61 protein-coding genes, 1 tRNA gene and 4 pseudogenes (1 of these 66 cut by a window edge) are annotated in these 53947 nt (G+C 71.9%); 39 read left to right on the top strand and 27 right to left on the bottom strand.

The genetic code is table 11. From position 1 onward, the window contains the following. Both Dsi01nite_RS51775 and Dsi01nite_RS51770 read right to left on the bottom strand, forming a co-directional pair. A protein-coding gene (locus tag Dsi01nite_RS51775) for a twin-arginine translocase TatA/TatE family subunit (protein WP_203853897.1) crosses the window boundary here: on the bottom strand, positions 1–328 show its 5' portion. It extends 89 nt beyond the left edge of the window; 328 of the gene's 417 nt are visible here — the first part of the coding sequence; it begins with the start codon at positions 326–328; its stop codon lies off the left edge, out of view. Between the two features lie 70 nt (positions 329–398). Then, a complete protein-coding gene (locus tag Dsi01nite_RS51770; protein ID WP_203853896.1) occupies positions 399–1700 on the bottom strand; it encodes a S1C family serine protease in 1302 nt (433 codons plus the stop codon). A 163-nt stretch (positions 1701–1863) separates the two neighbouring features. Here Dsi01nite_RS51770 and Dsi01nite_RS51765 point away from each other — a divergent pair, with 163 nt between their 5' ends. Continuing rightward, the gene (locus Dsi01nite_RS51765) at positions 1864–2454 is read left to right on the top strand and encodes an O-methyltransferase (RefSeq protein ID WP_203853895.1); all 591 of its coding nucleotides are present in this window, start codon (positions 1864–1866) and stop codon (positions 2452–2454) included. Between the two features lie 230 nt (positions 2455–2684). Here the strand turns inward: Dsi01nite_RS51765 and Dsi01nite_RS51760 are convergent, their stop codons facing one another. Together Dsi01nite_RS51760 and Dsi01nite_RS51755 are read right to left on the bottom strand one after the other, a co-directional pair. Continuing rightward, on the bottom strand, positions 2685–3275 hold the full coding sequence (locus Dsi01nite_RS51760; RefSeq protein WP_203853894.1) for a DUF1003 domain-containing protein: 591 nt from the start codon (positions 3273–3275) through the stop codon (positions 2685–2687). 172 nt (positions 3276–3447) lie between these two features. Continuing rightward, positions 3448–4746: pseudogene (locus tag Dsi01nite_RS51755) on the bottom strand (magnesium transporter MgtE N-terminal domain-containing protein); the annotation flags it as partial. An 80-nt stretch (positions 4747–4826) separates the two neighbouring features. On the opposite strand from Dsi01nite_RS51755, the gene Dsi01nite_RS51750 reads away from it, so the two are divergent. Then, positions 4827–5681 carry a PhzF family phenazine biosynthesis protein gene (locus Dsi01nite_RS51750; RefSeq protein WP_203853893.1) on the top strand — a complete coding sequence of 285 codons (855 nt, stop codon included), beginning with the start codon at positions 4827–4829 and terminating at the stop codon, positions 5679–5681. Here the strand turns inward: Dsi01nite_RS51750 and Dsi01nite_RS59075 are convergent. Further along, positions 5678–6541 (bottom strand): annotated as a pseudogene (locus Dsi01nite_RS59075) (DMT family transporter); the annotation flags it as partial. The gene Dsi01nite_RS51750 and the pseudogene Dsi01nite_RS59075 sit on opposite strands and share 4 nt — an antisense overlap. 116 nt (positions 6542–6657) lie before the next feature. Between Dsi01nite_RS59075 and Dsi01nite_RS51740 the strand changes: the two are divergent. The 3 genes from Dsi01nite_RS51740 to Dsi01nite_RS51730 are packed head-to-tail and all read left to right on the top strand — an operon-like array spanning position 6658 to position 8460. Next, a complete protein-coding gene (locus Dsi01nite_RS51740) occupies positions 6658–7395 on the top strand; it encodes an HAD family hydrolase (protein WP_203853892.1) in 738 nt (245 codons plus the stop codon). Further along, the gene (gene amrA, locus Dsi01nite_RS51735) at positions 7392–7964 is read left to right on the top strand and encodes an AmmeMemoRadiSam system protein A (protein WP_203853891.1); all 573 of its coding nucleotides are present in this window, start codon (positions 7392–7394) and stop codon (positions 7962–7964) included. Before Dsi01nite_RS51740 ends, amrA begins: the two co-directional genes overlap by 4 nt. Positions 7965–7968: 4 nt before the next feature. Then, positions 7969–8460: a hypothetical protein gene (locus Dsi01nite_RS51730; protein WP_203853890.1), complete on the top strand. Its 492-nt coding sequence runs from the start codon at positions 7969–7971 to the stop codon at positions 8458–8460. A gap of 90 nt (positions 8461–8550) precedes the next feature. Here the strand turns inward: Dsi01nite_RS51730 and Dsi01nite_RS51725 are convergent, their stop codons facing one another. Then, entirely contained in the window at positions 8551–9372 is an 822-nt protein-coding gene (locus tag Dsi01nite_RS51725; RefSeq protein ID WP_239137051.1) for an SDR family NAD(P)-dependent oxidoreductase, read from the bottom strand. 76 nt (positions 9373–9448) lie between these two features. On the opposite strand from Dsi01nite_RS51725, the gene Dsi01nite_RS51720 reads away from it, so the two are divergent. Both Dsi01nite_RS51720 and Dsi01nite_RS51715 read left to right on the top strand, forming a co-directional pair. Then, on the top strand, positions 9449–10390 hold the full coding sequence (locus Dsi01nite_RS51720) for an HpcH/HpaI aldolase/citrate lyase family protein (protein ID WP_203853889.1): 942 nt from the start codon (positions 9449–9451) through the stop codon (positions 10388–10390). Between the two features lie 52 nt (positions 10391–10442). After that, on the top strand, positions 10443–11357 hold the full coding sequence (locus Dsi01nite_RS51715) for an SDR family NAD(P)-dependent oxidoreductase (protein ID WP_203853888.1): 915 nt from the start codon (positions 10443–10445) through the stop codon (positions 11355–11357). Positions 11358–11426: 69 nt separating this feature from the next. On the opposite strand, the gene Dsi01nite_RS51710 is transcribed toward Dsi01nite_RS51715, so the two are convergent. Beyond that, positions 11427–11630, bottom strand: coding sequence for a DUF4190 domain-containing protein (locus tag Dsi01nite_RS51710; RefSeq protein WP_203853887.1), 204 nt, complete (start codon positions 11628–11630; stop codon positions 11427–11429). A 130-nt stretch (positions 11631–11760) separates the two neighbouring features. Here Dsi01nite_RS51710 and Dsi01nite_RS51705 point away from each other — a divergent pair, with 130 nt between their 5' ends. After that, on the top strand, positions 11761–12966 hold the full coding sequence (locus Dsi01nite_RS51705) for an acyl-CoA dehydrogenase family protein (protein ID WP_203853886.1): 1206 nt from the start codon (positions 11761–11763) through the stop codon (positions 12964–12966). Here the strand turns inward: Dsi01nite_RS51705 and Dsi01nite_RS51700 are convergent. The 6 genes and pseudogenes from Dsi01nite_RS51700 to trxA all read right to left on the bottom strand — a co-directional run. Continuing rightward, complete coding sequence (locus tag Dsi01nite_RS51700) at positions 12944–13357, bottom strand: CoA-binding protein (RefSeq protein ID WP_203853885.1); 414 nt, start codon at positions 13355–13357, stop codon at positions 12944–12946. The genes Dsi01nite_RS51705 and Dsi01nite_RS51700 overlap by 23 nt on opposite strands. A 55-nt stretch (positions 13358–13412) precedes the next feature. Then, on the bottom strand, positions 13413–14147 hold the full coding sequence (locus Dsi01nite_RS51695) for a hypothetical protein (protein ID WP_203853884.1): 735 nt from the start codon (positions 14145–14147) through the stop codon (positions 13413–13415). A gap of 9 nt (positions 14148–14156) precedes the next feature. Then, positions 14157–14672: a potassium channel family protein gene (locus tag Dsi01nite_RS51690; RefSeq protein ID WP_203853883.1), complete on the bottom strand. Its 516-nt coding sequence runs from the start codon at positions 14670–14672 to the stop codon at positions 14157–14159. Between the two features lie 31 nt (positions 14673–14703). Next, on the bottom strand, positions 14704–15414 hold the full coding sequence (locus Dsi01nite_RS51685; protein WP_203853882.1) for a hypothetical protein: 711 nt from the start codon (positions 15412–15414) through the stop codon (positions 14704–14706). 45 nt (positions 15415–15459) lie between these two features. Continuing rightward, entirely contained in the window at positions 15460–17511 is a 2052-nt protein-coding gene (locus tag Dsi01nite_RS51680; RefSeq protein ID WP_203853881.1) for an intein-containing Rv2578c family radical SAM protein, read from the bottom strand. Positions 17512–17772: 261 nt separating this feature from the next. After that, positions 17773–18123 (bottom strand): annotated as a pseudogene (trxA, locus tag Dsi01nite_RS58025) (thioredoxin); the annotation flags it as partial. A 123-nt stretch (positions 18124–18246) separates the two neighbouring features. Between trxA and Dsi01nite_RS51670 the strand changes: the two are divergent. Beyond that, on the top strand, positions 18247–18654 hold the full coding sequence (locus tag Dsi01nite_RS51670) for a thiol-disulfide oxidoreductase DCC family protein (RefSeq protein WP_203853879.1): 408 nt from the start codon (positions 18247–18249) through the stop codon (positions 18652–18654). A gap of 96 nt (positions 18655–18750) precedes the next feature. Further along, positions 18751–19233, top strand: a complete 483-nt coding sequence (locus Dsi01nite_RS51665; protein WP_203853878.1) for a hypothetical protein — start codon at positions 18751–18753, stop codon at positions 19231–19233. A gap of 71 nt (positions 19234–19304) precedes the next feature. On the opposite strand, the gene Dsi01nite_RS51660 is transcribed toward Dsi01nite_RS51665, so the two are convergent. Together Dsi01nite_RS51660 and Dsi01nite_RS51655 are read right to left on the bottom strand one after the other, a co-directional pair. Further along, a complete protein-coding gene (locus tag Dsi01nite_RS51660; RefSeq protein WP_203853877.1) occupies positions 19305–20063 on the bottom strand; it encodes a DUF695 domain-containing protein in 759 nt (252 codons plus the stop codon). Positions 20064–20084: 21 nt separating this feature from the next. Then, positions 20085–20579, bottom strand: coding sequence for a MaoC family dehydratase (locus Dsi01nite_RS51655; protein ID WP_203853876.1), 495 nt, complete (start codon positions 20577–20579; stop codon positions 20085–20087). 291 nt (positions 20580–20870) lie between these two features. On the opposite strand from Dsi01nite_RS51655, the gene Dsi01nite_RS58020 reads away from it, so the two are divergent. From Dsi01nite_RS58020 to Dsi01nite_RS51610, 10 genes are all read left to right on the top strand, one after another. Beyond that, positions 20871–21305 carry a hypothetical protein gene (locus Dsi01nite_RS58020; protein WP_239137049.1) on the top strand — a complete coding sequence of 145 codons (435 nt, stop codon included), beginning with the start codon at positions 20871–20873 and terminating at the stop codon, positions 21303–21305. Beyond that, a complete protein-coding gene (locus Dsi01nite_RS58015; protein ID WP_308442154.1) occupies positions 21302–22249 on the top strand; it encodes an MFS transporter permease in 948 nt (315 codons plus the stop codon). Before Dsi01nite_RS58020 ends, Dsi01nite_RS58015 begins: the two co-directional genes overlap by 4 nt. Before the next feature lie 166 nt (positions 22250–22415). After that, entirely contained in the window at positions 22416–23033 is a 618-nt protein-coding gene (locus tag Dsi01nite_RS51645; protein ID WP_203853874.1) for a TrmH family RNA methyltransferase, read from the top strand. 19 nt (positions 23034–23052) lie between these two features. Next, positions 23053–23733 (top strand): DUF6758 family protein, encoded by a 681-nt coding sequence (locus Dsi01nite_RS51640; protein WP_308442153.1) that lies wholly within the window; start codon positions 23053–23055, stop codon positions 23731–23733. A 137-nt stretch (positions 23734–23870) separates the two neighbouring features. After that, a complete protein-coding gene (locus Dsi01nite_RS51635) occupies positions 23871–24029 on the top strand; it encodes a hypothetical protein (protein ID WP_203853873.1) in 159 nt (52 codons plus the stop codon). A gap of 5 nt (positions 24030–24034) precedes the next feature. Beyond that, positions 24035–24871: a PH domain-containing protein gene (locus tag Dsi01nite_RS51630; protein ID WP_203853872.1), complete on the top strand. Its 837-nt coding sequence runs from the start codon at positions 24035–24037 to the stop codon at positions 24869–24871. Positions 24872–25116: 245 nt separating this feature from the next. Next, positions 25117–25824 carry a SigE family RNA polymerase sigma factor gene (locus Dsi01nite_RS51625; RefSeq protein ID WP_203853871.1) on the top strand — a complete coding sequence of 236 codons (708 nt, stop codon included), beginning with the start codon at positions 25117–25119 and terminating at the stop codon, positions 25822–25824. 2 nt (positions 25825–25826) lie between these two features. Then, entirely contained in the window at positions 25827–27056 is a 1230-nt protein-coding gene (locus tag Dsi01nite_RS51620) for a hypothetical protein (protein ID WP_203853870.1), read from the top strand. Continuing rightward, entirely contained in the window at positions 27057–27905 is an 849-nt protein-coding gene (locus Dsi01nite_RS51615; protein ID WP_203853869.1) for a PHP domain-containing protein, read from the top strand. It begins immediately after the preceding gene. After that, the gene (locus tag Dsi01nite_RS51610; protein WP_203853868.1) at positions 27902–28663 is read left to right on the top strand and encodes a TetR/AcrR family transcriptional regulator; all 762 of its coding nucleotides are present in this window, start codon (positions 27902–27904) and stop codon (positions 28661–28663) included. The genes Dsi01nite_RS51615 and Dsi01nite_RS51610 overlap by 4 nt, the downstream gene beginning before the upstream one ends. An 18-nt stretch (positions 28664–28681) precedes the next feature. On the opposite strand, the gene Dsi01nite_RS51605 is transcribed toward Dsi01nite_RS51610, so the two are convergent. Beyond that, complete coding sequence (locus Dsi01nite_RS51605; RefSeq protein WP_203853867.1) at positions 28682–29926, bottom strand: glycoside hydrolase family 18 protein; 1245 nt, start codon at positions 29924–29926, stop codon at positions 28682–28684. A gap of 116 nt (positions 29927–30042) precedes the next feature. On the opposite strand from Dsi01nite_RS51605, the gene Dsi01nite_RS51600 reads away from it, so the two are divergent. From Dsi01nite_RS51600 to Dsi01nite_RS51590, 3 genes are all read left to right on the top strand, one after another. Next, on the top strand, positions 30043–30660 hold the full coding sequence (locus Dsi01nite_RS51600) for a MarC family protein (RefSeq protein WP_203853866.1): 618 nt from the start codon (positions 30043–30045) through the stop codon (positions 30658–30660). 25 nt (positions 30661–30685) lie between these two features. Then, positions 30686–31540 (top strand): RecB family exonuclease, encoded by an 855-nt coding sequence (locus tag Dsi01nite_RS51595; protein ID WP_203853865.1) that lies wholly within the window; start codon positions 30686–30688, stop codon positions 31538–31540. Positions 31541–31998: 458 nt separating this feature from the next. Beyond that, positions 31999–33327 carry a glycoside hydrolase family 16 protein gene (locus tag Dsi01nite_RS51590; protein ID WP_239137045.1) on the top strand — a complete coding sequence of 443 codons (1329 nt, stop codon included), beginning with the start codon at positions 31999–32001 and terminating at the stop codon, positions 33325–33327. A 4-nt stretch (positions 33328–33331) separates the two neighbouring features. Here Dsi01nite_RS51590 and Dsi01nite_RS51585 read toward each other — a convergent pair whose 3' ends face one another. Beyond that, positions 33332–33793 carry a hypothetical protein gene (locus tag Dsi01nite_RS51585; RefSeq protein WP_203853864.1) on the bottom strand — a complete coding sequence of 154 codons (462 nt, stop codon included), beginning with the start codon at positions 33791–33793 and terminating at the stop codon, positions 33332–33334. A gap of 70 nt (positions 33794–33863) precedes the next feature. Between Dsi01nite_RS51585 and Dsi01nite_RS51580 the strand changes: the two genes are divergently transcribed. After that, the gene (locus Dsi01nite_RS51580) at positions 33864–34394 is read left to right on the top strand and encodes a DinB family protein (RefSeq protein WP_203853863.1); all 531 of its coding nucleotides are present in this window, start codon (positions 33864–33866) and stop codon (positions 34392–34394) included. 3 nt (positions 34395–34397) lie between these two features. Here the strand turns inward: Dsi01nite_RS51580 and Dsi01nite_RS51575 are convergent, their stop codons facing one another. After that, the gene (locus Dsi01nite_RS51575) at positions 34398–34859 is read right to left on the bottom strand and encodes an NUDIX hydrolase (protein WP_239137042.1); all 462 of its coding nucleotides are present in this window, start codon (positions 34857–34859) and stop codon (positions 34398–34400) included. A 52-nt stretch (positions 34860–34911) separates the two neighbouring features. Here Dsi01nite_RS51575 and Dsi01nite_RS51570 point away from each other — a divergent pair, with 52 nt between their 5' ends. Beyond that, positions 34912–35859, top strand: a complete 948-nt coding sequence (locus tag Dsi01nite_RS51570; RefSeq protein ID WP_203853861.1) for an RNA polymerase sigma-70 factor — start codon at positions 34912–34914, stop codon at positions 35857–35859. Between the two features lie 86 nt (positions 35860–35945). Then, entirely contained in the window at positions 35946–37115 is a 1170-nt protein-coding gene (locus Dsi01nite_RS51565) for an NAD(P)/FAD-dependent oxidoreductase (protein WP_203853860.1), read from the top strand. A 175-nt stretch (positions 37116–37290) separates the two neighbouring features. On the opposite strand, the gene Dsi01nite_RS58010 is transcribed toward Dsi01nite_RS51565, so the two are convergent. After that, entirely contained in the window at positions 37291–37497 is a 207-nt protein-coding gene (locus Dsi01nite_RS58010; RefSeq protein ID WP_239137040.1) for a hypothetical protein, read from the bottom strand. Between Dsi01nite_RS58010 and Dsi01nite_RS59070 the strand changes: the two genes are divergently transcribed. The 3 genes from Dsi01nite_RS59070 to Dsi01nite_RS51550 are packed head-to-tail and all read left to right on the top strand — an operon-like array spanning position 37418 to position 39442. Next, entirely contained in the window at positions 37418–37609 is a 192-nt protein-coding gene (locus tag Dsi01nite_RS59070) for a hypothetical protein (RefSeq protein ID WP_373318956.1), read from the top strand. The two genes, Dsi01nite_RS58010 and Dsi01nite_RS59070, sit on opposite strands and share 80 nt — an antisense overlap. Then, positions 37606–38754, top strand: a complete 1149-nt coding sequence (locus Dsi01nite_RS51555; RefSeq protein WP_203853858.1) for an MFS transporter — start codon at positions 37606–37608, stop codon at positions 38752–38754. The genes Dsi01nite_RS59070 and Dsi01nite_RS51555 overlap by 4 nt, the downstream gene beginning before the upstream one ends. Before the next feature lie 10 nt (positions 38755–38764). Continuing rightward, complete coding sequence (locus Dsi01nite_RS51550; protein WP_239137038.1) at positions 38765–39442, top strand: HAD family hydrolase; 678 nt, start codon at positions 38765–38767, stop codon at positions 39440–39442. Positions 39443–39486: 44 nt separating this feature from the next. Here Dsi01nite_RS51550 and Dsi01nite_RS51545 read toward each other — a convergent pair whose 3' ends face one another. Next, positions 39487–40062 (bottom strand): TetR family transcriptional regulator, encoded by a 576-nt coding sequence (locus Dsi01nite_RS51545; protein WP_203853857.1) that lies wholly within the window; start codon positions 40060–40062, stop codon positions 39487–39489. 79 nt (positions 40063–40141) lie between these two features. On the opposite strand from Dsi01nite_RS51545, the gene Dsi01nite_RS51540 reads away from it, so the two are divergent. Beyond that, positions 40142–41044, top strand: a complete 903-nt coding sequence (locus tag Dsi01nite_RS51540) for an oxidoreductase (RefSeq protein ID WP_203853856.1) — start codon at positions 40142–40144, stop codon at positions 41042–41044. Here the strand turns inward: Dsi01nite_RS51540 and Dsi01nite_RS51535 are convergent. From Dsi01nite_RS51535 to Dsi01nite_RS51525, 3 genes are all read right to left on the bottom strand, one after another. Next, positions 40978–43137, bottom strand: a complete 2160-nt coding sequence (locus tag Dsi01nite_RS51535) for a hypothetical protein (RefSeq protein WP_203853855.1) — start codon at positions 43135–43137, stop codon at positions 40978–40980. The genes Dsi01nite_RS51540 and Dsi01nite_RS51535 overlap by 67 nt on opposite strands. 288 nt (positions 43138–43425) lie before the next feature. Continuing rightward, the gene (locus Dsi01nite_RS51530; protein WP_203853854.1) at positions 43426–44250 is read right to left on the bottom strand and encodes an oxygenase MpaB family protein; all 825 of its coding nucleotides are present in this window, start codon (positions 44248–44250) and stop codon (positions 43426–43428) included. Continuing rightward, complete coding sequence (locus Dsi01nite_RS51525) at positions 44247–44726, bottom strand: Fur family transcriptional regulator (protein ID WP_275423500.1); 480 nt, start codon at positions 44724–44726, stop codon at positions 44247–44249. The genes Dsi01nite_RS51530 and Dsi01nite_RS51525 overlap by 4 nt, the downstream gene beginning before the upstream one ends. Positions 44727–44850: 124 nt before the next feature. On the opposite strand from Dsi01nite_RS51525, the gene Dsi01nite_RS51520 reads away from it, so the two are divergent. Next, positions 44851–45324: a DUF2231 domain-containing protein gene (locus Dsi01nite_RS51520; RefSeq protein ID WP_203853853.1), complete on the top strand. Its 474-nt coding sequence runs from the start codon at positions 44851–44853 to the stop codon at positions 45322–45324. A 22-nt stretch (positions 45325–45346) separates the two neighbouring features. On the opposite strand, the gene Dsi01nite_RS51515 is transcribed toward Dsi01nite_RS51520, so the two are convergent. Continuing rightward, positions 45347–45646: a translation initiation factor 2 gene (locus tag Dsi01nite_RS51515; protein WP_203853852.1), complete on the bottom strand. Its 300-nt coding sequence runs from the start codon at positions 45644–45646 to the stop codon at positions 45347–45349. 57 nt (positions 45647–45703) lie between these two features. Beyond that, positions 45704–45865 (bottom strand): hypothetical protein, encoded by a 162-nt coding sequence (locus Dsi01nite_RS51510; protein ID WP_203853851.1) that lies wholly within the window; start codon positions 45863–45865, stop codon positions 45704–45706. 85 nt (positions 45866–45950) lie between these two features. On the opposite strand from Dsi01nite_RS51510, the gene Dsi01nite_RS51505 reads away from it, so the two are divergent. After that, on the top strand, positions 45951–46133 hold the full coding sequence (locus Dsi01nite_RS51505; RefSeq protein WP_203853908.1) for a hypothetical protein: 183 nt from the start codon (positions 45951–45953) through the stop codon (positions 46131–46133). A gap of 123 nt (positions 46134–46256) precedes the next feature. Beyond that, positions 46257–46442 carry a hypothetical protein gene (locus Dsi01nite_RS58005; RefSeq protein WP_239137036.1) on the top strand — a complete coding sequence of 62 codons (186 nt, stop codon included), beginning with the start codon at positions 46257–46259 and terminating at the stop codon, positions 46440–46442. A gap of 14 nt (positions 46443–46456) precedes the next feature. On the opposite strand, the pseudogene Dsi01nite_RS58605 reads toward Dsi01nite_RS58005, so the two are convergent. Further along, positions 46457–46597: pseudogene (locus Dsi01nite_RS58605) on the bottom strand (FmdB family zinc ribbon protein); the annotation flags it as partial. A gap of 3 nt (positions 46598–46600) precedes the next feature. Continuing rightward, positions 46601–47236, bottom strand: a complete 636-nt coding sequence (locus tag Dsi01nite_RS51495) for a 5-formyltetrahydrofolate cyclo-ligase (RefSeq protein WP_275423501.1) — start codon at positions 47234–47236, stop codon at positions 46601–46603. A 71-nt stretch (positions 47237–47307) separates the two neighbouring features. Between Dsi01nite_RS51495 and Dsi01nite_RS51490 the strand changes: the two genes are divergently transcribed. The 6 genes from Dsi01nite_RS51490 (at position 47308) to Dsi01nite_RS51465 (ending at position 53344) form a co-directional block, all read left to right on the top strand. After that, positions 47308–49446, top strand: a complete 2139-nt coding sequence (locus tag Dsi01nite_RS51490) for a GGDEF domain-containing protein (protein ID WP_203853848.1) — start codon at positions 47308–47310, stop codon at positions 49444–49446. 9 nt (positions 49447–49455) lie between these two features. Beyond that, positions 49456–50391 (top strand): UTP--glucose-1-phosphate uridylyltransferase, encoded by a 936-nt coding sequence (locus tag Dsi01nite_RS51485; RefSeq protein ID WP_203853847.1) that lies wholly within the window; start codon positions 49456–49458, stop codon positions 50389–50391. Further along, a complete protein-coding gene (locus Dsi01nite_RS51480; protein ID WP_373318955.1) occupies positions 50388–51683 on the top strand; it encodes a molybdopterin molybdotransferase MoeA in 1296 nt (431 codons plus the stop codon). Before Dsi01nite_RS51485 ends, Dsi01nite_RS51480 begins: the two co-directional genes overlap by 4 nt. Continuing rightward, complete coding sequence (locus tag Dsi01nite_RS51475; RefSeq protein ID WP_203853846.1) at positions 51680–52294, top strand: GNAT family N-acetyltransferase; 615 nt, start codon at positions 51680–51682, stop codon at positions 52292–52294. Before Dsi01nite_RS51480 ends, Dsi01nite_RS51475 begins: the two co-directional genes overlap by 4 nt. Before the next feature lie 234 nt (positions 52295–52528). Beyond that, the gene (gene sepX, locus Dsi01nite_RS51470; RefSeq protein WP_308442152.1) at positions 52529–53206 is read left to right on the top strand and encodes a divisome protein SepX/GlpR; all 678 of its coding nucleotides are present in this window, start codon (positions 52529–52531) and stop codon (positions 53204–53206) included. A 64-nt stretch (positions 53207–53270) separates the two neighbouring features. Further along, positions 53271–53344 (top strand) — tRNA-Ala (locus Dsi01nite_RS51465). Positions 53345–53947: the final 603 nt, after the last annotated feature.

Raw genomic sequence — 53947 nt, 5'->3', positions numbered from 1 at the left:
CCGCTGCCTGGGCGTCGCGCTTCACGGTGTCGGCGACGCCCCTGACCTCGCCCACGATGTCCTGGAGTGGGCGGCGCAGGGCGGCCTCGTCGGCCTCGCTGAGCAGGTGTTTGCGCAGGAAGGCCTTCGGGTGCAGGTCTTCGAGCTGGATGTCGGTGCCGAGCTCGCGGCTCAGGTCGCCGGTGGCGTTGCGGGCCATCTGGCGGACGTTGCGCAGCATGCGCATGCCGTCGCTGATCGCCTTCGGCAGTCGGTCGGGGCCGAAGATGAACAACCCGACCAGGATGATGACGATGAACTCCCAGCCACCGAGGTTTTCCAAGCCCATTTTACCGGCCCTCCCTGCTCTCGCCCGCCAGCCTACGCACCCGCGGGGCGGATCCGGGAGGGCCTGCCGGTCACTTCGCGTCGGCGACCAGGGTCACCGAGGCCTTCTCCTTGGTGGTGCCGCGCAGGTACTGGACCTCTACCACGGCGCCCGGAGCGTACTTGCGGATGAGCGCGGTCAGGTCCCAGAACTCCTCGACGGGCTTGCCGTTGACGGCCAGGATGACGTCGCCCGCGTGCAGGCCGGCGCCGGCGGCTGGGCCGTTGGCCTCGACGGACGCGAGGCGGGCGCCGCCGGCTGGGTTGCGGTAGCTGGGGTCGGGTGAGACGCCCATCACAGTGCGGCGGGCCTTGCCGGTGTTGATGACGTCCTGGGCGACGCGGCGGGCGTGGTTGATCGGGATGGCGAAGGCGAGGCCGACGTTGCCGGCGGTCGCCTGGTCCTCGGACAGGGTGCCGATGACGGAGTTGATGCCGACGACCCGGCCGGCGCCGTCGAACAGCGGGCCGCCGGAGTTGCCCTGGTTGACCGCGGCGTCGGTCTGGATCGCCGAGTAGTAGCGGGCGGTGCCGCCCTCGCTGGTGCGGATGGGACGGTCGAGGTAGCTGACCACGCCGAACGTGACGGTGCTGGTCAGGCCGAGCGGCGAACCGATCGCGACGACCGGGTCGCCGACCTGGAGCTGGTCGGAGTCGCCGAACTCGACCGGTTTGAGCTGGTCTTCGGGCAGGCCCGCGGTGTTGATTTTCAGCACGGCGATGTCGGACTCGTCGTCGCCGCCGACGACCGTGGCCGGGGCGACGGAGGCGTCGGAGAAGCGGACCGTGGCCGAGCCGTTGCCGCCCTGCACGACGTGGTTGTTCGTGATCACGTAGCCGTCGGCGGAGACCACGAAGCCGGAGCCCAGCGACGTGCCGGCGCCGACCCGCATGCTGATCGTGACGACGCTCGGCAGGACCTTCTTGGCCAGGGCGGCGACGGTGTCCGGGGCGCGACCGTTGAGCGGCGGGTCGCTGCCGAGCGGTGAGTTGCCCAGGATGCTGCCCCCGCCACCGGCGAAGACGTAGCCGAGGGTGCCGCCGAGCGCGCCGGCGAGCAGGGCGGTGACGATCGACACGATCAGCACCAGGCCGATGCCGACCCGCGGGCCCTGCCCGGGCGGCGGCGGTTTCTCCAGCTCCGGCGGCTCCTCGACGGGGGTCTTGACCACGACGACCTGCGCGTCCGGGTCGCGCCACGGGTCGGCGAGGGCGTCGGACCACCAGCTGCTCGCGGCGGGCTGCGGGCGCGGCTGCGCGGGCGGCACCGGCCAGCCAGCGGGGCTGGTCGATGCGCCGTGGCCGGGCTGACGCCAGGCCGAACCGTCTGTCACGATCGGCTCCTCCGTCCGTTTCGCATCCAGCATTACACGGGCCGGCATCCCACACGTGAGGGCGAGGTCTCCTAGGCTTGCGGGGATCGACGTCTCCTGGAGGTGCGACATCCCCCCGTCCGTCAGAGCCGCACAACAGTTCGCCGACTTCGTCGACGGCTACGTGTTGGAGGATCCGGTGCTCACCGCCGCCCGTGAGCAGGCCGTCGAGCTGGGCATCTCCAGTGTCAGCCGGGGCGAGGGCGCGGCGCTGCGGGTCGTCGCCGCGGTCGGCAACGCCAAGGCCGTCGTCGACGTCGGCACCGGCACGGGGGTGAGCGGCGGGTGGCTGCTGCGCGGCATGCGCCGTGACGGGGTCCTCACCACCATCGACCTCGAGCCGGAGCATCAGCGGGTGGCCCGGCGGGTCTTCGCCGCGGCCGGCAACCCGCCGTCGCGGACCCGGATCATCAGCGGGCGGGCGCTGGACGTGCTGCCGCGGCTCGCGGACCGGGCGTACGACCTGGTGTTCGTCGACCACGACCCGAGTGAGTACGTGGCGGTGACCGCCGCCGCGGAGCGCCTCCTGCGACCCGGCGGGACCCTCGTGCTCGCCGGCGCGCTCGGTGGCGGGCGGGTCAGCGACCCGACGATCCGCGACACGGAGACCGTTCTGCTGCGGGAGGCGGTCAAGGCGTTGCGGGACAGCGACGCGTGGGTGCCGGCGATCCTGCCGCTCGGCGAGGGTCTGCTGGTGGCGGCCAGGGCACAGTAGGCGCACGAGCGGCCGGAACCCAAGGGACGGCGAGCGAGCGGCCGGAACCCAAGGGACGGCGGAAGTGCGGTCAGGGCACAGCACGGCGAGCGAGCGGCCGGAACCCACGGGACGACGGGGGTTCGGCAGCGGCCCGGTGGCGGGCAGGCGCGATGGCGGGCAGGGGGCGGCCATCGCGCGGTGGTGGAGCCGGGGCGGGCGGGCGTCGTACCGGCGGAAAAACGAGAAGCTCAGCGGGCTGAGCGGGCCCGGCGGCGCGGTGGGTCGTCGTCCGGACTGAGATCGTCCTCTTCGATGGGCTCGTCCAGGGACGTCTTCTTCGCCTTCTTGCGCTCCAGCTTGGCCCGGCGGACCGCGGCCTCGTCGAGCTCCTCGCTCATCCGGGCCAGCTCGGAGCGCAGGAAGTCGCGGGTGGCGACCTCGCCGACGGCGATGCGCAGCGACGCGATCTCGCGGGCGAGATACTCGGTGTCCGCCTTCTGAGCGGCGGCGCGTCGCCGGTCCTCGTCGCCGGCGAGCCGGTCGCGGTCCGCCTGCCGGTTCTGCGCGAGCAGGATCAGCGGCGCCGCGTAGGACGCCTGCAGCGACAGGATCAGGGTCAGGAACGTGAAGGTGTACGGGTCGAACTGCCAGTCCTTCGGCGTGAGGGTGTTCCACACGATCCAGGCGAGGATGAAGACCGTCATGTACACGAGGAACTTCGCGGTCCCCATGAACCGGGCGATTCCCTCCGACCACTGGCCGAAGGCCTCCGGGTCGAAGCGGGGCAGCTTCAGCCGCCCCGGCTCACGCGGCTGATCGAGCCGCCGCCGGTCAGCCATTGCCGGCCGTCCCGTTGCCCGCGGTGCCGTTGCCGGAGGCCGCGCCGCCGCCGGAAGCCGGACCGCCGCCGGCAGCCGGGCCCGGGCCGCCGCCGCCGCCGGCAGCCGGACCGCCGCCGGCAGCCGGACCGCCGCCGCCGCCGGATGCCGGGCCGTCGCCGGTGAGGAAGCGGCCGGAGCCCCCGTCGAGCACGCGGGCCGCGGTGCCGGCGGGGTTCAGGAACGCGGGTTCGGCGTGCTCACGGTCGCGCCAGTCCTCCGGCAGCAGGTGGTCGAGGACGTCGTCGACGGTGACGGCGCCGACGAGCCGGTCGTTGTCGTCGACGACCGGCATGACCACAAGGTTGTACGTCGCCATCCGCCGGGTGATCTCCCCGAGCGTGGACTGCGGCGCGAGGGGCCTGATGTCGTTGTCGACGACCCCGCCGAGCAGCGCCGACGGCGGCTCCCGCAGCAGCCGCTGGAAGTGCACGACACCGAGGTAGCGCCCGGTCGGCGTCGCCATCGGCGGCCTGGTCACGAACACCCCGGCGGCGACGGCCGGCGACAGCTGCGGCTCCCGGATGCGCGCGAGGGCCTCCGCGACCGTCTCGTGCGGCGCCATGACGATCGGCTCGGACGTCATCACCGAGCCGGCGGTGCCCGGCAGGTAGTCCAGCAGCGCGCGGACCGGCGAGGCCTCGTCGGGCTGCATGAGGTCCAGCAGCACGTCCTGATCGCCCTTGGGCATCTCGGCGAGCAGGTCCGCCGCGTCGTCCGGATCCATCTCCTCCAGGACGTCGGCGGCCCGTTCCGGCTCGAGCGCGGCCATGATCTCCAGCTGGTCGTGCTCGGGCAGCTCCTCCAGGACGTCGGCGAGGCGCTCGTCGTCCAGGGCCGTGGCGACCTCGACGCGGCGGCTCTCCGACAGGTCCTGCAGCACGTTGGCGAGGTCCGCGGGGCGCATGTTGTCCAGCACCGCGAGGATGCCGGCGGTGCCCTGGGCGTGGGGGGTGCCGGCGAGCCCGGCGACCTCACCCCATTCGAGCTGGTTGAGGTGGCCGCGGCGGGTGAGCCGGCCGCTGTACTCGCGGACCGCGACCCGGCTCAACGCCCACGTCCCGGTCCGGTCGGCCTCCATCGCGACGTCGACGACGGTGCCGGTGCGGCCGGTCGCCGGGACGCTGACGTGCCGGTCGATGAAGTCCTCCAGGACCAGCAGCTCACCCTGGCGTTTCTCGAAACGGCGCAGGTTCAGGGTGCCGGTGTTGAGCACCACCGCGTCGGGCTCCATCGCGGTGATCCGGCCGATCGGCAGGAAGATCCGCCGCCGCATCGGCATCTCGGCGACCAGCCCCACGACCCTCGGCGGCAGGTCGTCGGTCCGGGCGCGCGCGACCGCGTCCCGCACCCGACCGACCTGGTCACCGTTCGGGTCGAACACGCTCAGGCCGGCGAGGCGCGCGACATAGACCCTGGGCGCGGTGCTCACGAGGCTCAAGACTACTGAAGAAGACCACCGGCTCGCGGTTGGACCGCTCCCGGGCCGCCCCGCTCACATACGCTCGGAGCATGATGTTGCGGTACAAGGTCGTCGACGTGTTCACCGATCGCCCCTTCACCGGCAACCCCCTCGCCATCGTGTTCGACGCCGGGGATCTCGCCGGTGAGCAGATGCAGGCGATCGCCCGCGAGTTCAACCTCTCCGAGACGATCTTCGTGGTACCGCCGACGGTGCCCGAGGCCACCTACCGGGTCCGGATCTTCACGCCCGGCACGGAGCTGCCGTTCGCCGGGCACCCGAGCGTCGGCTGCGCCGTCACCCTTCGCCGGGACGGCCTGGTCAAGGACGCGGAAGTGGTGCAGGAGTGCGGTGCCGGCCTGATCCCGATCACCATCGACGAGGTCCACGGCAGTGCCGTCGTCACCGGCGGCCGGCCGACCGTCGGACCGGCCCTGGACCAGGCGCCGCTGCTCGCCGCGGTCGGCCTGGACGGGTCGGACCACGTCGGGCCGGCGCCGCGCAACGCCGGGGTCGGGCTGTCGTTCACCTTCCTGTCCGTCACCGACGACGCCGTCGGCCGGCTGCGCCCCGTCGGCCTCGTCGACAACGTGAGCGTCCTGCACTGGGACGCGGAGCGGCACGAGGCGCACGCACGGGTGCTGGTGCCGGACGCCGGCGTGGCCGAGGACCCCGCGACCGGTTCGGCGGCGATGGGACTCGGGGTCTGGCTGGTCGCGTCGGGGCTGCTGCCGGGTGACGGGACCAGTCGGTACCAGGTCCGTCAGGGCTCGGAGATGCACCGCCCGTCCCTCCTGACCTGCTCCGTCACCGCCGCCGGCGGCGAGGCCGTGTCGGCGACCGTGTCGGGCCACGTCGTGGCCGTCGCCTCCGGGGAGATGATCGTCCCGCCGTTCGTCGGCTGACGCCTGCGCTCTCCCACGACGACGACCGCGACGCCGGCGAGCAGCAGCGCGATCCCGGGCAGCGTCTGCGCCGCCGGCAGCTGGTCCAGCATGAGCCAGGCGATCACCAGCGCCCCGGGCACCTCGAGCAGGAGCAGCACGGCGACCATGGTCGGCGGCACGCGGCGCAGGGAGTAGTTGATGAGGGTGTGGCCGAGCAGCTGCGGCCCGACGGTCATCGCGGCGAGGGCCAGCCACGTCTGCGCCGGGTAGCCGGTCAGGTCCTGCCCGCCGGCCAGGCAGGCGGCCCCGAGCACGATCGCGCAGATCGAGTAGCAGATCGTCGCGTACGTGCTGGTCGCGATCGACCCGCGGGCGTGCGCGCCGAGCATCGTGTAGCCGGCGGCGGCGATCCCGCCGGCGAGGGCCAGGGCGTCGCCGAGCAGCGCCCGCCCCGACAGGTCCGGATCGGCGCCGGTGGCGAGGGCGACGCCCAGGACGGCGACACCGACCCCGGCCCAGGTGCTCGCGGGGACCGGGACACCGCGGATCGCGTTGATCAGCGACGTCCAGATCGGCGTGGTGCTGACCAGCGCGACGGACATCGCGACGCTGGTCAGCTTCGCGCTGGGCACCCAGGTGCCGAAGTGGACGGCGAGGAACACGCCGGACAGGACGCTGGCGCCGAGGACCTTCGAGCGGAACTCGTCGCGGCGCACGGCGATCGCGACGGGGGCGACCGCGGCGACGCCCAGCAGGTTGCGCCAGAAGGCGATGGCGAGCGCGGGGGCGGCGGCGTAGGCGATCAGCGGCGCCGACGACGAGACGGCGATGATCGCGACGGCGAGGGCAACGACCGCGGGCAGTCCGATCTGACGCATACGCCGATGTTGTCATTCTGTGAAAATTGTCTGGGATCCGACACCGGGTCTCCCTCCTTGGCAGTAGACCGAATCGGTGCACTCATACTTTCGGACGATGCCTGGAGGGCCGAACGGTGTTTAGCGCTGTCCTTTTCGACTACTTCAACACCTGCACGACCGCCGTCGTGCGCGGCGACGGGCACCGGCAGACCGCCGAGGTCCTCGGCGTCGACCCCGACGCCTGGCTCGCCCTGCTGGACCGCACCTTCGACGACCGGGCCAAGGGCGCCTACGGCAGCGTCTTAACGGGCCTGCGGGCGCTGTGCGCCGAGCTCGGTGCGCGGCCCACCCCGGCGCGCCTGCGCAAGGCGGCCGACCTGCGCGTCGCGTCGCTCCAGCAGGACGCGCCACCGCGCCCCGAAGCCGAACCCGTCCTGCGCCTGCTCCGCGACCGTGGCGTGCGCACCGCCGTCGTCAGCGACTGCTGGTTCGAGCTGCCGTCGGTGCTGCCCGGCACGCCGCTCGGCCGCCTCTTCGACGTGGGTGTCTACTCCTCGCAGGTCGGGCAGGCCAAACCCCACCCCGCGATGTACCGCACCGCCTGCGAACGCCTCGGCGTCCACCCCGAGGCCTGCCTGTACGTCGGCGACGGCGGCGGTAACGAACTCACCGGCGCCCGCCGCTTCGGCCTGACCGCCGTCCAGCTCGACGCGCCCGACCTCGGCGGCCACCTCACCTTCCACGCCGACCTCGACTGGGACGGCGCCCGCATCACCAGCCTCGACCAGATCCCCGACCTCGTCGCCGGCCGCATGCCACTGCCCGCGACGGTCGGCGCGCCGATGCTGGCCGGGCCTATGCTGAACTGGTGACGGCGCCATTGTCACCGGTGGATGGACGACTGCTCGCCGGCCTCGCGGCGGGCGCCGTCCGCGCGCGGCTGTCCGGCGAGCGGCTGACCGCCCAGCTCCCGCGCTCCGGCCCGGTGCACGCCGACGGCGCGTCGTTCGTCACGCTCGAGCGCGCCGGCGCCCTCCGCGGCTGCGTCGGCACCCTGGAGCCGGTCCGGCCACTGCACCGCGACGTCGTGCACAACGCCGTCCGGGCGATGCAGGACCCGCGGGTGCCGCCGGTCACCGCCGCCGACTGGCCCGAGCTCGACGTGAAGGTCTCCGTCCTGGACCAGCCCGCGGACCTGCCCGCCGGCAGCCGGAGGGTGCTGCTGGAGGCCCTCGTCCCGCACGTGCACGGGCTGATCCTCACCGACGGCGCCCGGCGGGCCACGTTCCTGCCGTCGGTGTGGGCCAAGCTGCCCAGCGCGGAGCTGTTCGTCGACGCGCTGCTGCGCAAGGGCGGGTGGGGCGAGTGGCCGGCCGGGATGCGGGCGCTGGCGTACGGCTCCACGGAGTTCCAGGACCGTTCGCCGCGCCCGCCACTGTGATTGGATGGCAGGCGTGGAACCGCTGGTCGAAGAGGCCGCCAAGAAGGCCGCCGTCGCCTGGCTCGCCGTGCCCGGCGCCGGCCCGTCCTACCTGGTCTGGTGCGCGTGGCTCGGCGGGTCGCTGCTGGTCGTGAGCGGCCCCGGGGAGCAGGCCGCGCCCGGCCTCGCCGAGTCGGGCACCGCCGAGGTCACCCTGCGCGGCGACCACGGCGGGCGGATCGTCACCTGGACCGCGACGGTCGAGACCCTCGACCCGGCCGGCGAGGCGTGGTCGGAGCTCGTGCCGCAGCTCGCCGGGAAGCGGCTCAACGGCGGCGCCGACCTGGCCGCCCGGTGGGCGACCGGGTGCGTGGTCAGCCGCCTCACCCCGGCCGACGGCGCGCCGCTGCTGCCGCTGCCCGAGGACTCGCAGGCCGCGCCGCCGAAGCCGTCACCGGCGACCCGGCTGCCGAAGCGCCCGTTCCGCCTGCACAAGGTCCGCGGCGCGCGCCGCTAGACCCTCGAGCCGGGCGGACCCGGCTGCCGAAGCGCCCGTTCCGCCTGCACAAGGTCCGCGGCGCGCGCCGCTAGACCCTCGAGCCAGGCCTTAAAACCCGACAGCCGCCATGCTCGCGTCCCACAGGTGCGCGGCCAGGCGGGCGTCCTCGGCCTGCGCGTTCGGCCGGATCAGCTTGCGCTTCTCGTAGTAGCCGCCCGACACCAGCTGCGGCCGGGGCGTGGCCGCCAACCAGACCAGCGTGTCCGCGCCCTGCTCCGGGGTCTTCGCGAACGGAGTCACCTTCGTCATCAGGTTCACCCCGATGCCGGCGCCGAAGCGGCTGCGCACGAAGCCGGGGTGGTAGCTCGCCGACATGATGTCGGGCCACCGGCGGGCCGCCTCCGCGGCGAAGAGGATGTTGGCCTGCTTCGCGGCGCCGTACCGCTTCCACATCCCCGACTTCCGCGAGCCGCGCAGGTCCGACGGGTCGACGGTCCCCATCGTGTGCGCGGCCGAGGCGGTGTTGATGATCCGGCCGCTGCGCAGCTGCTCCCGGAGCAGGTTGCTGAGCAGGAACCCGGCCAGGTGGTTGGACTGGATCGTCGGCTCGAACCCGTCCGCGGTCGGGGACTGGCCGGCCACCACACCACCGGCGTTGTTCGCGAGGACGTCGATGCGCTGGTACCGCTGCCGCAGATGATCCACGAGCACGTGCACGTCGTCGAGGCGGGCGAAATCGGCCCGGTACGCCGGGGGAGTGCGCCCGCCACCGGCCGCGCCGACCGACGCGACGGCCGCGTTCAGCCGGTCCGGGTCGCGGCCGACGAGCACCACGTGGGCGCCGCGCCGGGCCATGTCGACGGCGGCGGCCAGGCCGATCCCGGAACTGGCGCCGGTGACCACCACCGTACGTCCGGTGAGATCTTCCACAGGGGCATTCTGCGCGCTCACGCGACGAGGTTACCGTGGCGTAGGTCCACCTGAATGCCTCCTAAGGAGCACCCCGATGCGTCCTCGCCGGTCCTGCCTCGCCGTCCCCGGCTCGAGCGTGAAGATGCTCGACAAGGCTCAGGGGCTCCCCGCCGACCAGGTCTTCCTCGACCTGGAGGACGCCGTCGCGCCCCTCGCGAAGCCCGGCGCGCGGAAGAACATCGTGGCCGCGCTCAACGACGGCGACTGGGGCGGCAAGACCAGGGTGGTGCGGGTCAACGACCTGACGACCCCGTGGACGTACCGCGACGTCATCGAGGTCGTCGAGGGCGCCGGGGAGCACCTCGACTGCATCATGCTGCCGAAGGTCCAGTCGGCGGGTCAGGTCGAGTGGCTGGACCTGACGCTCACCCAGATCGAGAAGACGATGGGCCTGCCGGTCGGGAAGATCGGCATCGAGGCGCAGATCGAGAACGCGGCCGGCCTGGTCAACGTCGACGCCATCGCCAAAGCCTCGCCGCGGACCCAGACGATCATCTTCGGGCCCGCCGACTTCATGGCCTCGATCAACATGAAGTCGCTGGTCGTCGGGGGGCTCATCCCGGGATACCCGGGCGACCCGTACCACTACATCCTCATGCGCATCCTGATGGCCGCCAGGATGCACGACCTGCAGGCGATCGACGGGCCGTTCCTGCAGATCCGCGACGTCGACGCGTTCCGGGAGGTGGCCACCCGCAGCGCGGCGCTCGGTTTCGACGGCAAGTGGGTGCTGCACCCGGGGCAGATCGACGCCGCCAACGAGGTCTACTCACCCGCCCAGGAGGACTACGACCACGCGGAGCTCATCCTCGACGCGTATGAGCATTACACCTCCGAGGCCGGCGGCAAGCTCGGCGCCGTCATGCTCGGCGACGAGATGATCGACGAGGCGTCGCGCAAGATGGCCCTGGTCATCTCCGCGAAGGGCCGCGCCGCGGGCATGTCCCGCACGACATCGTTCACCCCGCCGGCCTGAGAAATCCGTGTCGCATTGCCCGGGAGCCGCTCGGGCAGGCAGGATTTGCCCTATGGCACCCGACCTACGATCCACCGGTCCCGCCGGAAAAGGCAACCGGCGTGACGCGAGCCGCCCGTCTTCGGCCCGCCGCACCCTGCGGGCCGTCCCGTCCACCGGGCCTGAGCTCGCCGAAGAGCCGGTCGCGGAGGACGAGGGCAGCACGGCGATCGACCGTCTCGACGGCCGCGTCGCGCTGGTCACCGGCGCCGGCAGCCCGGACGGCATCGGCTACGCCACCGCCCGCCGGCTGAAGGCGATGGGCGCCGCGGTCGCCATCGTCTCCACCACCCGGCGCATCCACGACCGGGCGACCGAGCTCGGCGTCACCGGCTTCGTCGCCGACCTCACCGTCGAGGCCGAGGTCGGCGCGCTCGCCGACGCGATCATCGACCAGGTCGGCACCGTCGACATCCTGGTCAACAACGCGGGCCTGGCGAGCAAGGCCAGCCCCGAGGTGCTGCGCCCGGTCGCGCAGCTCACCTACGAGGAGTGGCGCGCCGAGATCGACCGCAACCTCACCACCGCGTTCCTGGTCAGCCGCGCCTTCGTCGGCGGCATGGCCGAGCACGGCTGGGGCCGCATCGTCAACCTCGCCGCCACCGCCGGCCCCGTCAACGCCCTGCCCGCCGAGGCCGGCTACGCGGCCGCCAAGGCCGGCGTCGTCGGGCTCACCCGCGCCCTGGCGATGGAGCTCGTCGCCGACGGCATCACCGTCAACGCGGTCGCCCCCGGCATCATCCACACCGGCGCCTCCACCCTCGTGGAGCTCAAGCAGGGCTTCGGCACCCCCATGGGCCGCCCCGGCACACCGGAGGAGGTGGCCGCCACGATCGCGTTCCTGTGCTCGCCCGGCGCCTCGTACATCACCGGCCAGATGCTCGTCATCGACGGCGGTAACAGCGTGCGCGAGGCGCAGTACCGCTGACCGCAGCCGGTTGACCTTGGACACTTTGTCACCCCCAGGCCTGACAAAGTGTCCAAGGTCAACAAGGTCTCAGAAACCGAGCAGCACGATCGGCACGCCGCACAGCACCAGCAGCTCGACGTAGCCGATCACCAGCGCCGCCAGCGCGAGCCGGTGCCCGCGCTCACCCGTGCGCGCCGTCTGCGCCCACGCGATGTGACCCATCAGGATGCCGAACGGCGGCACCAGCACCGCGCAGACCAAGGCCGCCACGGCCAGCTTGTTGTAGGGCACCTGAGAACCATTTCACAGCGGTGTGTGGGCCGCTCACGTTGGTCCGGAGCAGGGCAAGCCGGGATACTGCCTGCATACCCGCCGGTAACTTCCGCTCCTTGTGACGCCGCTGACCAATGGAGGTCAACCCATGGCCCGCCTCGCCCAGACGCCCGGTCTGACCGATGTGCAGCAGTCGATCCTCGAGACCGTGCGGGAGTTCGTCGACAAGGAGATCATCCCGCACGCGCAGCACCTCGAGCACGGCGACGTGTACCCGGCCGACATCGTCGACGGCATGCGCGAGATGGGCCTGTTCGGGCTCACGATCCCCGAGGAGCACGGCGGTCTCGGCGAGTCGCTGCTGACCTACGCCCTGGTCGTGGAGCAGCTGTCGCGGGGCTGGATGTCGGTGTCCGGCATCGTCAACACGCACTTCATCGTCGCGTATCTCGTCGCCCAGCACGGGTCGGCGCAGCAGAAGGCGAGCCTCCTGCCGAGGATGGCCGCGGGTGAGGTCCGCGGCGCGTTCTCGATGTCGGAGCCCGGCTGCGGGTCCGACGTCGCGGCGATCCGCACCAAGGCCGTGCCCGACGGCGACGACTACGTCATCAACGGCCAGAAGATGTGGCTGACCAACGGTGCGTACTCCTCCGTCGTCGCGACGCTGGTCAAGACCGACCTCGGCGCCGACTCGGTGTACGGGAACATGACCACGTTCCTGCTGGAGAAGACGCCGGGCTTCGGGGAGAACGAGGCGCTGCCCGGGCTCACCATCCCGGGCAAGATCGAGAAGATGGGGTACAAGGGCGTCGAGACGACCGAGATGGTCCTCGACAACGTCCGGGTGCCGGACAGCGCGGTCCTCGGCGGACCTTCCCAAAGAGGTCGCGGCTTCTACCAGATGATGGACGGCATCGAGGTCGGCCGGGTCAACGTCGCGGCGCGGGCGTGCGGCATCTCGATCCGCGCGTTCGAGCTGGCGATCGCGTACGCCCAGCAGCGCCAGACATTCGGCGCGCAGCTGGTCAAGCACCAGGCGATCGCGTTCAAGCTGGCCGAGATGGCCACGAAGATCGAGGCCGCGCACGCGCTGATGGTCAACGCCGCCCGGCTCAAGGACGCGGGCCAGCGCAACGACGTCGAGGCCGGCATGGCGAAGCTCCTGGCCAGCGAGTACTGCGCCGAGGTGGTCCAGGAGTCCTTCCGCATCCACGGCGGCTACGGCTACTCCAAGGAGTACGAGATCGAACGCCTCATGCGCGAGGCGCCGTTCCTGCTCATCGGCGAGGGCACCAGCGAGATCCAGAAGACGATCATCAGCCGGGGCCTGCTCAAGGAATACGGGGCCCGCTGATCGCGTGCACCGCCCGCACCACCGCGATGCAGGTGTCCTCGACGTAGTCGACGCCGGCGGCCTCGGCCAGGGCCCGCCCCTCGGGCGAGACGATGTCCTGCTGCAGCCACACCGCCGGCGCGCCGATCGCGATCGCGTCCTTGACCACCTGTGTCGCGTCCCGGGACGGGCGGAACACGTTGACGAAGTCGACCGGCTCCGGGATGTCGGCGAGGCTGCGGTACGCCTTCACGCCGAAGATCTCGTCGGCGTACGGGTTGACCGGGATGATCCGCCAGCCGCGCCGCTGGATCGCCAGGGGCACCGAGTGGGCGGTCTTCCGCGCGTCCCTCGACGCCCCGACGACGGCGATGGTGGTGGCTTCCCGCAGAATCTGCTCAGCGCTGCGCATGCCTCGACGGTAGCGCGCGCGACCACCCGGCCCGCCGCGGCGACCGGCGGTGTGGTTACTGGGCCGGGATCGGTGTGGGGCCGCCCGTCAGGCCCGCGGCCAGCCGGGCGCCGAGCAGCCGGGCGTGCACCCGGACCGCCTCGCTCCGTTCCCCGATCGACGGGCGGCGATCGGGGTGCGCCACGTAGTAGCCGATCAGGTCCAGCAGGAACAGCAGGTTGCCGTCGATGTCCTCCGGGCGCACCGTCTCCGGTCGGGAGCGCCCGGTGACCAGCAGGTCCACGCGGGGGTGCGAGCGGTCGCCGTTGAGCTCGACGCCTTCGATGGCATCCCAGGTGTGCGCCCGTGCCCCGACCCGCACGCCGCCGCTGCTGAGCTGGACGGTCGGGGTGCCGCGGACCAGTCGCGTCAGGGCGCGGGCGCCGCTGGTGAACATGGCGGCCGAGGCGGCCAGCGCGACGGCCGCGAGGAACGGGCCGCCGTCGGCCAGCAGCGCCACGAAGAGGAGCACCGCGCCGAACGAGAGGACCCGCCCGACCCGGGCGCAGCCCTCCCGGAACGGCCGGTGGAACTCCCAGGTGGGACGCGCCGGCGCCTCGTCGCGGCGGCGCAGCTCGTTGACCGCGAAGTTGGCACCGTGCGCGACGATGTTGGCCAGCACGAACGGGAGCAGCACCGAACTGCCCGACGGCCCGCCGAACGCCAGGATCAGCCCACCGGCCAGCAGCGTCACGGCGGGCAGGACGGCGACCCACAGCCAGTTGAGCGGGTTGCGGCGCGGCGCGGTCATAGACATACGTTACGGATTCCGGTCCGCCGGCTGCGTCACCCGTTCGGGTCCGAGACGGCGCCGGACGCCGCCGGTGAACACCGCCACGGCGGCGGCGACGTAGACGAGGTTGAAGACGATCTGCCCGCTGACCGCGATCCTGGCGGCCTGCCCGATCGCGTGGACATCACCGAAGCCGACGGTCGCCAGGGTCGACAGCGTGAAGTACAGCGCGTCGGTCCTGGTGTCCAGTCCGGCGAACTGGCCTTCGTGTTGCGCCAGGAGGGCGTACACCAGCGAAAACGTGAACACGGTGACGATGACCAGATTGAGCAGCGTCTCGAGGCGCACCCCGGTGCCACCGCCGCCGCGGACGTCGCGGACCAGCTGGCGGCGGAAGGCCGTGACCAGCACGGCGAACGCGACCACGGCGGCGCCGGCCTGGACCCAGTCGCTGGTCGCGCGCAGCAGGCGCAGCGGGATCAGGTAGTAGACGCAGCCGCCGGCCACGAGGGTGACCGCCGCCCGCCGGGCCGGTGTCCGCACAGGTCCACGGTGCCCCGCCCGGCGGCGACGGTCAGGTGATCTGCCGGGTGAGCGCGCCCCGGAGCCGTTCCAGCTCCTCCGGGGTGCCGATGGCGGCCCGGCGCTCCGGCTGCCGGGCGTACAGGTCGACGACCCGGGTCAGGAAGTACAACGAGACCTCGAGCGGCACGTCCTCGCCGGGCCGGAACTCCCGGACCCGCCGTCCCCGCACCAGGCCCGGACTGCCGACGGTCCACGTGCCGGGCTCCGAGTTGAGGTCGAGGGCGTCCCACGGCACGAACGAGCGCCCGCCGTCGATCGCGACCCCCTCAGCGGTGAGGACGAGCGGGCCGCTGCGCAGCATCCTGACCGACAGGATCAGCAGGAACAGCGAGGTGAGGACGATGATCCCGTAGGACATGACCCGAAGGACCGACAGGTGTCCGACGCGGAACCCGTTGAACGCCATCAGCATCAGCGCGGCGCCGAGCACCCCGTAGAGCACACACTGCCGGCGGAAGCTGGGCTGGATCCGAAACGCCGGTTGCTCCCGCCACACCACGACCGCGAACGTCGACGGCCCCCGCGTCGTCTGCGCCAGCAGGATCAACCCGAACGCGATGCCGATCGTGGCGATGATCAGCAGCACGAGCAGCACCGGCACGTAGGCGCTCGGGTCGTCTCTGGTCACGACCGGCACCAGCACACCGACCACCACGGTCGGTGCGAGGAGCACCAGGAAGTCACCGGCACGAGCACGCATACGACCGAGCTTATGCACGCAAGCTGACGATTTCCTGACCGTCGATCACAGCAGTGACAGCTGCTCGACGGTTTCCGCGGGCACCGCCGGTGCCGCCGGGGGTGTCGATGCCCGTCCCGGGGCCGCGGTGGCGGCCGGCGGCACCGGGACGGACGGCTCGGGCGCGGGTCCGGCCGATGGCTGGCGGGTGGTGCCGGTGCCGCCGGTGGGCAGGCCGTGGCGGCGGCAGGCGAGCCTGACCCGCGCGGCGACCTCCCGCTGGTAGGCCTGGCCGGTGTACGCGCCGTCGCCATACAGCTGCCGGTAGCGCGGCACGAGGTGCGGGTGCTCACGGGTCAGCCAGGCCTGATACCACTCCCGCGCGCCGGGGCGCAGGTGCAGCGGGAGCGGCACGACACTGGCGGCGCCCGCCGCGGCGAGGGCGGCGACGGTCGCGTCGATCGACTCCGGGGTGTCGGTGAGCCCGGGCAGGATCGGGGCCATGAGGACGCCGACCCCGAAGCCCGCGTCGGCGAAGCGCCGCACCACGTCCAGCCGCCGGCGGGGGCTGGGCGTGCCCGGCTCCACCGAACGCCACAGCGGCTCGTCGAGGAAGCCGACCGACATCGAGACGCTGACGCTGGTCACGGCCGCGGCCTGGGACAGCAGGTCGAGGTCGCGGGCGATGAGGGTGCCCTTGGTGAGGATCGAGAACGGGTTGGCGTGGTCGCGCAGCGCGGCGATGATGCCGGGCATGAGCCGGTAGCGCCCCTCGGCCCGCTGGTAGCAGTCGACGTTGGTGCCCATCGCCAGGTGCCTGCCCGGCCAGGACGGCGCGGCGAGCTCCCGGCGCAGCACGTCGGCGGCGTTGACCTTGACCACGATCTGCGAGTCGAAGTCGTGGCCCGCGTCGAGGTCCAGGTAGGTGTGGCTGCCGCGGGCGAAGCAGTTGTGGCTGACCACCCCGCCGGCGATGAAGTCGCCGGTGCCGGTGGTGATGTCGAACATCGGCACGTCGACGCCCAGCGGCTCGATCGCGGTCACCCGCAGCCCGTCGTCGCCGCGGACGAGCTCACCCGCGGCGGTGCCGGTCGGGGTGACCGGGGCGAACATCAGCCCGAACCGCACCCGCTCGCGGACCCCGCCGAGGACCCTGGTCACGGTGCCGTCGGTCACCGTGGCGAACCCGAGGACGGACAGGCACTCGACCAGCCAGTCGACGACGACCTTGTCGACCACGTCGAAGCCGGGCAGGCCGCCGTGCTCGCGGGGGCCGAGCTGGCCGGCGGCGTCGAACAGGCCGGCGACGAACCCCTGCCGCCAGTCGCGGGCGGGCACGTCGGGCCAGTCGAGGACGGCGCTCGCGGCACGGACGCTGGCGCCCGCGAACTCCCGGTCGTCGGCGGCCATCGCGTGCAGGCCGCCGCACGCCGTCGCATAGGTCCTGGCCCGGTCCAGCGCGGCGGGGGCGACGGGACTGACGTGGCCGTCGCCGTGCACGAACCCGCAGAGATAGCCCCGCCGGTAGCCCGGTGACTCCACGGGCCGCTCGGGCAGGGCGCCGAAGCCGGCGAGCCGGTTGGCGGTGGTCAGGTGGGGCCGGCGGGCCCGGCCGTGCCGGGCGCCGGTGACGTGCTTCCAGCCGCGGTCGGACAGGAACCGGTGGTCGCCGGACGCGACCAGCGTCGTGCCGTCGTGGAGGGTGACACGGTGCGCCGGTTTGACGGTCGACCAGTGCGCGAGCACCGTCGTCGGGACATACCGGCGCAGCCGGCCGTCACGCACGGTGCCGATGATCGCGTCGCCGACCCGCAGGTCGGCCAGGGCACGGGTGGTGCCGTCGGCCATGAGGATCGCGGTGTCGCCGGCGAGGCAGTAGACGCACGCGTGCGAACAGCCCCGATACGGGTTGATCGTCCATTCGAACGGCACACGTGACCGTCCCGGCACCCGATTGACCAGGGACTTTGCCTGCACCTCGTAAAACGTGACACCCCGGAACTCCGGGGTGTCGAAGGTGCGGGCGACGGCCCCGGGCAGTGCGAGCGGCAGGGCTCGCACTGTCCCGGCGTCACCGGTGTCGGGACCGCCAGTCGCCTTCAGGTTGTCCCATCGCACACCTGCATTCGAACACGTGTACGAACGAACCGCAAGCTACGCCTCGACCCTTTCCTCCACCGCATCCTGACGCTCCGTGACCTCGGCCGGCTCAGCGTCCGCGGTCTCGGCCTTGGCGGTCTCGGCCTTGGCGGTCTCGGTCTTGGCGGTCTCCGCCTTCGGGCTGTCCGTCTTCGGGCTCTCGGCCTTCTCCGCGGCGGCGGGGGCGTCCTGCTCCGGAGCCTCGGCGGCGGGTGCCGCCTCGCCCGAGCTCTTCTTGATGTCGGCGATCTGCGCCCGCACGTCGTCCATGTCGAGGTCGCGGACCTGCTTGATCAGCGATTCGAGCTGCTGCTCCCGCATCATGCCCGGCTGGGAGAAGACCGCGATCCCGTCCCGCACGATCATCAGCGTGGGGATGGACCGGATCTGGTACGCCATCGCGAGCTCCTGCTGCGCTTCGGTGTCCACCTTGCCGAAGGTCAGGTCCGGGTTGTTCTCGGAGACCTTCTCGTACGTCGGGGCGAAGGCCCGACACGGCCCGCACCACTCTGCCCAGAAGTCGACGAGGGTGATGCCCTCGCCACCGACCTTCTCGTCGAAGTTCTCGGCGGTCAGTTCTACGGTTGCCATGTCTGTCCGATCCTTTCGGGCGGTCGGGTACGCACCGTTGTAACCACGTACCCCTTACCGGCATTCCCAACCGGTGTCCGGGCTCACCACGGCGGTGGCGCGCGGATGATCCATGATGGAGTCATGCATAGGCCGACGTTCGTCTTCGACGGTGACTGCGCCTTCTGTTCATCATGCGCCCGGTTCATCGAAAACCGCATCAGGCCCGCTGTGCAGGTCGTGGCGTGGCAGTTCGCCGACCTGGACGCGCTCGGCGTCACCGAGGAGCAGGCGGGCGCCGCGGTGCAGTACGTGACCGCCGGGCGCGCCCCGACCGCCGGTCCGGTCGCGATCGCCGACCTGTTGAAGACCGCGCCCGGCCTGGCCGGGCGGCTGCTGTGGCGGCCCGCCGGCGCGATCCTCGGGCTGCGGCCCGTCTCGGCCCTCGCCTGGCCGGTGTACCGGTGGGTCGCCCGCAACCGGCACCGGATGCCCGGCGGGACCGCCGCCTGTGCGCTGCCGCCGAACCACCCCGCCCGCGCCGGCCACTGAGCGCGAGACCGACAAGATCAGCTTCGGCGGGGGCAAACCAGCAGATTTGCGGCTGGGTCGGACTTTTCGGCATACGCTCGCGGTGGGAGGTACGCCATGTCGAGCCAGCCCACACCGAGCCAACCCAGCGCCGGGGTCGACCTGCCGCTGCACCGGCACGAGTGGGACCGGCTCGTCCGGCTTCCTCGCCTCGTCCTCGTCGTCGCCAGCGCCGGGGACGACAACGTCGACGCCGTCGCCGGGGTCGAGGCCATCGCGGCCGGTCAGCGCTCCAGGGCGCTGCTCGTCCGGGGCGTCGTCGCGGCGATCTTCGCCGAGCAGGGCACCGACGCGGCGCCACTGGACCGCGCGGGGGTCCTCGCGGAGTGCGGTGCGGCGGTGCGGATGCTGGCCGGACGGCTGGGCGCGGACGTCGCGCTCGCCTACGGCGAGTGGTTGATGGACGTCGCGGCCAGCGTCGGCCGGACCGCGTGGCGGCCCGGTGTGATCCGGCTCGGCGGGGTCGAGGTCCTGCTCGCCGAGCGGGAGTTCGTCAACGAGATCGGTAGGGAATTGGCGCGGGCCCTGGACCGCCAGTAGCGGGCCGCGCCGGTGGTCGCCGGTCGGGTGGGCTGGGCAACCCTTCTCATCCGGCTGGCCTCCAGCACGTCTCAGGCCTGGACCATGCAACCCCAGCCGTCGTACACCCCGTCATGACGCTCCACGACGCCCCTGACCTCCCACGTCACCTCGTGCAGCGCCGGGGGCTCGACCGCGTCCCGCCGGATCGCCTGCAGGACGAAGTCGGCCTCGTCGCCGCGCTCGACGGTGACCGCGAAGCCGAGGTTGCGCAGGTCCTCGGCGGCCGCCTCGGCGTGGTCGGTGGCGGGGAAGTACGCGAGGAACTCCACCGGCCGCGGCTGGCTGAGCCGGTCGCCGTGCCCCTCGAGCTCCTGCACGACCTGGTTGTCGTCCATGATGTTGCGCTGCCAGGCGTCCGGGGTGAGCTCGTCCCGGACGCGGGTCCAACCCGGGTCCGAGCTGAGCGTGGCGACAGGGGCCAGCGTGGGGAAGTCGGGCAGCGCCGGTGCGGTCGCGCCGTCGGGCAGGTAGCCGGTGATGCGGCCGGTGCCGGCCGTGACGACCCGGCCGACCATCGCGCCGCGGAGGCCGCGCAGCGCCTGCCGCACGGCCTCGTCGAGGGCGTGGATGGTCCCCAGCTCGTCGTCGGCGGGCATGCCGCTGGTGCCGTCACCCGCGTAGGTGAAGTCGACGTCGAGACGCTGCGGCAGCCGCGCCACGGGGGCGGCCTCGACCGCGCCGAGGTCGATGTTGTACATCGCCAGCCCGTCGCCGATCTCGCCGGGATACACGGCCCAGCGCTCGACCCATGCCGGCTCCCGCCCCAGCAGCCTGCGCAGCAAACCCACGGCCGTCCTCCTCAAGCGCGTTTATCCGCGGGGCACCGGAAAGCTCGGCATCTCCGGGCCGGCGTGTGACTTCTTCGGCACCATGACCTTGCGCTTGAACACGCAGATCAGGGTGCCGTCCTGCTTGTAACCCTTGGTCTGGACGGTGACCACGCCGCGGTCGTCCTTGGACTCCGACTCGCGCTTGTCCAGCACCGTGGTCTCGCCGTAGATGGTGTCACCGTGAAAGGTCGGCGCGGTGTGCCGCAGCGACTCGACCTCGAGATTGGCGATCGCCTTGCCGGAAACGTCGGGCACCGACATGCCGAGCAGGATCGAATAGACGTAGTTGCCGACGACCACGTTGCGCTGGAATTGCGTCGACGTCTCGGCGTAGTGGACGTCGAGGTGCAGCGGATGATGGTTCATCGTCAGCAGGCAGAACAGGTGGTCGTCGGACTCGGTGACCGTCTTGCCCGGCCAGTGCCGGTAGACGGCGCCGACCTCGAACTCCTCGAAATACCGGCCGAACTGCATCTCGCACTCCCTCGTCGTTGTGGGGTCTGCAAGCATGCCGGGTGCGGCCGTGAAATTCAGCCGAGTGTGACAAAGACGCAGTGAGCGGCGGGGCCCTCCCTGGCACCCGCCGCCCACGCTCTGTGACGAGTATCTTGGCGTCGAAAGCAACGCTCCGTATAGAGACGCAGATCACAGTTATGGAAATGAGACGAAAATTGAGCGTAGCCACTACGGAGTGTGTCGACGGTCTCACTACAGAGCGTAGTTACGGATCCGTGAACAGGCGGCGGACGGTAAAGTCCGGCGGCGATGGAACGGTTGAGCTCGCGGGGGCGCGGGACACGGGTGGCGGCCACGTTGGTGGTCGTCGTGCTGACGTTCGCCGGCACGGTGGTCGGCAACGACTTCTGGTTCCCGTTCGCCCCGTTCCAGATGTTCGCGATCGCCGACAACCCCAATCAGCCGATCATGGTGCTGCGCACCGACGGGGTCGACACCACCGGCCGGCGGATCGTGCTCGACGAGCGCAACGCGGGGGTCCGCCGGGCCGAGATCGAGGCGCAGATCGACCGGTTCAAGGCCGACCCGAGCCTGCTGCGCTCGATCCAGGACGCCTACGCCGCCCGCAACCCGGGCAAACCGCCACTGGTGGAGGTCGACATCGTCGAGGTCCAGCACCACCTGCGCCACGCGCAGCCGACCGGCGAGATCACCGAGGTCGTGCTGGCGAGGTGGAAGCCGTGACCCTGCTGCGCCGATGGCTGTTCGAGCCGGTGCCCAAGGGCCGCGTCGCGGCCTTCCGCACCCTGGTCTACGTGTTCGTCGCGCTCGACGTCGTGTTCTTCAGCGCGTGGATCAAGAGCCACGGCGACCTGCCCGGCAACCTGTACCAGCCGCTGGTCGTCGGCGAGATCCTGCCGCTGCCCACGCCGACCCCGCTGCTCGTCGGGACGATCTACTGGGCGTTGATCCCGCTGTCCCTCGCCGCCGCGACCGGCCGGGCGCACCGGCTCCTCGGCTGGAGCGTGTTCGTCCTGTACCTCGAGTGGATGATCATCGCGATGAGCTACGGCAAGATCGACCATGACCGGTTCGGGTTGCTGGTCGCGCTCGCCGTCCTGCCGACCGCGGGCCGGGCCCGGCACGGCGACAAGGAGGCCACCGAGGCCGGTGGCTGGGCGCTGCGGCTCACCCAGGTCGGCGTCGTCTGCACGTACTTCCTGTCCTCGATCGCCAAACTGCGCTTCGGCGGGCTCGCCTGGCTCACCGGCGCCACCCTGACCAGGGCGTTCATCCGCCGTGGCACGCAGCTGGCCCAGTGGTTGCTGGGCATCCCCGGCTTCACCACGGTCAGCCAGGTCGGCATCGTGAGCTTCGAGCTGCTCAGCCCGCTGGTGTTCGTCCTGAAGCCGAAGCTGCGCTACGCGATGGTCGCCGGCTTCTACGCCTTCCACATCGTGACCTTCTGCCTGATCACGATCTCGTTCATCCCGCACCAGGTGGCGATGGCCAGCTTCCTGCCGCTGGAGAAGGTCACGCCCGTCACCTGGGCGCGCCGGCTCCTCAGGCGGGGTGCCCCGGCTCCCGACGGGGCGTCAGCTGCCGAAAAGGCTGGCGAAGAAGTCGCCGAAGCCGCCGGCGATGTCCATCAGCGCACCGCCGATGGACTTGACCACCTCGGCCGCTGACTGCGGCCGATACGCGACGAAGAAGATGAGGAAGGCAATGCCTCCCCAGGTGAGGACCTTCTTGACCATTTTCGCCAATCCCCTCTGGGTCTGCGATTGCAAGGAACGTAGCGTATCGGGTGAGCGCCACAGGGTGAATGAGTGCCGGCCCGGGGATTCACGGTAGATGCACAACGAGGATGAAGTTGGCGTGGGGCCATGGATCGGTGACTGGCCTGCGGAGACCCACTACGACCCCGAGCTGCTGGCGGCCGGCGACCGGCGCAATGTCGTGGACCGCTACCGCTACTGGCGCCTCGACGCGATCGTCGCCGACCTGGACACCCGCCGGCACGGCTTCCACGTCGCCATCGAGAACTGGCAGCACGACCTCAACATCGGCACCGTGGTCCGCAACGCCAACGCGTTCCTCGCCGCCGAGGTCCACATCGTCGGGCGCCGGCGCTGGAACCGGCGCGGCGCGATGGTCACTGACCGCTATCAACACGTCCGGCACCATGCGACGGTCGAGGAGTTCCTCGACTGGACCGCGGCGCACGACCTGCCGGTGATCGGCATCGACAACCTGCCCGGCGCGCTGCCCCTCGAACGGGCCGAACTGCCGCGCCGGTGCGTGCTGCTGTTCGGCCAGGAAGGCCCTGGCCTGTCGGAACCTGCCCGCAAGGCATGTGCCGCGGTGTACTCCATCGCCCAGTACGGCTCGACCCGGTCGATCAACGCCGGCGTCGCCAGCGGGATCGCGATGCACGCCTGGATCCGGGCGTACGGCGACAACAGCCCATAGGACCCATTACCGTGGGTACATGGGCGTCGCAGTCAGCTGTCCCCGTTGTGGCGGCCCGGTGCGGCCACCGGACCTCATGCACTCCGAATGGAGGTGCGATGAGGACGGCGGGGTGCTGCCGCTGCACGTCGCGCAGCACATCGGGCCGGAGATCGTCGAGTCGGCGAAGGCGAGGCTGATCGCCGCGGCGCACCGCGCCGGCGATCGGCGGCCGATGCCGATGTGGTGCCCGTGGCCGCTGCCGACGGGCTGGACGGTGACCGGCGTCGGCTGGGTCGGCGACGAGCGCTCCGGCGTGCGCGCCACCGCGGTCGCGTGCAGCGGTCCCGGTCCGGTCGAGCACGGCCCGGCCGACTGCGTGATCATCGCGGAGGAGCCCGGGGTCGGCCTCGGCACCCGGTTCGCCGGCATCCCCGGCACCGACCCGGGCCCGTTCTTCGACGGCGACATCGCCACGACGACCGCGCACGCCAAGGTCCGCGCCGCCGGCTGGCCCACGCCGCTGTGGATGGCCAAGTCGCCGGAGGACCGCTGCGCGTACGTCGGCGAGGCCATGGGCGTGTGGCTCTACGTCGTGACGTGGCCGGCCGCCGCGGGCTACCTCCTGGAGGAGGAGCTCGACCTGCACGACCTCGCCGACGATGTGCCAACCCACCTCGTTTACGGCGCGCCGTCGCCGTATCTTCACGGCAAGGCGTAGAAGGACACGACTAGGATCAACCCTCGGGTCGATGGGGTCGCTGTCGGCGCGGCGCACATTCACCGTGTGCCGTGCAACTGATACGCTGAGTTCGCCGCAGTGCTGTGCACGACGCTGCGGGGAGGGGATTGACGGCAATGGTCAAAAAGGTCCTCACCTGGGGAAGCATCGCTTTCCTCATTTTCTTTGTGGCATATCGGCCGCAGTCCGCGGCTGAGGTCTTCAAGTCCATCGGCGGCGGAATCATGGACATTGCCACCGGTTTCGGGGACTTCTTCTCCAGTCTGGTTGCCTGACTGCGATGTCTACCGGGCCTGAGCCTTCCGCCGAAGAACCGGGCGCCCGCCGCTGGGAAGATCGTGACACCGAGCCGATCCCGCGGGCCCGTCCCACCGACCCCGACCCCGACGACTACGCGGACCCCGACCCCTACACCGACGGTGCGCAGTCGGCCAGGCTCGGTGGCTACGGCCGCGACGAGTACTACGCCGACGAGGGGCCGCCGACCTTCACCGAGGACGAGTTCTCCGGCCTGCGCGCCGGCGACCCAGGCCCGTCGGTGCCGCCCGGCAGCCGCATGGCGCCCCTCGACGAGGAGGCCAGCCGGCACGCGGCCCGCTATCTCTTCCCGACCGAGAAGTTCCGCGGCGAGTGGAAGCGGCACTGGATCCAGCTCGCCAAGGAGGGCGGGATCGCGGTGGCCGCCACGATCGCGATGGGTTACATCGCGGGCTGGCTGACCAAGCACAACCAGACGCAGCTGCGCACCGCGGTGCTGATCATCTGGGCCGTCGTGATCCTGTACTGCGCCTGGCGGGTCGCTGACTGGTGGTATGACCGCTTCATCCTCACCAACAAACGGGTGATGGTGGTCTCCGGGATCTTCACCCGCAACGTCGCCATGATGCCGCTGCTGCGGGTCACCGACATGAAATACGTGCAGTCGCTGACCGGCCGCATGTTCGGCTACGGGCATTTCGAGCTGGAATCGGCCGGCCAGGACCAGGCGTTGCGCAACATCCGCAACCTGCCGAATCCCAACGAGCTCTATCTGCGCATCGTCGAGGAGATGTACGAACCGGAGGCCGTGGAAGCCCGCCTGGGCCGCGCCGCCGGCGTCGAAGACGACGGGACATAGCTTTTCGTGCGTCGCAGCGCGGCGCATGGGGGGTGTGGGGTGGGAACCCCCCACGGAACCGCGGCCGTGAGGCCGGGGAGCTGGTAACTGCGTCGAAGACGACGGGACATAGCCGCGGCCGTCAGGCTGCGGGGCTGGTAACTGCGTCGAAGACGACGGAACTTGGAAAATTTCCGTCCGGGGTGCAACCGTGCCGCCCCTCTGCCGCGTCTTGCCTGGTGGGCGGAGCGGGGGAGGGAGCGGCGGTGCCGGATGAGGCGGGGTTCCGTGAGGAAGACTTCCGTGATTTCGTCGAGACCAGGTCCAGTGCGCTGCTGCGCACCGCGTACCTGCTCGCCGGGGACTGGGCGACCGCCGAGGACCTGCTGCAGATCGCGTTGACGAAAACCTACCTCGCGTGGAAGCGGCTGGGCCACATCGAGGCGGTCGAGCCCTATGCCCGCCGGGTGCTGGTCAACACCTCCACCAGCTGGTGGCGCCGCCGGTGGCACGGCGAACGCCCCACGGAGGTGCTGCCGGAGTCGGCGGCCGCCGACCGGGTCGAGGAGAGCCTCGAACGCGACGCTCTGTGGCGCCACGTCCGGGAGCTGCCGAACCGGCAGCGGGCCGTGCTGGTCCTGCGGTTCTACGAGGACCAGTCGGAGGCGGAGACGGCGCGCCTGCTCGGCGTGTCCGTCGGCACGGTGAAGAGCCAGGCGTCGCGGGCGCTCGCGACGCTGCGGTCGCGGCTCAGCGCAGAGGGCATCGAGCCGGCGGCCCGGCCGGCGAGGCCGCCGACCGTCCGGTTGCGGCCCGCCACGCCGGCGAAGACCCCGGCGCAGGCGAAGCCCGCACAGGCAGTGGAAGTGGAACCGGATGAGCAGCCCGCGCGCGACGACGAGCGCGGCCTGCCCGAACGGGAGGCCGTCCTGGTGGAGACCTCCGGGTCGGTGGAAGTGGGACTGGTGACGTGACCATGATCGAAGATGCGCTCCGCGAGGCGTTCGCGGCCAAGGCGGGCACCAAGCCGCCGGGGTCGCTGGGCGACATCGCCGACGTCGCCATTCGCAACGCCGGACGGATCCGCCGCCGGCGGCGGGCCGGGGTGACCGGGTTCGCCGCGTTCATCGTCATGGCGGTCGCGGCCGTCGCCACGTTTCACGCTGTCTCCCCGGGTGGGCCGGCCGACACCGTCGCCCAGCCCGACCTCGGCACGCACACCGCCGAGCCCCAGGCGACGCCCAACACGCAGACCGTGCCCCCGGCCACCGGCAAGGAGGTCGGCGTGTTCGACGGGCAGCAGGGCCAGGAGTCGCAGACCGTGCGCCTGAAGCTGCCCGACAACGGCAACGTCGCCGCCGCGTACAAGGCGAAGGACGGCTACCTGGTCGTCAACACCGAGTCCGACGGCGACAAGCAACTGGTGCTGCAGGACGAGCACGACAACCAGAAGGTCCTGGTCGACAAGGCCTCGAACATCGCGGTGGCCAAGGACGGCAAGAAGGTCGCCTGGGCGCAGGAGGGCAGGATGACCGTCGCCGCCCGCACCACCACGCCCGGCGCCACCACCAACGTCACCAAGTCCGCCCCCGCCGAGCAGGGGCTCACCGAGCAGGAGAGCATCGACGTGCCGCAGACCGCGGTGCCGGTCACCTTCGTCGGCTCGGACCTGGTCATCGGCCGTGAGGAGGGCGCCGGCTTCGACGTCTGGTATTCGGGCCGCGCCTACAAGCAGTCGTGGGACGCGACGGTCGTGCGGATCTTCGGGACGCACCCCGACACGCACAGCGTCTACGCCGAGGTCAAGCCCGTCGACAGCGACGCGCCGATGTGTCTGGCCCTGCTCACCCTCGGTCAGCCGTTCAAGGTCACGCAGCGCCGGTGCGGGTTGCCGATGGCGGCGAAGGCCGGCGGTGGCCGGGTCTCCCCGGACGGCCAGTGGCTCGCCTATCCCGTCGAGGGTCTCAAGCAGGTGGCGGTGCTCGACCTGACGAAGATCTTCACCGACGCGGCGGCCAAGACCTGGACCAAGACGTGGACGCTGAAGGTCACCACGAAGACGGTGTGGATGAACGCGACGACGTTCGTGGTGGACAGCGGCGGCAAGTTCCGCGCGATCATCGCGACGGCGGCGGAGGGCAGCACGGCGGAGCCGCTCGTGGAAAGCGAGGACGTGGTGCTGATCGAACCGCTCTACTCTGGATGAGTGCGGATCGATCTTCACTGTCACTCGACGGCCAGTGACGGCACGTCGAGCCCGGCCGAGCTGGTCGCCGAGGCGGCCGCCGCCGGGCTCGACGTCATGGCGCTGACCGACCACGACACGACGTCCGGGTGGCCCGCCGCGATCGCCGCCCGGCCCCCGGGGCTCGCCCTCGTGCCGGGCGCCGAGCTGTCATGCCGCTGGCACGGCGGACCCTGGCCGATCTCGCTGCACCTGCTCGCGTACCTCTTCGACCCGACCGACGTGGCGCTCGCCGGCCAGCTGGCCCGCATCCGCGCGTCCCGGGAGACCCGCGCCGAGCGCATGGTCCACCTCATGCGGGCCGACGGGATCGACGTGACCTGGGCCGAGGTCCTCGAACACGCCGGCGGCGGCACCGTCGGCCGGCCGCACCTGGCGCAGGCGCTGATGCGTCGCGGGCTCGTCGACACGGTGTCGGAGGCGTTCCTGCCCGAGTGGCTCGGCCACCGGTACCGGGTCGGCAAGGAGGACCTCGACGTCTTCGTGGCGCTCCGGCTGGTCATCGAGGCCGGTGGCGTGCCGGTCTTCGCGCACCCGCGGGCCAGCGCCCGCGGCCCCGTCGTCCCCGACGAGGTGATCGAGGAGATGGCCTTCGAGGGGCTCTTCGGCGTCGAGGCCGACCACACCGACCACACCCCGGCGGAGCGGGCGCACGTGCGGGCCCTCGCGGACCGGCTCGGGCTGGTCGTCACCGGCTCCAGCGACTACCACGGCACCAACAAGACGGTCCGCCTCGGCGCGCGGACCACGGCACCCGCCGTGTTCGACCAGATCGTCGAGGCCGCGACCGGGTCCGACGTGATCGCGTGACGACGGAATACAGCGGTGCCGGCGATCCCAGGCGCAGCATCGAGCTGCTGTGGGGCACCGCGGCGCCGGCCCGGCGCGGACCGAAGGCCAAGTTCACGGTCGGCGACGTCACCGCGGTCGCGGTCGCCCTCGCCGACGCCGAGGGCCTGGGTGCGGTGTCCATGCGACGGGTGGCGGAGCAGCTCGGCGTGACGGCGATGTCGCTGTACACCTACGTCCCCAGCAAAGCGGAACTGCTCGACGTCATGGTCGACATCGTGAGCGCGGAGGCGATCCGCCCGGCCTTCACCGGCCACGGTTGGCGTGAGCGGCTGGCCGAGATCGCGGTGACCAACTGGGAGCTGCACCGGCGGCATCCCTGGTTGCTGCAGATCGCCACCAGCCGGCCGGTGCTGGGCCCGAACGTGATCGCGAAATACGACTTCGAGCTGCGCGCCTTCGAGTCCTGCGTGGTGTCCGATGTGGACGCCGACCTGCTGCTCAGCCTGGTGCTCAACTACGTCGCGGGGGCTGTGCGCGCGGTGATCCAGGCCGATCAGGCCGAGCAGAGCACGGGGATGAGCGAGGAGCAGTGGTGGGGCGCCTACGCGCCGCTGCTCGGTGAGGTCCTCGACCCGGCGCGGTTCCCGACGGCGGCGCGGGTGGGCCAGGCGGCCGGGGAGGAGTACGGCGCGGGCGATCCGGTGCGCGCCTACGAGTTCGGGCTTTCGCGGGTGCTCGACGGTATCGACGTACATCTGGGCCGCCTGCAACGTTGAAGGCGGCCCAGACGCGCTTTAGTGCAGGACAGTGCCGATCGTCTTGGTGAGCGTGCCGTTGGCGTCGTCACCGTCGAGGGACCAGACCATCGCGCCGCCGTAGCCGTTGAAGCGGAGGTACAGCGACTTCTGCGCGACCGTCAGCTGGTCGTCGTAGGTCCAGAAGGTGGTGCCGTTGAACAGCCACGCGTGACCGGAGAGCAGGTCACGGTGGACCTTGTAGCCCTGCTGCGGGAGCGTGGCGAGGACCTTGTAGTCCTCGTTGCCGGCGGCCCAGGTGCCCGGCGCGGGGCCGGTCGCGGTCTGGAACAGGCCGTTGTTGGCGGTGCTGGTGATGCCGGTCCAGCCCTGCCCGTAGTACGGGATGCCGAGGACCAGCGACTTCTTCGGGGCGCCGCGGTCGGTCCAGGCCTTCAGCGTGGTGGCGCCGCTGAAGTCCGGGGTGGTGGGCGCGCCGCGCGGGACGAACAGCGCGGACTGCTGGTTGGCCTGGGGCTCCCACGTGCCGTGGAAGTCGTAGCCCTGAACGGTGCCGAAGTCGAGGTACTTGAAGATCTTGTTGACCTCGAAACCGGCGTCGATCTTCGCCGGGTTCGCCGGCAGGAACGCGGTCAGGGTGGCCTTCTTGGGCAACTGCTTGCGGAACTCGGCGAGCAGGAGCGTGAAGTTCTGCTTGTCCTCGGGCCGGATCACGTTGCCCGGGTTGCCTTCGGAGCCTGGCCACTCCCAGTCGAGGTCGAAGCCGTCGAAGACCCCGGTCGAGTAGAACGTGTCGATGCAGGACTTGACGAGCGCCTTGCGGGACGCGTCGGTCAGCACCGCGTCGGAGAAGTTCGCCGACAGCGTCCAGCCGCCGAGCGAGATCAGCACCTTCAGCCCGGGGTGCTTGAGCTTGAGCTTGCGCAGCTGGTTGAAGTTGCCGTTGAGCGTCTGGCCCGGCGCGTCGGCGACCCCGTCGACGCTCTCCTCGGCGGAGACCGGGCGCTGGTAGTCGGCCCACGGGTCGGCCGAGACGCACTTGCCGGTCGCGTCCACGCTGCCGAACGCGTAGTTGATGTGGGTCAGGTTCTTGGCCTGCCCGCTCGTCTCGAGGTTCTTGACGTAGTACTGGCGGCCGTAGATGCCCCACTGGATGAAGTACCCGACGCGCTTGTACTGGTCCTGACTCGGCGCGGTGTGCGCCGACGCGGTGCCGGGCACGATCGCCAGCGACGCCAGCGTCAGCGACACCGCCAACCCGGCCAGGACGGAGCGTCTGCCCATGAACCCTCCATGACTGTAAGGAAAGTTTGCTGTTCATGGGGAACGTAGGGGTGCCGTTCGATGGCGTCAAGACCCTGGTTTCCGCTCGATGCGGGCGCACCACGACAATCCGGGTTGTGGATCTCAAGCTTTTCGGCGAAGTCTTCGTAACCCTGCTGGTCATCCTCGACCCGCCCGGCGCGGTGCCGATCTTCCTCGCCCTGACCGGATCGATGGCCGCGAAGCACCGCAACCGCGCCGCCCTGCAGGCCGTGGCCCTCGCGTTCGGCGTCATCGTGGCGTTCGCCCTCGTCGGCCGGCAGATCCTCGCCTACCTGCACATCGACCTGCCCGCCCTGCAGGGCGCCGGCGGCCTGCTGCTCCTGCTGGTCGCCCTGGAGCTGCTGACCGGCAAGACCGACGACCCCCGCCAGGAGGTCACCTCCAACGTCGCCCTGGTGCCGCTCGGCACCCCGCTGCTGGCCGGCCCCGGCGCGATCGTGGCCACGATGCTCTTCGTCCAGCGCACGTCGTCGTGGTCGGGCTACCTGGCGATCGCCGTCGGCATCGTCGCCGTGATGGCCATCGTCTACCTGGTCCTGCGCTTCTCCGGCATCCTGGTGCGCATCCTGCGCCCGAGCGGCATCGAGGTCGTTACCCGCATCGCCGGCCTCCTCGTCGCCGCGATCGCCGTGCAGCTGCTCGCCGACGCGATCGGCGCCTTCGTCACCGAGTACCTCCATTCACCCCATTGAGGTTTTGTCGTACCCCGGTGGCAGGATGCGGGGCGTGGACAACGAGCAGCTCGGCCTCTTCGCCCCGCCCAAGCGGCTGTTTACCTGCACGCCCAGCAAACTCGGCAGCTACGAGGACTGCCCCCGCCGTTACCGGTTCACCTATGTCGACCGCCCCGCCCCGCCGAAGGGCCCGCCGTGGGCGCACAACTCGCTCGGCGCGTCCGTCCACACGGCCCTGCGCAGCTGGTATGCGCTGGACCCCGCGCGGCGCGAGCGGAGCGCCCTGCCAGCCCTGCTGAAGGCCACCTGGGTCACCGAGGGCTATCGCGACGACGCCCAGGAGCGCGAGGTCTTCCGCCGGGCTCTCGGCTGGCTCGAGTCCTACGTGGACGGTCTCGACCCGCACGACGAGCCGGTCGGCGTCGAGCGCACCGTCGCCGCCCGCACCGACACGCTCGCCCTGTCCGGCCGCGTCGACCGCATCGACCAACGCGACGGCGAGCTGGTCATCGTCGACTACAAGACCGGCCGCTCCGGCCTCACCCCCGACGACGCCCGTGGCTCCCGCGCGCTCGCCCTGTATGCGATCGCGGCGTCCCGCGTGTTCCGCAAGCCGTGCCACCGGGTCGAGCTGCACCACCTGCCGACGGGCACCGTCGCCGCCCACGACCACACCGACGACTCCCTGGCCCGCCACCTGCGCCGGGCCGAGGCCACGGCCGCGGACATCACCGCCGCGGACGCCGCGCTCGCCGCCGGCACCCCGGCCGACGAGGCGTTCCCGGTCGCGCCCGGGCCGCAGTGCTCGTGGTGTGACTACCGGCGCTCGTGCCCGGCGGGCGTGGACGCGGCTCCCAAGGATCCGTGGACCGCTGTGGATCGTCCTCCCGCGGTCTGATGGTCCCGGGTTCGGTGCGGGTCCTGGTTGTCCGCCGGTTCGCTGGTTGCGCAGGCGCGGAGATCGACGCGCCGCCATTGCAGGCAAGGTGGGATGACTCCTGCGGTCCTGGAGGTGTACCTGGCGGTCCGCGGCCGCGGCGAGGATCGCGTCGACCTCCGCACCGCTTACGCCCCAGAGCCGCTGTGTGGCGAAGGTCGTCAGTCCGCGCACTCGACACGCTTCTGGCCGCATCTGAGCCTTTGTCCTTCTCCACCGGAATCAGGAGCACCATGACCGAGCCCGCGAGCAGACGGCTCCCCCGCTGCCGCTGTGGGCAGGCCCCTTATCCGTGCCTTAACGTGATCTTTGGTCGGCCTTCTCGTGGTTGACCCGGCGGTAGTGATGGACGTAGTTTTCATCCACATCGATAACCGATGAAAATTCCGACCGCCAACGGAATGCTTCGGGAGGCCGCCATGCTCAGAATCCACCCGCCGCCACGCCCCGTGCTGGCCGCCGCCGCGCTGGTCCTCGCGACCACGCTCGGCGCGGTCGCGGTCACCGCCGCGACCACCGGCCAGGCCGGCGCGGCCGCCAACAGCTGCGGCGCCGTGTTCGACGACTTCAACTACGCCTCGTCAGCCGACGGCAACTTCACCGGCCACGGCTGGGTCCCGCGCGGCAACGCCGGCGGGCCCGGCGTCCCCGGCGCCACCTGGTCACCGGCGCAGATCACCTTCCCCACCTCCGGCGGGCAGAAGGTCATGCAACTGACCGCGTCGACGGACGGCACCGGCGCCGGGACCAGACAGGCCGAGGTGTACTCCGCGCAGAAGCGCTACCTCGACGGCACCTACGCCAGCCGGGTCCGGTTCACCGACACCCCCACGTCCGGCAACGACGGCGACCACGTCAACCAGACGTTCTTCGCGATCAGCCCGCTCAACGGCGACCTCGACCCGACCTACAGCGAGCTGGACTTCTCCGAGTACCTACCCAACGGCGGCTGGGGTGAGACCGGCCCGATCAACTACCAGACCAGCTGGTACACGTACCGCAACGAACCATGGCTCGCCGACAACACCCACTCCGAGCAGCGCCGCAGCTACGACGGCTGGCACGACCTGGTCACCCAGGTGTCCGGCGGACACGTCAAGTACTACATCGACGGCGTCCTGGTCGGCGACCACTCCGGCAAGTTCTACCCCCGGCAGACGATGACCGTGAACTGGAACCTGTGGTTCATCGACACCGCCACCCACACCGGCGGCACGTCCACCTACGTCCAGCAGGTCGACTGGTTCCTGTTCGCCCGCAACCAGGTCCTGTCCCCGGCCGCGGCGACCGCGCAGGCCGCCGCCTACCGCTCCGCCGGCACCACGTTCACCGACACCTTCGACACCGCGCCCGCCTGCGGCAGCTCCGGGACCGGAGCGATCATCGGCAACGGCAGCAACCGCTGCATCGACATCCCGGCCGCGAACGCCGTCGACGGCAACCGCCTGCAGATCTGGGACTGCAACGGCACCAACGCCCAGCAGTGGACGTTCAACGCCGACGGCTCGGTCGGCGCGATGGGCAAGTGCATGGACGTCTCCGGCGGCGGCACCGCCGACGGCACGGTCGTGCAACTGTGGACCTGCAACGGCACCGGCGCCCAGAAGTTCACCCTGACCGCCGCCGGCGACCTGGTCAACCCGCGGTCCAACAAGTGCGTCGACGTGCAGAACGTCGCCACCGCCAACGGCTCGGAGCTGCACATCTGGACCTGCAACGGCGCCAGCAACCAGAAGTGGCACCGCTGAGGACCTACCTCCGGCGGGCGTGGGCCTGTTCCGCGCCCGCCGCGGTCCTGAACGGGGTCGTCTCCCAGCGGTAGGGGTCGTCGGCGAGCATGAGCGTGTTCCAGCCACCGCCCATGCAGTGCGGACCGCCGTGCAGGTTTCCGATCAGCTCGTGCCAGAGGTCCGGATCCTCGTGCTTGAGCAGGTCCGTGGCGTCGAGGATCACGACGAACTGCCGCAGCGACGCCGCCCGGTCACCGATCGCCTCCAGCATGTCGTGCCAGCCGCGGCTGGCCGCATAGGGCAGTTGCAGCACGCCACAGAGGTGCTCGACGGCACGGGCGGCGGTGGTGCACGCGGCGCCCAGCACCACCCGCAGGTCGGCGTCCTCCACGTAGGCGGCCGTCTGCACCTCGTCGACGAACTCCTGGAACCTGTCGTGCGTCAGTTCGACGGCGACGAACTGCCCGCGGGGTGGTGCCTCCATGCCCCCACCGTAGCCAGTCGTCTCGAGTTGGCCCTGTCCCGGTCCGCGCGGGGCGCCGAGCATGGGCTGCATGGACATCTCCGACGCGACGAACCTGCTGGCCCGGACCCCGTCCGCGGTCTCGGCCCTCCTGCTCGACCTGCCGGAGGCGTGGCTGCACCGCGACGACGGGCCGGACACCTGGAGCGCCTACGCGATCGCCGGGCACATCCTGCACGGCGACGCGACGAACTGGCTGCCGCGCATCCAGCTGATCGTGGCGCACGGCACCGGGCGGACGTTCGAACCGTTCAACCGGGTGGCGATGCTGGACTGGTCCCGGGAGCCGGTCGCCGACCTGCTGGACCGCTTCCGCCGGGCCCGCGCGGAGAGCCTCGAGCGCCTCGCCGGCCTGGAGCTCGGCGAGGAGGACCTGACCCGCACCGGCACCCACCCGGAGTTCGGCACGGTCACCCTCTCCCAGGTCCTGGCGGCGTGGGTGGCACACGACCTGACCCACCTGGCGCAGATCGCCGAAGTCCTGGCCGGCCGGCACCGCGACGACGTCGGCCCCTACCGCCGCTACATGCCCGCCCTGGAACGCTTCGCCCCCGCCGAGTAGCACTCAGCCCAGGTGGGCGACGAGGCGGTCGAGGAACGGGAGCTGACCCTTGGTGAGCTTGGACCTGGCCTCGTCGACGGGGACCCAGGCGATCCGGTCCAGCTCGGGAAACGAGCGCAGCACGCCGGAGCCCTTCGGGTATTCGATCTCGAAGGTGTTGCTGACGGCGGTGGACTCGTCGAAGTGGCCCTCCAGGGTGAAGACGGTGACGAGCTTGCCGCCGCTGAGCTTGACCTCGCCGAGGTCGGCCGGCTCGCCGGGCGGCGGGGGCGCGCCGAGCTCCTCGGTGAACTCGCGCAGCGCCGCGGCCCGGGCGTCCTCGTCGGGCTCGTGCTCGCCCTTGGGGATGGACCAGCCGCCGGCGTCCTTCCGGGACCAGAACGGGCCGCCCATGTGCCCGATGAGGACCTCGATCCCGTGGTCCGTCCGTCGGTACAGCAGGAGCCCCGCACTCAGCTTCGCCACCCCCCGATTCAAGCACGGGGGTACGACAGGAAACCGCGGGCTACGATCGGGCATGGCCTTGACCGCGGGGGACGTCGAGCGGTTCGAGGTGGGCAGGCCCCGGTTGGAGGCCATCGCCTACCGGATGCTCGGGTCGGCGGCGGAGGCCGAGGACGCGGTGCAGGAGACGTTCCTGCGCTGGCAGGCGGCCGACCAGGACCGCATCGAGGTGCTCGAGGCCTGGCTGACGAAGGTCCTCACCAACCTCTGCCTCAACCAGCTCACCTCGGCGAGGGCGCGGCGCGAGGTGTACGTGGGTCAGTGGCTGCCGGAACCCCTGCTCGCGGGGGACCCGATGCTCGGCCCGGCCGACACCGCGGAGCAGCGGGAGTCGGTGTCCTACGCGGTGCTCACCCTCATGGAGCGGCTCACGCCGAACGAGCGGGCCGTGTACGTGCTCCGGGAGGCGTTCGACTACCCGCACCGGGAGATCGCCGGGATCCTCGACATCACCGAGGCCACCAGCCAGCAGATCTTCCACCGGGCCAGGCAGCACGTCGCGGAGGGCCGGGCCCGCACCGAGATCGACGAGGTCGCGGCGCGGCGGATCGTCGAGGAGTTCCTGGCGGCCGCGACCAGCGGGCGGACCGAGCCGCTCGTGCGGCTGCTCACCGGGGACGCCGTCTCGATCGGCGACGGCGGCGGGAAGGTGCCGGCGCGCGCGAAGGTGGTCGAGGGCGCCCTCGCGGTCGCGAAGTTCGTGCGGGGCCTGTTCACGCCCGGCGAGGCCAAGCGGGCCGCCGCCGGTGGGGCGCCCGAGATCTACGTCTCGACCGCCAACGGGGAGCCGGCCGTCGTGGCCGTCGTGGCCGGGCAGGTCGTCGGGGTGATGTGCCTGGAGGTCACCGCCGGCGGGATCGCCGCGCTGCGCAACCAGGTCAACCCGGACAAGCTCGAGCGGGCCACCGCGCGGTGGGCGGCGGACAGTCACGGGAAGCCCGTGTTCCACGCGTTCGAATAGCGAGTGAGCTGCTTCACACCCCAACCCTGTCAGCAAACGGCGGCCCATCCGGTTCAAGGGGCACACCGCGAGACAGGAGCAGGGACATGCAGCACCGCATCGTCGTTCTGGGCGCCGGGTACGCCGGAGCCATCGCCGCCGGCCGGCTCGCCAAGCGGCTGCGCCGCGAGGACGTCGCCGTCACCCTCGTCAACGCCGAGCCGGACTTCGTCGAACGGGTCCGCATGCACCAGCTGGCGACCGGCCAGGACCTCCGGCCCCGGCCGTTCAGCGCGATGTTCGCCGGCACCGGCGTCGAGCTGCGCATCGCCAGGGTCACCGCCGTCGACGTGGAGCGCCGGACGGTGACGCTCCAGGACGGGGAGCTCGAATACGACACGCTCGTCTACGCGCTCGGCAGCGGCTGGAACGCCCAAGGGGTCCCCGGCACCGCCGAGCACGCCGACGAGATCGCCAGCCGTCCGGGGGCGCTCCGGCTGCGGGAGCGCCTGGCCCGCCTCGGCGCCGGCCAGCCGGTGGTCGTCGTCGGTGGTGGCCTCACCGGCCTGGAGGCCGCGACCGAGATCGCCGAGGCCCGCCCGGACCTCGACGTCGCCCTCGTGGCCCACGACCGCCTCGGCGACTGGCTCTCCGACAAGGGCCGCGCCCACCTGCGGAAGGTCACCGGCCGGCTCGGGATCACCGTGCACGAGCACACCACCGTCAGCGCCGTCGAGGCGGACACCGTCGTCACCGCCGGCGGCCAGGTCGTCCCGGCCGCGGTCACGGTGTGGACCGCGGGCTTCGCCGTCCACCCGATCGCGCGGGCGACCGCCCTGGAGGTCACCGACACCGGCCGGATCGTCGTCGACGGCACCATGCGGTCGGTGTCGCATCCGGAGGTCTACGCCGTGGGCGACGCCGCCTTCGCCCTGGGCGCCGGGGGCAAGCCGCTGCGGATGTCGTGCGCCTCGGGCACGCCGATGGCGTGGCAGGCCGCCGACGCGATCGCGGCCCGCCTGACCGGCGGGAAGCTGCCGAACGCGCCGCTGAGCTACTTCAACCAGTGCATCTCGCTGGGCCGCAGGGAGGGGCTGATCCAGTACGTGACGGCCGACGACCGGGCCAGGTCGGCGGTCCTCACCGGCCGGTTCGCCGCGGTCTACAAGGAGCTGATCTGCAAGGGCGCCGCCTGGGGCGTCGCCAACCCGATGCTCGGCCTGCCCACCCGCCGGCGCCCCGTCACGGCGGAACGGACCATCGAGGTGCCGGCATAGCCCGGCGGCGCAAAGGCGTGTTTGGTAAGTGGATGCCGGGCTGCGGCGGACCCAGACGCCGCCTGGAACCACGCCGGTCACACCTGGATACAACCCCGGTATCCAGGCGCGCCCGGCGCGGCCCCAGCCGACGTCTGGGCCTCGCCTCGCTCCGACCCCACCTACCAAACACGCCTTAGGGCGTCAGCCAGCGTGCGGTCAGGGCGTCGACGCGGGCGACCTCCTCGGCGGTGAAGTCGAGCCGCTCCAGGGCGGCGACGTTCGCCACCCCGCTGACCGTCGTCGCCCACAGCCCCGCCCTGATGGGCGCCGAGGCCAGCCGCCTGCTCCGGCGCCGCCTCGACGGTGGGACCGGCCCCACCGGGCGGGTCGTCCTGCCCATCGAACTGATCGCACGGGGCTCGGGCGAGATCCCACCCCCTGATTGGTCCTGTTCGCTGGCGCTGTTTCGGCCCTCGATAGCGAACCGATCGGCTCGTACGGTCAGCGCATGACGACGCTGACCGCTCCCCGGCTGCTCACCCGGTCACTGGTGCTGGTGTCCGCCGTGGACATCCTCGGCCTGGCCGCCTTCTACCTGCTGCTGCCGGTCGTCCCCGCTGCCGTCGCCGCTTCCGGGGCCGGCGGGGCTGCGGCGGGGCTGACCACCGGCGCGCTCATGGCCTCGACGGTGGCCGCGGAACTGGCGCTGCCACGGTTGGTGAGCCGGTTCGGGTACCGCACCGTGCTCGCCGCCGGGCTCCTCCTGCTGGGCCTGCCCGCCCTCGGCCTCACCGCCACCACCGGCTACGGCGCCGTCCTTGCCGGCTGCGCCCTTCGCGGCCTCGGCGTGGCCACGATCTTCGTGGCCTGCGGCGCCTGGTCCGCCGAACTCGTCCCACCGAGCCGCCGCGGCGAGGGCCTCGGCCTGGTGGGCGTCCTCGCCGGCGCGCCCGCCGTGGTCGGCATGCCCGCCGGCCTGTGGCTCGCCGCCCACGCCGGCTACCCGGCCGTCTACGCCGCCGGCGCGGTCCTCGCCCTGGCCGCCCTGCTCATCCTGCCGATGCTCCCCGCCACCGACGGCCGCACCCCGGACGGCCACTCCGGAGCCGGCGGCATGTGCCGGGCCCTGCGCGAGCCGTCCCTGACCCGCCCCGCGATCGTCTTCGCCGCGGCCGCCACTCTCACCGGCATCGTCTCGACCTTCCTGCCCGCCGCCCTGCCCCACGCCACCCCGGCCGTCATCGCCGCCGCCCTGCTCCTCCAGGCTCTTGCCGGCACCGTCACCCGCTGGTGGGCCGGCCGGCTCGGCGACCGCCACGGCCCCCGCCGCCTCCTCGCCCCCGCCATGCTGACCACGGCAACCGGCCTGGCCGCCCTGGCCGTCGCCGGCCACCCGGCACTCATCCTCACCGCCGCCGTCACCTTCGGCGCCGGCTTCGGCGCCCTGCAGACCGCCAGCCTGACCATGATGCTGGAGGCGTCCCCACCCTCCCGCTCCAGCACCGCCACCGCCGTGTGGAGCGTCGCCTACGACGCCGGCCTCGGCCTCGGCGCCGCCGGCTTCGGCCTCCTGGCCACCGCCACCGGCTACCAGGCGGGCCTGGCCCTCACCGCCGTCCTGGCCGCCCTCACCCTCCTGACCGGTCGCCGTCGCTAGGCTGTGCCCTGTGATCCGGGCTGTCATCGTCGACGTCGACGACACGCTCTGCCTGACCCAGGCAGCCTCGTTCGCCCTGGAGAACGAGGTCCTGGCGCAGATGGGCCGGCCTTCGATGCCGCTTCCGTTGCACCTGGCCACCTGGGGTGAGCCGCTGATGGACGCGATCCTGAAACGGTCGCCCGGTCTCGACCTGGAGCACTTCTCCGTGCTCTATCACCGCACCCTGGAGCGGCACATCGCCGATGGCCGGCTCGACGTGATCCCGCCGGAGAACCTGCAGGCCCTCGACGAGTTCGTGCTCCACGGCCGCGGCGTGTTCCTGTTGACGTCACGCACCGAGGACGAGGTCCGGCACATGCTGGCCCCGGACCACGTCCTCGCCGAGCGGGTCAGCGGCATCTACCACGCCGGCAACACCCGGTTCCGCAAGCCCGACCCGCGCGCGTTCGACGAGCTCCTGGCAACCACCGCGATCCCGCCCGCCGACTGCGTCTACGTGGGCGACTCACCCGGCGACGCGGTGGCCGCCGCCGGCGCGGGCCTGCACTTCATCGCCTGCCTGCAGAGCAAGGTGCGGACACCGGCGGACTTCGACCCCCGCCACGTCGACGCCTTCATCGACACCTTCCCCGGCATCGTCGAAGCCGTCCGGCAACTCGACCGGAACCTTCCCGTGATCCGGTAGACCTTGTGTACCCCAGGGGTGCGCAAGGTCGACCGGATCACGGGTCAGGTGGGGAACGCGGTGGCGAAGCAGTCCGACAGCAGGGTGTTGAGGTCGGTGGTCGAGCCCTGCGCCACCCACCGGATCAGTGCGGTGTCGAAGGCGGCGAAGGCGACCGCGACCAGCACCGCCGGGCGGAGGTCGGCCTCGGGGTCGACGCCCATGCGGACCGCCAGCTCCGCGGAGAGGGTGGCGCGCCAGGTGACCTGGCGTTCCAGGTATCGGGCGAGCAGGGCCGGCGTGCTCACCATCACGTTCGCCAGGCGCTGCGACTTCTCGGGGTGCTCCCAGAACGTGTCGGTGAAGACGCGCAGCGCGTTCTGCAGGGCGACCGGCGGGGGCTCGGTCGCGGGCCGGGTCGACAGGCTGTGGCTGAGCTTGCGGCCCAGGTCGCTGAGGAACTCGACGATGACGTCTTCCTTGGACGGGAAGTACCGGAAGAACGTGCGGCGGGACACCCCCGCCGCGGCGGCCATCTGGTCGATGGTGGTCTCTTCGAAGCCCTGGAAGGCGAGCAGCTTCAGTGCGGCCTCGGTCAGCTCGTCGCGGACGAGCTGGCGTTTGCGTTCGGTGAGGCTCACGCGGGCATTCTATGCAACCTGGGTTGGCACTGAGAAGCAATGTTGACACTCAGTGCCAAACCGAAGCACAATCAACCGCATGCGATGGACTGAGGCGGAGATCGGCGACCAGGGCGGCAGGACGTTCCTCGTGACCGGGGCCAACAGCGGGCTCGGGTTCGAGATGACCAGGGCCCTGCTCGCCAAGGGTGCCCGGGTGATCATGGCGGTGCGCAGTGAGACGAAGGGGCGCGCCGCGCTCGCGGCGTTGCCGGGGCGGGAGCGGGCGGAGCTCAGGATCGTCGACCTCGCCGATCTCGACACGGTGCGGCGGCTCGCGGACGACCTGCGCCGCGCGGGGGCCGCCATCGACGTGCTGGTCAACAACGCCGGGGTGATGATGCCGCCGAGGACGTTGAGCGCGCAGGGGCACGAGCTGCAGTTCGCCGCGAACCATCTCGGCCACTTCGCGCTGACCGGGCTGCTGCTCGACCTCGTCGGCGACCGCGTCGTCACGGTCAGCTCGTCGCTGCACCGGTCCGGCAGCATCCACTACGACGACCTGGACGGGGCGAAGGGCTACGCGCCCGGGAAGTACTACAGCCAGTCGAAGTTCGCCAACGTGCTGTTCGGGCTGGAGCTCGACCGGCGGTTGCGGGCCGCGGGCTCGCCGGTGCGCAGCGTGCTGGCGCACCCGGGATACTCGGCGACCAACCTGCAGACGTCCGGGCCGACCGGGGTGTTGAAGGCGCTCATGCGCGTCGGCAACGCGGTCATGGCACAGCCCGCCGCGCGTGGGGCGCTCAACCAGCTGTACGCCGCGGTCGACCCGCGCGCCGAGGGCGGCCAGTTCATCGGGCCGGACGGCATGCGGGAGAGCCGGGGCTGGCCGACCGTCGTCGAGCCGGTCGGGACGGCCACGGACCCGGCGGACGCTCAGCGGCTCTGGACGCTGTCGGAGCAGCTGACCGGCGTGCAGTTCGAGGTCGCCCGGAGCCGGTAGACGGCGATGTCGCCGCGCTGCCACGCGAGGTCGGTGAGGGCGGGGAGGGCGGCGGTCGGCGTACCCTGCGCGCGGTCGACGAAGATCCAGCGGACCCGCCGCTCCCACAGCCATCCGAGGCGGGCCGGGGTCGGGTCGAGCACGGCGGCGTCGTTCAGCGCGAGGCGGTCCGGGTCCCAGTAGGCGAGCGCGGGGCCGAAACGGTGCGCGCGGGACTGCGACTCGGTCGACTCGGGCGAGTAGCCCCAGCTGCCGAGCAGCACCCGGCGTTCGCTGTACGCCGAGATCCAGTACGCCAGGCTCTGCCCGTCCTGCAGCCCGCCGCCGACCCGGTGGACGTTGGTCGCCACGTACTGCGCCGGCGTGCTGTGCGCCCGCAGCCAGCGGGCGCCGGCGGCCTGGTCGGGGGTCACCCGGACGTGGTAGGCGACGCCGAGGTTCGCGCTGGTCGCGGCGTCGAACGGCAGCCGCGCGGCGCCGGCGGCGAGCACCACGACCAGCGCCGCGAACCGCCCGTGCCGCCGCCCGAGCAGCAGCGCGGCGGCCAGGACGAGGGCGCCGAGGACGTAGACGGGCAGGGGGACGCTCCACCGATACCACTGCGGCAACCGCAACACCACGGACATCGCGGCCAGGCAGGCGGCCGCCGTCAGCGCGTGGCGCAGGGCGATCGGCGACCACGGCAGCCGGGTCAGGCCGGCCGCGGACAGGATCGCGGCGCACGGCCAGGCGGCGATGATGAAGAAGTGCTCGCTCCATGAGACGTGCCAGACGCACAGCGTGCCGACGAGGCCGGCGAGGGTCGTCCCGGCGAGGAAGATCTCCGTGTCGTCCCAGCGCCGCCCGAGACCCACGACGCCGGCGAGCCGGGCGCACATGGCGATCGCGTAGGCGCCGAGACCCCACAGGATGACGGGGATGTCCCGCACCGTGGTGCCGTGCTGCAGGTCGCCGACGAAGTCGATCATGATCGCGAACGGTCCCCAGCGCAGGCCCTGCCCCTCGAAGCCGTAGAGGACCGCGACCGCGACCACCTCGACGGCGGCGAGCAACGACCCGAGCAGCCACGGCGTCCACTGTGGATTTCGTCGCAGCAGGTGTACGGCGCACAGCCCGGCCACGCCCGCACCCACCAGCGGCACGATGGTGGACTTCGCGCCGGTCGTGCCCGCCGCGAACAGCAGCACGAGCAGCCAGTCCCGCTTGCCGGCGTCGCGCCGCAGGACGGTCGCCACGGCGGCGATCAGCGGCATGCTCAGCGCCGCGCCGTACAGCAGGGAGCGGCTCGACCAGCTGTAGTACGCGGTGATCGAGCCGAAGAACGCCGGCGCCTGCCGCTGCGGGACGAGCTCGCCGACGGTGAACATCAGCGCCGCCGCGACCGGGCCCGCCCACGGGTGCCGGGCGACCCGCCAGCCGGTGACGGCGAGCAGGCACACCGCGAGCACCGCGAGGACCGGCAGGTCCAGCCGGAACCACAGCACCGGCAGGTCGATGCCGCTGATCAGGCTGCTCGCGGCGAGATGGCCGTAGGCGAACCAGTGGTAGCCCAGCGTCCGGTCGCCCTGCTCCGGGACCGTGAGCGGGAAGTGATGCTTCAGGTCGGCGCTGACCGCCAGGAGGTTGAGCTGGTCGATCATGTAGTCGTGCGGTCCGCCGGTCGGCACGGGCGGGTTCACCGCCAGGAACGCGGCGGTCAGGTACGCGAGGAACCCCACCGCGATCCCGGCGACCGTCCACGACCAGGTGGTGGACGGCCGCAGCGGATAGTCCCGGACCCGCAGGTGGCGGCGGGCGAGGGGGACGATCGCCAGCAGCGGCCAGAGCCAGAGCAGGGCGCGGGCGTCGAGGAGGCTCGCGGTGACCAGCGCGGCGGTCTCGGCGAGCAGCCCGACGACGGTGCCGTAGGTCAGATCCTCCAGGAGCGACCGTGGGGTGGGGCGGATCGCCCGGTAGAGCAGCGTGCCCGGAAGGACGACCGCGTACAGGAGGTAGGCGGCGTAACGGACAACGTCGAGCGGTGGGGTGCCGAGTGCCGCGGGCAGGGTGACGGTCACCGCGGCGAGGACCACCCATGGAAGTTTCGCGCTCATGTCACCGGCTCAACGCGGCAGTGGTGGCACCGGACGTGGGCGAGGTGGGGTCGAGGCTTGGTGATGGGGCGAGCGCCGCTCGTGCCACGACCGGACGTATATAACCGAAATGTCGGATAAATCCGGGCGCTTGCGCCTGGATTTATCCGGGGGTGGCGGGATCTGTCCGGGGTGGCGGTGGGATCTGTCCGGGGGTGGCGGCGGCGGTCTCGGAGCGCTGCCCGTCAGACGGCGGGCGTTTGGGACGCGCTGCTCGTTAGGCGGAGGGCGTTTGGGACGCGCTGCTCGTTAGGCGGAGGGCGCTTCGGACGCCGCGATGCGGCGCACCGCGGCGCGGCGCAGCGGGGAGATCCACTCGATCGGGATGGCGCTGAGCATCCGGCCGAGCACCAGGGCGTTCGCCGAGGTGATCAGGTCGGTGGCGGGCAGGCCCGGCAGCCCGTAGAGCCGGCGGGCCCAGGTCGGCAGCAGGCCGATGGCGAGGGCCGCCACCCCGAGCGCCGCGCCGCGGACGGGGGTCAGACCCAGCCCGTAGGGCAGCGGCGGCAGCGTCAGGAACAGGCCGGTCGCCGCGGAGTCGACGGTCAGCGCCAGCTCGGGCCGCATCCGCTCGTAGTAGCTGGCGACCTCGGCCGCCGAGGCGGGGACCGTCGCCGGGTCCAGGCCGACCAGCGCCGCCGCCCGGGTCTGCTCCGCGTAGTAGCCGTCGATCTCGTCCCCGGTCAGCCGCAGCCCGCCCCGCAGCGCGGACTCCATGAACGACTCGACCTCCGTGACGTGCACCCACCGCAGCAGGTCGGGGTCGTCGACCCGGAAGCGCTCGCCGGTGCGCGGGTCGGTCGCCGTCATCTTCGCGTGGATCGCCCGGACCCGCCGGCCGGCGCGTTCCGCCTGCTCGGTGGTGCCGTAGATGACCGTCGCCACGTAGGTCGCGGTGTGCTGGAAGCGGCCCCATGGGTCCTTGCGGTAGCGGCTGTTCTGCTCGACGCCGGCGACCGCGCGGGGGAGCAGTGCCTGCAGGTAGAGGCTGCGCAGCCCACCGACGGTGACGATCGGCTCGCGGTGGACCCGCCAGGTGACCGAGTCCGGGCCGAACAGCCCGACGTCGCTCACGCCGTCACGTCCCCGGCGGCGGTCTCGGCCGGCGTGGCCAGGTCGTCGGCGCGGCGCTGCTGGCAGGCGGGGCACAGGCCCCAGAACGTGACCTCGGCCTCATCGAGGACGAACCCGTGCGCCTGCGACGGGGTCAGGCAGGGCGCCTCTCCGACGGCGCAGTCGACGTCGGCGATCTCGCCGCAGCCCCGGCAGACGATGTGGTGGTGGTTGTCGCCGACCCGCGACTCATACCGCGCGGGGCTGCCGGCCGGCTCGATCCGCCTGGCCAGCCCGGCCCGCGACAGCGCGCTGAGCACGTCATAGACGGCCTGGGTGGACACGGAGTCGAGGCGGGCACGGACCTGGGCGGCGATCTGGTCGACGTCGAGGTGCCCCTGCGCCTGCCCCCGGCACGCCTCGAGGACCTCCAGCACGGCCAGCCGGGGTCGCGTCACCCGCAGACCCCGGGCGCGCAACAGATCCTCACCCGACACGCCCTCAATAACACCACGCACCCTGGAACCGTTCAAATGTTTCGGGACTCTTGATTGAACTGCTGGTCCTCGGGTTGTGTACACGTCGGGTGGGGGAGGATCGCAACGACGAAGAGGAGGCCCCGTGTTCGAACGTGTGCTCGGTCTACCGGCTCACCCGCTCTTCATCCACGCAGCCGTCGTGCTGGTGCCGCTGCTCGCCGTCGCGGGCATCCTGTACGCGGTGTGGCCCGGCGCCCGGCGGCACGTCCGCTGGACGCTGATCGTGCTGGCCGTGGCCACACCGGGCGCCGTGTTCGCCGCGAAGGAGTCCGGCGAGGCGTTCGCCGGGAGCGACAACTTCCAGTCGCCGCAGCTGCAGGCGGACATCGAGACGCACGAGGGCTTCGGCAACAACCTGTTCCTGGTGGTCCTGGGGCTCGCGCTGGTCGCGCTGGCGCTGGCCTACCTGGTGCGCCCGCTGCCCGCCGGCTCCGTCGGCCCGGTCGCGGCCCACTGGGCACTCGCCGGCCTGACCGTGCTGCTGGGGCTGGCCGCCTTCTACTTCGTGTTCAAGGCCGGCGACACCGGCGCGAACATGGTCTGGAACGGCTTCTGACCCGCCGAGGTACCCCGACGAGCTAGAACAGCACCCGGCCGCAGAAGATCAGCAGCAGCACGACGAGGACCGCACCGGCGAAGATGCCCATCCCCTTGGTCAGGATCGTCGCCGCCTGCTCCTCGCGGTCGATCCGCTCGCGGTCCTGCGCGGGCAGCTTCCGCGGCGCCGCCGGCCGTTCGACGGTCGGCGGCCGCCAGCCGCGCGGCGGCGGGGCGCTGCGCGGGGCGCCGGTGTAGGGATCCGGCGCAGGTGGGCTCGCCGCCGGCACCGGCGGCGCGGCTCCCTCCGGGGGTCGCCGCCAGAAGGCGTCGTCACTCACGCCCCGAGCGTACCCACCGGACGGGACCTCATCCCGCCCGGTGGGAACCTCGGGGAGTCAGTCGCTGTCGAGCAGGTCCGCCAGGGACATCGGCCGGGTGGCGTCCGGGTCCGCCGGCGCCAGCCGCACCGTCGGCTGCTCGTCCGCCGCCGGCTGTGATGTGCCGGTCTGCGGGTCGGGGTGATGCTGGGGGGACGTCTCAGGGGTGGGTTGTGTCATGCCGCCGAGTGTGACCTGCCGACGGAAGCGCGACTGTCGTCATTCGGCCAACTTGCCGCAAACTCGCCGGAGTACGCTCGGCGGCGTGGCAGGGACCGATGGGTGGGCATCCACCGATGAGCAGCGCGAAGTGAGCTTCGAGGACTTCGCCGACGAGCTGGTCGTGTTGCCGGACACCACGACCGACGACACCGACGCGGGCTGGGGTGAGCGCAGCGCGTCCAACGACGACCGGCTGCTCGCCGACCGCCCCCCGCACTGGGACTGACGACAAGGTCGCATCCCGGCACCGGAACCGACGACACAAGGAGCAACGCCGCATCGCCCGCACCGGGACACCGGGCGGGCGATCGCGACGTGTGGCGCGGCTCAGGCGGCCGAGGACGCCGACTTGGTCGAGGCACCCGCCGACGCGGCCGCGGGCTTCGAGTCCGACGACGAGGACGACGAGGACGAGGACGCGGGCGTCGACGAGGAGCCGGAGTCCGAGGACTTCGTGCCGGAGTCCGACGACGAGGACGAAGACGAGGCGGACGTGCTGCCGGACTTCGTCGTGGAGCGGGAGTCGGTGCGGTAGAAGCCCGAGCCCTTGAAGACCACGCCCACCGCCGAGAACTGCTTGCGCAGGCGACCCTGGCACTCCGGGCACTCGGTCAGCGCGTCGTCGGTGAACGACTGCACCGCCTCGAGCTGGTGGCCGCAAGCCGTGCAGGCGTACTGGTAGGTAGGCACCGTTCAGCCTCCATCATTGGCACTCAACCCTATCGAGTGCCAATAGTGCGGTATCGCACATCCTTTCGTCCAGTCGAGGTGGGCGGTCTCATACCCGGTGGTGGCGCCGACGACCACCCCGCAGACCCGCTGGTCGTGCGGGTCGGCGGGGACCGACGGCAGCAGCTCGCCCGGGTGCAGGAGCGCGATCGTGGGCGCGGTGACCCTGGGCAGCACCCGGTCGTAGGACCCGCCGCCCTGGCCGAGCCGGGTGCCGTCGCGTCCCACGGCGAGCGCCGGGACCAGCATCAGATCGATCGAGCGGACCGCGTCGACGCCGAGCCGCGGGCCGGTCGGCTGGGACAGGCCGAGCGGCCCGGGGGTCAGGGTGCCGTCGTACCGGGCCCAGTCGAGGTCCCGCGACGGCAGCAGGACGGGCAACAGCAGCGTCGGTACGGCCACCGCCAGGGCCGCCACCAGCGCCGGGCCGCCCGGTTCGGCCGCCAGGGGCACGTAGGCGGCAACCGAGCGCGCACTCGCTGCTCGTACCATGGCGGAAAATGCCAAAATGAGCGACTTGTTCGAAAAGTCCAGCTCGGTGGGGCTCATGGCTTTCCGGGCGGACCGGATGTGCGATCGGAGCTCGGATTTCGGGGACACCGCAGACGGCAAGGCTCAAATCCTCCTCATCTGTGACAGCATCGCAGAAACACAGCTACGGGAGGACGGACGTGACGCTGCGGGCGCGGCTCACCGCGGCCTTCCTGGCGGTCGTGCTCGGCCCCGTGCTGCTCGGCGCGGTCTTCGTCGGCATCGCCGTCGCCGCGGTCAGCGACCAGCGTGCCATGGAGCGCCTCGACGCCGGCGCGCAGAACGTCCACGCCGCGCTCAAGGTCACCTGCCAGCGGCTGCGGCTCGCCGCGGAGACCACGGCCCTCGTCACCGCCGACGGCGACCAGCCCGACGCCGCCCAGCGGGCCGTCGTGAGCGGACTCGCCCGGGCGGTGGAGGTGACCAGCGCCGACGGCACCGTCCTGACCACCGCCGGCACCCTGCCGCCGAAGCCGTGGGCCGACTGCGCCGCACCGGAGACGACCGCCTACACCGCGATCGCCGCGTCCGTCGACGTGCTCGACCCGAGCTCGCGGCGCATCGGCCGGGCCTACGCGGTCGAACCCGTCGACGCCGCCCTGCTGCACTGGCTCGCCGAGTCCAGCGGCGTCGGCGTCGACTCGCTCCCACCGGGCCCGGCGTCCGGTGCGCACATCGCCGACACCGCGCGCGACCTCGAGCTCGGCGCGACCGCCACGACCCCCGACGGCCACCTGGTCAGGCGGCTCGCACCGGAGTCCGGCCAGCCCCTCGCGCTGGCGCTGTCCGTGCCGAAGCCCGACCCGCAGGGGCTCTACGCCGTCCTCGTCGCCGTCGTGGCCTGCGCCGGGGTCGTCGCGATCAGCGTCGCCTGGTGGCTGGCCCGCTCGACCACGCACCCACTGACCGAGCTCGCCGTGGCGGTCGAGCGCGTCGCCGACGGCGACCTCAGCGCCCGCGTGCCGGTCCGCAGCCAGGACGAGGTCGGCCGGCTCGGCCAGACGTTCAACCGCATGACCCGGGAGATGCAGGGTTACGTCCAGGCCCTGACCGCCAGCCGGGACCAGCTGCGCGGGCAGCTCGGCGTCCTCGGCGACACCCTCGCCGGCACCCACGACCTCGACCGGATCCTCCAGGTCATCCTGCAGACGGCGGCCGCGGCGACCGGCGCCCAGTCCGGCGTGGTCCTCATGGTCGACCCCGCCAGCGGCGAGCTGCGCGGCCAGGTCGGCGAGGGTCTCGCCGGGATCGACGTCGCCGAGCTGCGGCTCCAGCTGGGTGACGGGCTGCTCGGCGCCGTCGCCGCGTCCGGCGAGCCGCGGCGCGGCCGGGTCGAGCGGGACGGGCCCGTGCTGTCGCCGGCCGAGCCGCGCTGCATCACCTACGTGGCCGTGCCGATCGCCGCGCCCGGGGTCGGACCGACGACCGGGCTGGAGCCCCAGTCGGACCTGCCGCCCGCCGCGCGGGGCGTCCTCGCCCTGTACGACCGGCACGGCTTCGACGAGTTCGACGACTCCGACCTGATCACGCTGCGCACGTTCGCCGGGCAGGCCGCGGTCGCCGTGGACAACGTCCGGGTCCACGAGGAGGCGCAGCGGCTGTCCCTCACCGACCCGCTGACCGGCCTGTCCAACTACCGGTACCTGCGCGAGTCGCTGCGCCGGGAGGTCGAGCGGGCCAGCCGCTTCGGCCGCAGCCTCGCCGCGCTCGCCCTGGACCTCGACCGGTTCAAGGAGGTCAACGACACCTACGGGCACGCCGCCGGTGACGCGGTGCTGGCCGAGTTCGCCCGCCGGCTGCGGGCCGAGATCCGTGAGGTCGACTTCGCGTTCCGGCAGGGCGGCGAGGAGTTCGTCGTGCTGCTGCCGGAGACGGACGCGATCGGCGCCGCGGTCCTCGCCGAACGGCTCGGGGCCGCCGTCCGCCGCACGCCCGTCCTGGTGATCTCCTCGACACCAGGTCAGGCGCCGCGCCGCGTCCCGGTGACGGTCTCGATCGGCATCGCGGTCTTCCCGTTCCACGGCTCGACCGGCGCCGCGGTCCTCGAAGCCGCCGACGACGCCCTGTACGCGGCCAAGGCGTCCGGTCGGGACATGTACAAGATCGCCCCAGATGCGCCCGTTCCCGCCGTGCACGTGCCGGTTCCCGGCGCGGATGTGCCAGTTCCCGCCGCGGACGTGCCGGTTCCCGGCCCGGACGGGCCCGTGAAGGCTAGTACTGAGGTGACGCCCGGCGCGCCAAAGGCGGCACAACCGCCACGACAGAGCCGCGGCGGCTAGCCTTGCCACATGCCTGACACGACTCCTCACCAGCCCGCGCTGCCGCGCCAGCGGGCTGTCAAAGCCGTGATCCCGGCGGCGGGCCTGGCCACCCGCTTCCTCCCGGCGACCAAAGCCGTGCCGAAAGAGCTACTGCCGGTCGTTGACCGGCCGGTCCTGCAGTACATCGTGGAAGAGGCCGCAGCGGCCGGCATCAGAGACATCCTGCTGGTCACCGGCAGGGGCAAGACCTCGATGGTCGACCACTTCGACCGCCGTCCCGACCTGGAGGCACGGCTCGCCGAGAAGGGTGACGACGAGCGGCTCGCCGCGGTCAAGCGCCCCAGCGAGCTCGCCGAGATCTACACCTGCCGGCAGGGCGAGCCACTCGGCCTCGGCCACGCCATCTCCTACGGCGAGTCCCACGTCGGCAACGAGGCCTTCGCATGTCTCCTCGGTGACGAGTTCGTCGAGGAGACCAAGCCGCTGATGCCCGCGATGCTCGACCTGCAGGCCCAGACCGGCGGCATCGTCCTGGCCTTCATCGAGGTCGAGCCCGAGGAGACGAGCCGTTACGGCATCGCCTCGGTCGAACCCTCCGGCCTGTCCGCCGAGGCGGGCGAGGTGCTGAAGGTGACCGGCCTGGTCGAGAAGCCCAAGCCCGAGGAGGCGCCGAGCAACCTCGCCGTCATCGGGCGGTACGTGCTGCCACCCACCCTCTTCGACGCGATCCGCCGCATCGGCCCCGGCGCCGGCGGCGAGATCCAGCTCACCGACGCGATGGCGCTGATGCTCGCCGAGGGCACCCCCGTGCACGGCATCGTCTACCGCGGCATCCGGTACGACACGGGCCTGCCCCTGGGATACCTGCAGGCCGTGGTCCAGCTCGCGTGCCAGCGCGACGACCTCGGCCCGGCGTTCAGCCACTGGCTGACCCAGTTCGTGGAGAAGGATCTTCGAGGGTGACAGCGGTTCCAGCGACGGGCTCCCACCACGACGCCGCACGCGATGCGGGCATCGGGTCGAACGCGCGCGTCCCACTCGCCGACTATCTCGCCGGCGTGCTCCGGGGCCTGCGCCCGTTGCCCCCGCTGGACCTCGAGATCACCGCCGCGCACGGCAACGTGCTCGCCGAGGACGTGGTCGGACCGGGCCCGGTGCCCGCGTTCGACCACTCCGCGATCGACGGGTACGCGGCCCGCTTCGACGACATCAGCGACGCCCAGCCGGGCCGCCCGGTCCGGCTGAGCGTCGTCGGCGACCTCGTCGCCTCCAGCTGGCGACCCGTCCGGCTCACCCCCGGCACCTGCTTCTCCGTCGCGGCCGGCGCGCTCATGCCGGTCTCGGCGGACGTCGTGGTCCCGCCCGGCATGACCGACCAGGGCATGGCCGCGGTCGAGGTGTACCACCCGACGAAGCGCGGCCACGGGGTCCGCCGGGCCGGCGACGAGCTGCCCGCCGGCGCCGTCCTGGCCCGCGCCGGCGCCTACGTGACCCCGCCGCTGGTCTCGGTCCTCGCGGCGAGTGGCATCGGTCACGTCGTCGTGCGCCCCAGCCCCCGGGTCGTGGTCATCGCCACCGGCGACGAACTCGTCGACGTCGGCCGCGCCAGCCAGCCCGGCCAGGTCGTCGACGCCAACTCCCACGCCCTCACCGCGGCCGCCGCGGAGGCGGGCGCCCACGCGTACCGCGTCGGCATCTGCGACGACGACCCCGAAGGCCTGCGCGGCCTGCTCGACGACCAGATGCTGCGCGCCGACCTGATCATCACCACCGGCGGCACCGGCACCGGCCCCGGCGACATGGTCCGGCGCATCCTGTCCCGCTCCGTCGTCTTCTCCGACCTGTCCGTCTACCCCTGCTCGTCGCTCGGGTACGGCACCATCGGCGGGGCCAACGGCGCCAACGGCGTGCCCATCGTCTGCCTCCCCGGCGACCCCGGCGCGGCGCTCATCGGCTTCGAGGTCCTGGCCCGCCCCGTGATCCAGCTCCTGGCCGGCGCCGACCCCGTCTTCCGCCCCAGCGTCCGCGCGCACCTCCTCGAGACCGTCAGCTCGCCCTCCGGCATGCGCGAGTTCCGCCCCGCCTACATCACCGAACGCCGCGGCGGCGGCTACACCGTCATGCCGCTCGCCGGTGGCCCCTACACGCTGTCGGGCCTCGCCGACGCCAACGGTCTCATGGTCCTCGGCGAGAAGGTGATCAGCGCCGCCGCGGGTTCTACAGTGGACGTCATCATGTTGGATAGACGGCGATGAGCCAGCCCGGATGGCCGGCGGTCCTGGTCGACGGCCCTGTCACCCTGCGGCCGTATCGGCGCGCCGACGCCCGCGCCTGGGCCGAGGTCCGCCGCGCCAACGAGCAGTGGCTGTCCAAGTGGGAGCCCACGCCCTACGGGACCTGGCACGACCTCAACTCGTCCGCCGCCTTCCGCGCCGTGCACGCCGACCTGCGCCGCGCCGCCCGCCACGGCAGCGCGATGCCGTTCGCGGTCTGCTACGACGACCGGCTCGTCGGGCAGCTCACCCTCGGCAACATCGTCCGCCGCGCGTTCTGCTCCGGCTACGCCGGCTACTGGGTCGACTCCCGCTTCGCCGGCAAGGGCATCACCCCGACCGCCCTCGCCCTGGTCGTCGACCACGCCTTCAGCGTCGGCGGCCTGCACCGCATCGAGGTCAACATCCGGCCCGACAACCTGGCCAGCCGGCGCGTCGTGGAGAAGCTGGGCTTCCGCCAGGAGGCCTACCACCACCGGTACCTGCACATCGACGGCGACTGGCGCGACCACCTCGGCTACGCCATGACCACCGAGGACGTCTCCGCCGAGGGCGGCCTCCTCGCCAGGTGGCACAAGGTCCTCGCCGCGTAGCTCCTTTTTCGGCGGGCGCGCTTTCGGTCGGCGCGGTTTTCGGTCGGCGCGGTTTTCGCTCGGCGCGTTTCGTTCGGCGCGTTTTCGTTCGGCGTGTTTCCTTCTGCGTGTTGACGTGGTGTAACGCTGTGCGACCCGTACTGTTCTGAGACGGAGTTACCACGCTGTAACTTCCACAGACTTGGATGACTCGCGCGCCTGGGGGGACCGGTGTGCGAGGTGTGAACAGGAGGCGTGAGGGTGCCGACCTCGGTGCTCCTCGCCGTCCTTGCCGCTGCTGGGCTCCTAGCCTTGGCGCCCGCGTTGGTGCGCCGGTACGACGCCACAGAGCGGCTGGTGGCGGAGCGGGCGTTGTCTACCGCACGGGTGCTCGCCCGTGCTGGGATGCTCCGTGACCGCCGCCGCCGGACGATCCCCGGCCGCCGCCCCGTCAACCCGCCCCGCAGCGTCGTCCGCCGCCCCGTGGCCCAGCCGCCGCTGCGGGTCGTCCCGCCGACGGCCCGCCGCCGCCGACCCCCACGAATCCCGCGCGCCGTGTATCGCCGCCGCCGCGTCCTGCTCGCCCTCGTCCTGCTCAACCTCGTCGAGCTCGGCGGCGTCGCCCTGGTCAGCTCCGGCTTCTGGGTCGGGTTCGCGGTCACCGGCGCCCTGCTCGTCGCCTACACCGCCCACCTGCGCACCCGCGCCCTCGCCGAACAGCGCCGCCGCCGCCGTGAGGCGCACTACGCCGCGTGGATCGCCCGCCGCCAGGCCCAGGTCCGCCGCGAGCAGCTGCGCCGCGCCGCCGTGCGCCGCGAGGCCGTCGCCGCGCAGCTCGCCGAACGCGACCGGGCCCGCCGCGAGGCCGCCCGGCTGGGTGCCCTCGGCGCCGTCCGCGGCCGCCCCTACGACACGCGGGCCTCAGGACAGTGATCTGATTCGCGCCCCCTCTCCACCATTTGCTACTCTTGGCCCCGGCCCACTCCGGCGGGCCACTGGGGTTGTGGCGCAGTCTGGTAGCGCACCTCGTTCGCATCGAGGGGGTCAGGGGTTCGAGTCCCCTCAACTCCACGTTTGGCGCAGTCTGCTCAGCGGGCTGCGCCGCTTCGCGTTTGCGTGGAGTTGGTTCCTCGCGCAAGGCTTCGCCTTGCTCCCCGGTGGGGGAGCTTCGCTCCACCCACACCCCCTCAAAAGCGTGCCCGCTCCGACTGGTCGCATCGGTGCTTCTGGTGTCAGTTGCGGAGGCGCGCTGCGTGGCTGGAGCCTGCTGCTCGGCGGGCTGCGCCGCTTCGCGTTTGCGTGGAGTTGGTTCCTCGCGCAAGGCTTCGCCTTGCTTCCCGGTGAGGGAGCTTCGCTCCGCCCATGCCCCCTCAGCACCGTGCCCCCTTCCGACTGGTCGCAGCGGTGCTTCTTCGAGCCCTCTCAGCTTCACGTTTCCGCCGGTCGGTGCGGCATGCTCATCGGCTGTGCCGATTTGCCGTTGCGGCTCCAACTGGTCCCGCGCGGCTTCGCCTTGCTTCCCGGTGGGGGAGCTTCGCTCCGCCCATGCCCCCTCAACACCGTGCCCCTCCGACTGGGTTGAATCGCGGAGCGAGGCCCGCCGGACGAGGTTCGCGGGCTGTGGTCGCGCTGGGCCTTGGGGCGGCCGCCTGGGTGATTCGAGACCTCGCTGCT

Source organism: Dactylosporangium siamense, assembly GCF_016862795.1.
In the GTDB taxonomy this organism is placed as follows: Bacteria; Actinomycetota; Actinomycetes; order Mycobacteriales; family Micromonosporaceae; genus Dactylosporangium; species Dactylosporangium siamense.
Note: the sequence above shows the minus strand (reverse complement) of the source record. Positions and strands in the feature narration are given on the sequence as shown.

Excerpts from the sequence above, each read along its gene's own strand:
- Dsi01nite_RS51760 (WP_203853894.1), bottom strand. The coding sequence starts at position 3,275 with ATGGCTGACCGGCGGCGGCTCGATCAGCCGCGTGAGCCGGGGCGGCTG.
- Dsi01nite_RS51750 (WP_203853893.1), top strand. The coding sequence starts at position 4,827 with ATGATGTTGCGGTACAAGGTCGTCGACGTGTTCACCGATCGCCCCTTC.
- Dsi01nite_RS51730 (WP_203853890.1), top strand. The coding sequence starts at position 7,969 with ATGGCAGGCGTGGAACCGCTGGTCGAAGAGGCCGCCAAGAAGGCCGCC.
- Dsi01nite_RS51720 (WP_203853889.1), top strand. The coding sequence starts at position 9,449 with ATGCGTCCTCGCCGGTCCTGCCTCGCCGTCCCCGGCTCGAGCGTGAAG.
- Dsi01nite_RS51715 (WP_203853888.1), top strand. The coding sequence starts at position 10,443 with ATGGCACCCGACCTACGATCCACCGGTCCCGCCGGAAAAGGCAACCGG.
- Dsi01nite_RS51705 (WP_203853886.1), top strand. The coding sequence starts at position 11,761 with ATGGCCCGCCTCGCCCAGACGCCCGGTCTGACCGATGTGCAGCAGTCG.
- Dsi01nite_RS51700 (WP_203853885.1), bottom strand. The coding sequence starts at position 13,357 with ATGCGCAGCGCTGAGCAGATTCTGCGGGAAGCCACCACCATCGCCGTC.
- Dsi01nite_RS51695 (WP_203853884.1), bottom strand. The coding sequence starts at position 14,147 with ATGACCGCGCCGCGCCGCAACCCGCTCAACTGGCTGTGGGTCGCCGTC.
- Dsi01nite_RS51685 (WP_203853882.1), bottom strand. The coding sequence starts at position 15,414 with ATGCGTGCTCGTGCCGGTGACTTCCTGGTGCTCCTCGCACCGACCGTG.
- Dsi01nite_RS51670 (WP_203853879.1), top strand. The coding sequence starts at position 18,247 with ATGCATAGGCCGACGTTCGTCTTCGACGGTGACTGCGCCTTCTGTTCA.
- Dsi01nite_RS51665 (WP_203853878.1), top strand. The coding sequence starts at position 18,751 with ATGTCGAGCCAGCCCACACCGAGCCAACCCAGCGCCGGGGTCGACCTG.
- Dsi01nite_RS51655 (WP_203853876.1), bottom strand. The coding sequence starts at position 20,579 with ATGCAGTTCGGCCGGTATTTCGAGGAGTTCGAGGTCGGCGCCGTCTAC.
- Dsi01nite_RS58020 (WP_239137049.1), top strand. The coding sequence starts at position 20,871 with ATGGAACGGTTGAGCTCGCGGGGGCGCGGGACACGGGTGGCGGCCACG.
- Dsi01nite_RS51645 (WP_203853874.1), top strand. The coding sequence starts at position 22,416 with ATGCACAACGAGGATGAAGTTGGCGTGGGGCCATGGATCGGTGACTGG.
- Dsi01nite_RS51640 (WP_308442153.1), top strand. The coding sequence starts at position 23,053 with ATGGGCGTCGCAGTCAGCTGTCCCCGTTGTGGCGGCCCGGTGCGGCCA.
- Dsi01nite_RS51635 (WP_203853873.1), top strand. The coding sequence starts at position 23,871 with ATGGTCAAAAAGGTCCTCACCTGGGGAAGCATCGCTTTCCTCATTTTC.
- Dsi01nite_RS51630 (WP_203853872.1), top strand. The coding sequence starts at position 24,035 with ATGTCTACCGGGCCTGAGCCTTCCGCCGAAGAACCGGGCGCCCGCCGC.
- Dsi01nite_RS51620 (WP_203853870.1), top strand. The coding sequence starts at position 25,827 with ATGATCGAAGATGCGCTCCGCGAGGCGTTCGCGGCCAAGGCGGGCACC.
- Dsi01nite_RS51605 (WP_203853867.1), bottom strand. The coding sequence starts at position 29,926 with ATGGGCAGACGCTCCGTCCTGGCCGGGTTGGCGGTGTCGCTGACGCTG.
- Dsi01nite_RS51595 (WP_203853865.1), top strand. The coding sequence starts at position 30,686 with ATGCGGGGCGTGGACAACGAGCAGCTCGGCCTCTTCGCCCCGCCCAAG.
- Dsi01nite_RS51590 (WP_239137045.1), top strand. The coding sequence starts at position 31,999 with ATGCTCAGAATCCACCCGCCGCCACGCCCCGTGCTGGCCGCCGCCGCG.
- Dsi01nite_RS51585 (WP_203853864.1), bottom strand. The coding sequence starts at position 33,793 with ATGGAGGCACCACCCCGCGGGCAGTTCGTCGCCGTCGAACTGACGCAC.
- Dsi01nite_RS51580 (WP_203853863.1), top strand. The coding sequence starts at position 33,864 with ATGGACATCTCCGACGCGACGAACCTGCTGGCCCGGACCCCGTCCGCG.
- Dsi01nite_RS51570 (WP_203853861.1), top strand. The coding sequence starts at position 34,912 with ATGGCCTTGACCGCGGGGGACGTCGAGCGGTTCGAGGTGGGCAGGCCC.
- Dsi01nite_RS51565 (WP_203853860.1), top strand. The coding sequence starts at position 35,946 with ATGCAGCACCGCATCGTCGTTCTGGGCGCCGGGTACGCCGGAGCCATC.
- Dsi01nite_RS59070 (WP_373318956.1), top strand. The coding sequence starts at position 37,418 with ATGGGCGCCGAGGCCAGCCGCCTGCTCCGGCGCCGCCTCGACGGTGGG.
- Dsi01nite_RS58010 (WP_239137040.1), bottom strand. The coding sequence starts at position 37,497 with ATGGGCAGGACGACCCGCCCGGTGGGGCCGGTCCCACCGTCGAGGCGG.
- Dsi01nite_RS51555 (WP_203853858.1), top strand. The coding sequence starts at position 37,606 with ATGACGACGCTGACCGCTCCCCGGCTGCTCACCCGGTCACTGGTGCTG.
- Dsi01nite_RS51540 (WP_203853856.1), top strand. The coding sequence starts at position 40,142 with ATGCGATGGACTGAGGCGGAGATCGGCGACCAGGGCGGCAGGACGTTC.
- Dsi01nite_RS51535 (WP_203853855.1), bottom strand. The coding sequence starts at position 43,137 with ATGAGCGCGAAACTTCCATGGGTGGTCCTCGCCGCGGTGACCGTCACC.
- Dsi01nite_RS51510 (WP_203853851.1), bottom strand. The coding sequence starts at position 45,865 with ATGACACAACCCACCCCTGAGACGTCCCCCCAGCATCACCCCGACCCG.
- Dsi01nite_RS51485 (WP_203853847.1), top strand. The coding sequence starts at position 49,456 with ATGCCTGACACGACTCCTCACCAGCCCGCGCTGCCGCGCCAGCGGGCT.
- Dsi01nite_RS51475 (WP_203853846.1), top strand. The coding sequence starts at position 51,680 with ATGAGCCAGCCCGGATGGCCGGCGGTCCTGGTCGACGGCCCTGTCACC.